53 protein-coding genes, 1 tRNA gene and 1 riboswitch (2 of these 55 running past the window's edge) are annotated in these 56,794 nt (G+C 70.9%); of the genes, 29 read left to right on the forward strand and 25 right to left on the reverse strand.

Features of this window, described 5'->3' with window-relative positions; translation table 11 throughout:
- Positions 1–367, forward strand: the 3' portion of a protein-coding gene (locus FB467_RS04210; RefSeq protein WP_141783975.1) for a phosphatase PAP2 family protein. The gene continues 392 nt to the left of window position 1, outside the view; the window shows 367 of its 759 coding nt (coding positions 393–759); its start codon lies beyond the left edge, outside the window; the stop codon is at positions 365–367.
- Here FB467_RS04210 and FB467_RS04215 read toward each other — a convergent pair.
- From FB467_RS04215 to FB467_RS04235, 5 genes are all read right to left on the reverse strand, one after another.
- Entirely contained in the window at positions 266–733 is a 468-nt protein-coding gene (locus FB467_RS04215) for a hypothetical protein (protein ID WP_141783976.1), read from the reverse strand. The two genes, FB467_RS04210 and FB467_RS04215, sit on opposite strands and share 102 nt — an antisense overlap.
- Positions 734–758: 25 nt before the next feature.
- A complete protein-coding gene (locus tag FB467_RS04220; protein WP_141783977.1) occupies positions 759–1,361 on the reverse strand; it encodes a class I SAM-dependent methyltransferase in 603 nt (200 codons plus the stop codon).
- Positions 1,362–1,370: 9 nt separating this feature from the next.
- Positions 1,371–2,060, reverse strand: coding sequence for a formylglycine-generating enzyme family protein (locus tag FB467_RS04225; RefSeq protein WP_228393228.1), 690 nt, complete (start codon positions 2,058–2,060; stop codon positions 1,371–1,373).
- An 89-nt stretch (positions 2,061–2,149) separates the two neighbouring features.
- Positions 2,150–3,097, reverse strand: a complete 948-nt coding sequence (locus FB467_RS04230) for a DUF808 domain-containing protein (protein WP_141783979.1) — start codon at positions 3,095–3,097, stop codon at positions 2,150–2,152.
- 155 nt (positions 3,098–3,252) lie between these two features.
- A tRNA-Lys gene (locus FB467_RS04235) sits at positions 3,253–3,325 on the reverse strand.
- Between the two features lie 78 nt (positions 3,326–3,403).
- Between FB467_RS04235 and FB467_RS04240 the strand changes: the two genes are divergently transcribed.
- Both FB467_RS04240 and FB467_RS04245 read left to right on the forward strand, forming a co-directional pair.
- Positions 3,404–5,161 carry an alkaline phosphatase D family protein gene (locus FB467_RS04240; RefSeq protein WP_141783980.1) on the forward strand — a complete coding sequence of 586 codons (1,758 nt, stop codon included), beginning with the start codon at positions 3,404–3,406 and terminating at the stop codon, positions 5,159–5,161.
- A 161-nt stretch (positions 5,162–5,322) separates the two neighbouring features.
- Positions 5,323–5,787, forward strand: coding sequence for a hypothetical protein (locus tag FB467_RS04245; RefSeq protein WP_141783981.1), 465 nt, complete (start codon positions 5,323–5,325; stop codon positions 5,785–5,787).
- Between the two features lie 139 nt (positions 5,788–5,926).
- Here FB467_RS04245 and FB467_RS04250 read toward each other — a convergent pair whose 3' ends face one another.
- Both FB467_RS04250 and FB467_RS04255 read right to left on the reverse strand, forming a co-directional pair.
- Entirely contained in the window at positions 5,927–7,195 is a 1,269-nt protein-coding gene (locus FB467_RS04250; protein ID WP_141783982.1) for an endonuclease/exonuclease/phosphatase family protein, read from the reverse strand.
- A gap of 110 nt (positions 7,196–7,305) precedes the next feature.
- Positions 7,306–7,800 carry a hypothetical protein gene (locus FB467_RS04255; protein WP_141783983.1) on the reverse strand — a complete coding sequence of 165 codons (495 nt, stop codon included), beginning with the start codon at positions 7,798–7,800 and terminating at the stop codon, positions 7,306–7,308.
- Positions 7,801–7,992: 192 nt separating this feature from the next.
- On the opposite strand from FB467_RS04255, the gene FB467_RS04260 reads away from it, so the two are divergent.
- The 3 genes from FB467_RS04260 (at position 7,993) to FB467_RS04270 (ending at position 12,597) form a co-directional block, all read left to right on the forward strand.
- Positions 7,993–10,440 (forward strand): cell wall-binding repeat-containing protein, encoded by a 2,448-nt coding sequence (locus FB467_RS04260; RefSeq protein WP_141783984.1) that lies wholly within the window; start codon positions 7,993–7,995, stop codon positions 10,438–10,440.
- A 66-nt stretch (positions 10,441–10,506) separates the two neighbouring features.
- The gene (locus tag FB467_RS04265; protein ID WP_141783985.1) at positions 10,507–12,036 is read left to right on the forward strand and encodes a purine-cytosine permease family protein; all 1,530 of its coding nucleotides are present in this window, start codon (positions 10,507–10,509) and stop codon (positions 12,034–12,036) included.
- Between the two features lie 12 nt (positions 12,037–12,048).
- A complete protein-coding gene (locus tag FB467_RS04270) occupies positions 12,049–12,597 on the forward strand; it encodes a cysteine hydrolase family protein (RefSeq protein ID WP_141783986.1) in 549 nt (182 codons plus the stop codon).
- 107 nt (positions 12,598–12,704) lie between these two features.
- Here the strand turns inward: FB467_RS04270 and FB467_RS04275 are convergent, their stop codons facing one another.
- The 5 genes from FB467_RS04275 to FB467_RS04295 form a co-directional block, all read right to left on the reverse strand.
- Positions 12,705–12,989, reverse strand: coding sequence for a hypothetical protein (locus FB467_RS04275; RefSeq protein WP_141783987.1), 285 nt, complete (start codon positions 12,987–12,989; stop codon positions 12,705–12,707).
- Between the two features lie 328 nt (positions 12,990–13,317).
- Complete coding sequence (locus tag FB467_RS04280; RefSeq protein WP_141783988.1) at positions 13,318–14,013, reverse strand: DinB family protein; 696 nt, start codon at positions 14,011–14,013, stop codon at positions 13,318–13,320.
- Between the two features lie 121 nt (positions 14,014–14,134).
- On the reverse strand, positions 14,135–15,316 hold the full coding sequence (gene sfnG, locus FB467_RS04285; RefSeq protein ID WP_141783989.1) for a dimethylsulfone monooxygenase SfnG: 1,182 nt from the start codon (positions 15,314–15,316) through the stop codon (positions 14,135–14,137).
- 1 nt (position 15,317) lies between these two features.
- Positions 15,318–15,863 carry a flavin reductase family protein gene (locus FB467_RS04290; protein WP_141783990.1) on the reverse strand — a complete coding sequence of 182 codons (546 nt, stop codon included), beginning with the start codon at positions 15,861–15,863 and terminating at the stop codon, positions 15,318–15,320.
- Positions 15,864–16,168: 305 nt separating this feature from the next.
- A riboswitch (SAM riboswitch) is annotated at positions 16,169–16,257 on the reverse strand.
- 60 nt (positions 16,258–16,317) lie between these two features.
- Positions 16,318–16,950: a hypothetical protein gene (locus tag FB467_RS04295; RefSeq protein ID WP_141783991.1), complete on the reverse strand. Its 633-nt coding sequence runs from the start codon at positions 16,948–16,950 to the stop codon at positions 16,318–16,320.
- A gap of 170 nt (positions 16,951–17,120) precedes the next feature.
- Between FB467_RS04295 and sigK the strand changes: the two genes are divergently transcribed.
- Both sigK and FB467_RS04305 read left to right on the forward strand, forming a co-directional pair.
- The gene (gene sigK, locus FB467_RS04300) at positions 17,121–17,579 is read left to right on the forward strand and encodes an ECF RNA polymerase sigma factor SigK (RefSeq protein ID WP_425325823.1); all 459 of its coding nucleotides are present in this window, start codon (positions 17,121–17,123) and stop codon (positions 17,577–17,579) included.
- Positions 17,576–18,346: an anti-sigma factor gene (locus FB467_RS04305; RefSeq protein ID WP_153390226.1), complete on the forward strand. Its 771-nt coding sequence runs from the start codon at positions 17,576–17,578 to the stop codon at positions 18,344–18,346. Before sigK ends, FB467_RS04305 begins: the two co-directional genes overlap by 4 nt.
- 41 nt (positions 18,347–18,387) lie before the next feature.
- On the opposite strand, the gene FB467_RS18910 is transcribed toward FB467_RS04305, so the two are convergent.
- Positions 18,388–19,179, reverse strand: coding sequence for a class F sortase (locus FB467_RS18910; RefSeq protein ID WP_141783993.1), 792 nt, complete (start codon positions 19,177–19,179; stop codon positions 18,388–18,390).
- Between the two features lie 3 nt (positions 19,180–19,182).
- A complete protein-coding gene (locus FB467_RS04315; protein ID WP_141783994.1) occupies positions 19,183–19,959 on the reverse strand; it encodes a CHRD domain-containing protein in 777 nt (258 codons plus the stop codon).
- A 147-nt stretch (positions 19,960–20,106) separates the two neighbouring features.
- Here FB467_RS04315 and FB467_RS04320 point away from each other — a divergent pair, with 147 nt between their 5' ends.
- On the forward strand, positions 20,107–20,817 hold the full coding sequence (locus tag FB467_RS04320; protein WP_211350551.1) for a GNAT family N-acetyltransferase: 711 nt from the start codon (positions 20,107–20,109) through the stop codon (positions 20,815–20,817).
- Here FB467_RS04320 and FB467_RS04325 read toward each other — a convergent pair.
- Positions 20,792–21,202, reverse strand: a complete 411-nt coding sequence (locus FB467_RS04325) for a type II toxin-antitoxin system VapC family toxin (protein ID WP_141783996.1) — start codon at positions 21,200–21,202, stop codon at positions 20,792–20,794. The two genes, FB467_RS04320 and FB467_RS04325, sit on opposite strands and share 26 nt — an antisense overlap.
- Positions 21,199–21,483 carry a FitA-like ribbon-helix-helix domain-containing protein gene (locus tag FB467_RS04330; RefSeq protein ID WP_141783997.1) on the reverse strand — a complete coding sequence of 95 codons (285 nt, stop codon included), beginning with the start codon at positions 21,481–21,483 and terminating at the stop codon, positions 21,199–21,201. The genes FB467_RS04325 and FB467_RS04330 overlap by 4 nt, the downstream gene beginning before the upstream one ends.
- Before the next feature lie 114 nt (positions 21,484–21,597).
- On the opposite strand from FB467_RS04330, the gene FB467_RS04335 reads away from it, so the two are divergent.
- Positions 21,598–24,231 (forward strand): DEAD/DEAH box helicase, encoded by a 2,634-nt coding sequence (locus FB467_RS04335; RefSeq protein WP_211350552.1) that lies wholly within the window; start codon positions 21,598–21,600, stop codon positions 24,229–24,231.
- Positions 24,232–25,010: 779 nt separating this feature from the next.
- Here the strand turns inward: FB467_RS04335 and FB467_RS04340 are convergent.
- A complete protein-coding gene (locus FB467_RS04340) occupies positions 25,011–26,402 on the reverse strand; it encodes an IS1380 family transposase (RefSeq protein WP_141783999.1) in 1,392 nt (463 codons plus the stop codon).
- A 167-nt stretch (positions 26,403–26,569) separates the two neighbouring features.
- On the opposite strand from FB467_RS04340, the gene FB467_RS04345 reads away from it, so the two are divergent.
- From FB467_RS04345 to FB467_RS04370, 7 genes are all read left to right on the forward strand, one after another.
- Complete coding sequence (locus FB467_RS04345) at positions 26,570–26,938, forward strand: hypothetical protein (protein ID WP_141784000.1); 369 nt, start codon at positions 26,570–26,572, stop codon at positions 26,936–26,938.
- A gap of 29 nt (positions 26,939–26,967) precedes the next feature.
- Entirely contained in the window at positions 26,968–27,111 is a 144-nt protein-coding gene (locus FB467_RS18420; RefSeq protein WP_153390224.1) for a hypothetical protein, read from the forward strand.
- Positions 27,112–29,621: 2,510 nt separating this feature from the next.
- Complete coding sequence (locus FB467_RS19265) at positions 29,622–30,467, forward strand: peptidoglycan-binding domain-containing protein (protein WP_170230557.1); 846 nt, start codon at positions 29,622–29,624, stop codon at positions 30,465–30,467.
- 15 nt (positions 30,468–30,482) lie between these two features.
- Positions 30,483–31,160 carry an ABC transporter ATP-binding protein gene (locus FB467_RS04355; RefSeq protein ID WP_342354727.1) on the forward strand — a complete coding sequence of 226 codons (678 nt, stop codon included), beginning with the start codon at positions 30,483–30,485 and terminating at the stop codon, positions 31,158–31,160.
- A gap of 31 nt (positions 31,161–31,191) precedes the next feature.
- Positions 31,192–32,289: an ABC transporter permease gene (locus FB467_RS04360; protein WP_141784003.1), complete on the forward strand. Its 1,098-nt coding sequence runs from the start codon at positions 31,192–31,194 to the stop codon at positions 32,287–32,289.
- Positions 32,290–32,329: 40 nt separating this feature from the next.
- Positions 32,330–33,031 (forward strand): hypothetical protein, encoded by a 702-nt coding sequence (locus FB467_RS04365; protein ID WP_141784004.1) that lies wholly within the window; start codon positions 32,330–32,332, stop codon positions 33,029–33,031.
- A 23-nt stretch (positions 33,032–33,054) separates the two neighbouring features.
- The gene (locus FB467_RS04370) at positions 33,055–33,465 is read left to right on the forward strand and encodes a helix-turn-helix domain-containing protein (RefSeq protein WP_228393226.1); all 411 of its coding nucleotides are present in this window, start codon (positions 33,055–33,057) and stop codon (positions 33,463–33,465) included.
- Positions 33,466–33,536: 71 nt separating this feature from the next.
- Here the strand turns inward: FB467_RS04370 and FB467_RS04375 are convergent, their stop codons facing one another.
- The gene (locus tag FB467_RS04375) at positions 33,537–34,529 is read right to left on the reverse strand and encodes a permease prefix domain 1-containing protein (protein WP_141784006.1); all 993 of its coding nucleotides are present in this window, start codon (positions 34,527–34,529) and stop codon (positions 33,537–33,539) included.
- 1 nt (position 34,530) lies between these two features.
- Positions 34,531–34,869 carry a PadR family transcriptional regulator gene (locus FB467_RS04380; RefSeq protein WP_141784007.1) on the reverse strand — a complete coding sequence of 113 codons (339 nt, stop codon included), beginning with the start codon at positions 34,867–34,869 and terminating at the stop codon, positions 34,531–34,533.
- A gap of 159 nt (positions 34,870–35,028) precedes the next feature.
- Here FB467_RS04380 and FB467_RS04385 point away from each other — a divergent pair, with 159 nt between their 5' ends.
- Entirely contained in the window at positions 35,029–35,292 is a 264-nt protein-coding gene (locus tag FB467_RS04385; protein WP_141784008.1) for a type II toxin-antitoxin system VapB family antitoxin, read from the forward strand.
- A complete protein-coding gene (locus tag FB467_RS04390) occupies positions 35,289–35,732 on the forward strand; it encodes a type II toxin-antitoxin system VapC family toxin (RefSeq protein WP_141784009.1) in 444 nt (147 codons plus the stop codon). Before FB467_RS04385 ends, FB467_RS04390 begins: the two co-directional genes overlap by 4 nt.
- A 26-nt stretch (positions 35,733–35,758) precedes the next feature.
- On the opposite strand, the gene FB467_RS04395 is transcribed toward FB467_RS04390, so the two are convergent.
- Both FB467_RS04395 and FB467_RS19270 read right to left on the reverse strand, forming a co-directional pair.
- A complete protein-coding gene (locus FB467_RS04395; protein ID WP_141784010.1) occupies positions 35,759–36,571 on the reverse strand; it encodes an ABC transporter permease in 813 nt (270 codons plus the stop codon).
- Positions 36,568–37,611 carry an ABC transporter ATP-binding protein gene (locus tag FB467_RS19270; protein WP_194288319.1) on the reverse strand — a complete coding sequence of 348 codons (1,044 nt, stop codon included), beginning with the start codon at positions 37,609–37,611 and terminating at the stop codon, positions 36,568–36,570. Before FB467_RS19270 ends, FB467_RS04395 begins: the two co-directional genes overlap by 4 nt.
- Positions 37,612–37,674: 63 nt before the next feature.
- On the opposite strand from FB467_RS19270, the gene FB467_RS04405 reads away from it, so the two are divergent.
- Positions 37,675–38,658, forward strand: a complete 984-nt coding sequence (locus FB467_RS04405) for a helix-turn-helix transcriptional regulator (protein WP_141784011.1) — start codon at positions 37,675–37,677, stop codon at positions 38,656–38,658.
- A gap of 195 nt (positions 38,659–38,853) precedes the next feature.
- Entirely contained in the window at positions 38,854–40,392 is a 1,539-nt protein-coding gene (locus tag FB467_RS04410; protein WP_141784012.1) for an HNH endonuclease signature motif containing protein, read from the forward strand.
- A 147-nt stretch (positions 40,393–40,539) separates the two neighbouring features.
- Here the strand turns inward: FB467_RS04410 and FB467_RS04415 are convergent, their stop codons facing one another.
- Both FB467_RS04415 and FB467_RS04420 read right to left on the reverse strand, forming a co-directional pair.
- Positions 40,540–41,412, reverse strand: coding sequence for an SRPBCC family protein (locus FB467_RS04415; RefSeq protein WP_141784013.1), 873 nt, complete (start codon positions 41,410–41,412; stop codon positions 40,540–40,542).
- Positions 41,409–41,744 carry an ArsR/SmtB family transcription factor gene (locus FB467_RS04420; RefSeq protein WP_141784014.1) on the reverse strand — a complete coding sequence of 112 codons (336 nt, stop codon included), beginning with the start codon at positions 41,742–41,744 and terminating at the stop codon, positions 41,409–41,411. The genes FB467_RS04415 and FB467_RS04420 overlap by 4 nt, the downstream gene beginning before the upstream one ends.
- 75 nt (positions 41,745–41,819) lie before the next feature.
- Here FB467_RS04420 and FB467_RS04425 point away from each other — a divergent pair, with 75 nt between their 5' ends.
- Together FB467_RS04425 and FB467_RS04430 are read left to right on the forward strand one after the other, a co-directional pair.
- A complete protein-coding gene (locus FB467_RS04425) occupies positions 41,820–43,379 on the forward strand; it encodes a long-chain-fatty-acid--CoA ligase (RefSeq protein ID WP_141784015.1) in 1,560 nt (519 codons plus the stop codon).
- A 57-nt stretch (positions 43,380–43,436) separates the two neighbouring features.
- Positions 43,437–43,829 (forward strand): VOC family protein, encoded by a 393-nt coding sequence (locus tag FB467_RS04430; RefSeq protein ID WP_141784016.1) that lies wholly within the window; start codon positions 43,437–43,439, stop codon positions 43,827–43,829.
- Between the two features lie 21 nt (positions 43,830–43,850).
- Here FB467_RS04430 and metH read toward each other — a convergent pair whose 3' ends face one another.
- Complete coding sequence (metH, locus tag FB467_RS04435) at positions 43,851–47,510, reverse strand: methionine synthase (RefSeq protein ID WP_141784017.1); 3,660 nt, start codon at positions 47,508–47,510, stop codon at positions 43,851–43,853.
- A 119-nt stretch (positions 47,511–47,629) separates the two neighbouring features.
- On the opposite strand from metH, the gene FB467_RS04440 reads away from it, so the two are divergent.
- The 6 genes from FB467_RS04440 (at position 47,630) to treZ (ending at position 55,848) form a co-directional block, all read left to right on the forward strand.
- Positions 47,630–48,178: a SigE family RNA polymerase sigma factor gene (locus tag FB467_RS04440; protein WP_141784018.1), complete on the forward strand. Its 549-nt coding sequence runs from the start codon at positions 47,630–47,632 to the stop codon at positions 48,176–48,178.
- Positions 48,175–49,164 carry a hypothetical protein gene (locus FB467_RS04445; protein WP_141784019.1) on the forward strand — a complete coding sequence of 330 codons (990 nt, stop codon included), beginning with the start codon at positions 48,175–48,177 and terminating at the stop codon, positions 49,162–49,164. The genes FB467_RS04440 and FB467_RS04445 overlap by 4 nt, the downstream gene beginning before the upstream one ends.
- Entirely contained in the window at positions 49,161–50,153 is a 993-nt protein-coding gene (locus FB467_RS04450; protein ID WP_141784020.1) for a hypothetical protein, read from the forward strand. Before FB467_RS04445 ends, FB467_RS04450 begins: the two co-directional genes overlap by 4 nt.
- A 39-nt stretch (positions 50,154–50,192) precedes the next feature.
- The gene (gene treY / locus FB467_RS04455; RefSeq protein WP_141784021.1) at positions 50,193–52,619 is read left to right on the forward strand and encodes a malto-oligosyltrehalose synthase; all 2,427 of its coding nucleotides are present in this window, start codon (positions 50,193–50,195) and stop codon (positions 52,617–52,619) included.
- Between the two features lie 72 nt (positions 52,620–52,691).
- Complete coding sequence (locus tag FB467_RS04460; RefSeq protein ID WP_170230559.1) at positions 52,692–54,026, forward strand: ATP-binding protein; 1,335 nt, start codon at positions 52,692–52,694, stop codon at positions 54,024–54,026.
- Positions 54,019–55,848, forward strand: a complete 1,830-nt coding sequence (treZ, locus tag FB467_RS04465) for a malto-oligosyltrehalose trehalohydrolase (protein WP_141784023.1) — start codon at positions 54,019–54,021, stop codon at positions 55,846–55,848. Before FB467_RS04460 ends, treZ begins: the two co-directional genes overlap by 8 nt.
- An 83-nt stretch (positions 55,849–55,931) precedes the next feature.
- On the opposite strand, the gene FB467_RS04470 is transcribed toward treZ, so the two are convergent.
- Positions 55,932–56,794: the 3' portion of a cell wall-binding repeat-containing protein gene (locus FB467_RS04470; RefSeq protein WP_141784024.1), read on the reverse strand. It continues 571 nt past the right edge of the window; only the last 863 of its 1,434 coding nucleotides appear in the window; its start codon lies beyond the right edge, outside the window; its stop codon occupies positions 55,932–55,934.

Here is a 56,794-nt window from a genome sequence, read left to right on the forward strand (position 1 = left end):
CGCCTCCCCCTCGCCCAGGACCGTCCGGTGGCTCTGGATCGGCGTGGGCGTGATCACCACCGCCACCGCGCTGAACTCCCTGCACCTCGGCTACCACTGGGCGACCGACCTGCTGGGTGGGGTCGCCGCCGGCGCGTTGGCGCTCCGGGTGGCCGAGCGTCTGTCCCACCGCTGGCCGGTGCCGGCGCCCACGTGGTGGCTGGCATCCAGTCCCGTCACCGTGCGGACGGCCGTCGCCGCCTGGTACGACACGGCACGCCGGCCGCTAATCGGACTGGTCGAGTCCGAGGGCGATGAGGTCGGCCCCGCCCTCGGGCCAGCTGAACCGCAGCACGGTCCCGTCCGGGCCGGAGCCCCAGGACGCTAACCGGACGCCCTCGCGGTGCACCCGGATGGCGAGGGCATAGAGGTCCCCCGGTCGTTCGGCCCGGCAGATCAGCACCGTGCCGTTCGCGAACACCAGGCGGGCGGCGTGCTCACCGGGTGCCGGGCGCATCGCGCGCAGCGGCACGCCCCGGGACACCAGCACCCGCAGCCGCGCGGCCAGGAGCGTCTCGAGGATCCCGGACTCCTCCCGCTCCACGCGGGCAAAACCCTGCTCCAACTCGGTGAGTTCCTGCGGGCTGAGGTCGGGCAGGTCCGACCCCGCGGTCTGCCTGGCGCGGCGTCGCCGGAGCCACCGGCCCAGGACCACGGCCAGGGCGACCAGCAGCGCGAGGACGACCCACTTCATACCCCAGTGTGGCCCGTCCGGTCGGTCAGCGGCTCAGCACGGCGACGAGGAAGTCCGAGTCGTCCCGGAAGGGCCTCAGGTCCCAGGTCGAGAGCAGCACGTCCGGCGCGAGGCCGGCGGCGGCCGCGTGCTCCAGGAACTCCTCGAACGGGTAGCCGCGGCCCGCGCCGAAGCCGAGCACGGCGCGCCCGTCCGGCGCGAGGTGCGCGGCGATCCGGCGGATCACCTCCGCCCGGGTGCTGGGGGCGAGGAAGGCCATCACGTTGCCGGCCGAGACGACCACGTCGAACGGCTCCGGTATGCCGTGGGCCGGCAGGTCCAGCTCGGCCAGGTCGGCGACGATCCAGCGGGGACCCGGATGGTCCTCCTCGGCCGCGGCGATGAGCACCGGGTCGACGTCCACCCCGACCACGGTATGACCCGCCCGGTGCAGGTGACCGCCGAGCCGCCCCGGACCACAGCCGGCGTCCAGGATGCGGGCGCCGCGCCCGACCATCGCGTCGACCAGCCGCGCCTCGCCGTCCAGGTCCTGGCCCGCAGCGGCCATCGCCCGGAACCGCTCGACATACCAGTGCGAGTGGCCCGGATCGGCTTCGACCTGCTTCATCCACGCGCTCTGCTCGACCATGACGCCAGCCTAGGAGGCCGCGCGCCGGCGAGGTCGACCCGGTGCCGTTCGGCGACGTTGATCCGTGCGGGCGACCCGGAAGCCGACGTCGTCGATCCGGAACGTCGGGTGGCTACGCCGGCGGACCGAGGCCCGGCAACTCCAGTGCGGGTCCGCCCAGCCGCCGCCGCGCAGCACCCGGTAGCTGCCGTAGACCTCCGTGTCGTAGAAGTCCCAGCACCAGTCCCACACATTGCCGAGCATGTCGTGCAGTCCCCACGCGTTCGGCGTCTTGCCGGCGACCTCGTGCGCCCGGTCGCCGGAGTTGCCGCGGTGCCAGGCGATGTCGTCCAACGGGCCATATGTCGGTCCGGTGCTGCCGGCGCGGCAGGCGTGCTCCCACTCGGCCTCGGTGGGCAGTCGGTAACCGTCGGCGGTGACCTCCCAGTGCACCTCCTGCTCGCCAGGCCCGAGCCGGTAGGCGTGCTGCAGGCCCGCTGCAGTCGAACTCGCGTTGCAGAACCGCACGGCATCCCACCAGGAGACCGTCTCCACGGGCAGCCCGGGGCCGGCGGCCGTGCTCGGGCAGCGGCCGGTGACCGCGGCAAACTGCTGCTGGGTGACCGGCGTGGTGCCGAGTTCGAAGGCGGCGACCTCCACGGTCCACCGGCGTTCGGTGCGGCGATCGGACAGTTCGACGGTCCCCGCGGGCACGGCCATCATCGGAAGGTCGATCCCCTGATCCGCGGCCCCGAGCGTACGCGGCGGTCCTGCGGCGTGCGCCCTCAGACTCTGCCCTCGCCTCCAGATCAGTGCGCGGCGTTGGTCTTCCGGCGGGGGACGACGTGCATGACGAGCACGACGACCGCCCCCACCAGGAGGCCGATCACCGCGGAGAAGAAGGTGTTGACCAGCCAGGCCAGCGCCCCACCGATGCCCGGGACCCAACCGGCGACGGCCTCCTCCATGTGGTGCACCACGTCATACAACGCGTGCCAGCCCAGCTCGTCGATACCCACCAGGATGATGTGCCCGCCGACCCACAGCATCGCGACGACACCGACGACGGTGAGGCCGGCGAGGAGCTTCGGCATCCCCTTGACCAGGCCGTTGCCGGTGGTCTGTGCGAACGAGGACTCCCGCTGTGCCAGGTGCAGCCCGATGTCGTCCATCTTCACGATCAGGCCGACGACCCCGTAGACCACCGCCGTGATGAAGATCGCGACGACGATCAGGATGATCAGCCGGGACAGGAACGGTTCGTCGGCCACCTCGTTGAGGGAGATCACCATGATCTCGGCGGACAGGATGAAGTCGGTTCGGATCGCGCTGCTCACCATCTTGGCCTCGCGGTCGGCACCCTGCTCGATGGCCGGCTTCTCCTTGGCGGGATCGTGGTGACCGAAGAACTTCTCGTAAAGCTTCTCCGCGCCCTCGAAGCACAGGTAGGTCCCGCCGATCATGAGGATCGGGGTGAGGATCCAGGGCAGGAACTGGCTGAGCAGCATGATCGCCGGGAGGATGAACACCAGCTTGTTGCGGATCGAACCGATGGCGATCTTCTTGATCATCGGCAACTCGCGCGACGGGCTGAACCCCTGCACGTAGCGCGGTGTCACCGCGGTGTCGTCGACGACGACGCCGGCCGCCTTCGCGCTCGCCTTCCCGGCGGCGGCGGCCACGTCGTCGACCGAGGCGGCGGCCATCCGGGCCAGGGCCGCGATGTCGTCCAGCAGCGCGACCAGACCGGCGCTCACCGTCGGCCCCCTCGGAGTGCGGTCCAATAGGTAGGGCGCGGCACCGGGCACGTGATCTTCACGAGGCGCAAGCGTATAGGGCGTACCGGTGTGCTTCAGCCGTTTCGCACTCAGACCCCTGCCTGCGGGATGTCCCTGGCGAGGGTCGGGGAGGGTGGGCCCCGTGGGATTCGAACCCACAACCTACGGATTAAAAGTCCGCAGCTCTAACCGTTGAGCTAGAGGCCCTGGTCGCACGCGGCGCCCCGTGCAGGATACGCGGTGGTCGCCTGGGAGGCCCCAACCGTGGGCTGGCAGACTGCCGTGATGAGTTCCAGCCTCGTCCTCGGGCCGATGCTCCGGCACACCGACACCACGTCGGCGGCCGTCTGGGTGGAGACCCGACGGGCCGCCCAGGTGAGCGTGCACGCGGGGACGGACGAGGACGGCTCCCCGCGGGTGTGGCGGGCGCCCACCTTCCGGGTCCACGGACACCACTACGCCCTCGTCGAGGTGACCGGTCTGCGCCCGGGGGAGCGGACGGCATACCGGGTCGAGGTCGACGGCGCCCCGGCGTGGCCGCCGCCGGACGACCCCTTCCCGCCGGCGGAGTTGCACACCCTCACCGGTGACGAGGAGGTCAACCTGGCGTTCGGCTCGTGCCGGACCAGCGTGCCGCACGACCGGGCGCACCACCTGACGCACGGCGTGGACGCGCTGCGCACCTTGGCCCTGGCGGTCGCGGGCGGGGAGCGGCCGGATGTGGGGGTGCCCGACCTGCTGCTGCTCCTGGGGGACCAGGTGTATGCCGACGCCACCAGCGAGGCGATGCAGGAGTTCATCGCCTCCCGCCGCAGCCTGGACGAGGAGCCGGGCACGGAGTTGGCGGACTACGCCGAGTACGCCCACCTGTACTCCCTGGCCTGGAGCGAGCCGGCGCTGCGCTGGCTGTTCTCCTGGCTGCCCAGCCTGATGATCTTCGACGACCACGACGTGCGGGACGACTGGAACACCTCGGTGCAGTGGCGCGAGGAGATGGAGGCGACGTCCTGGTGGCACGGCCGGATCGTGGCCGCGCTCGCCTCGTACTGGGTGTACCAGCACCTCGGCAACCTGTCCGTGGCCGAACGGGCGGAGGACGAGATGTGGCGGGAGCTGCTGACCCGCCGGGAGCTGGCCGGGGCGGACGTCGAGGTCGATCTGACCGACGTGCTGGACGCCTTCGCCGAGCGGGTCGACAAGCATCCGGAGACCTACCGCTGGAGCTATGCGCGCAGGCTCGGTGACGCCCGGCTCGTGGTGATCGACTCCCGTGCCGCCCGCAAGCTCGAACCGGGCCGCCGGTCGATGCTGGACGAGGCGGAGATGGCGTGGCTGGACGAGCAGGTGCGGGGCGACTGCAGCCACCTGGTCATCGGCACCTCGCTGCCCTACCTGCTGCCGCAGGGGCTGCACCACCTGGAGTCCTGGAACGAGGCGGTGGTCGACGGTGGGTGGGGGCGGCGCCTGGTCGGCGTCGGGGAGCGGCTGCGCACCGCCTTCGACCTCGAGCACTGGGGCGCCTTCACGGACGGGTTCGAGCGGGTCGGGCGGATGGTGCAGGAGGTGGCCGACGGGCAGCGCGGCGCGGCGCCCGGCTCGGTGCTCTTCCTGTCCGGCGACGTGCACCACTCCTACATCTCCGAGGTGGACCGGTCGGGCGGCTCGCGGGTCCTGCAGTTGGTCTGCTCCCCGATCCGCAACCCGCTGCCACGGGTGTTGCGGACGGCGACTGCGGTCCTGGCCCGTGGCATCGCGCGGCCGGCGGCCCGGGGCCTGGCCCGCTCCGCCGGGGTGGCGCGACCGCCGTTCGCGTGGCACACCGTGGCCGGTCCGTGGTTCGACAACAACATCGCCCTGCTGCGGGTCGAACAGGACCGGTTGAGCACGTCGTGGCTGACCGGTGAGGTGCGGCACGGCGACCACGACCACCCGATCCTGCAGGTGGCCGCCGATGTCGAGCTCGACGTGCCCGTCCCCGGCCCGGGCGCGCTGGCCGGGGACCCGGCCGTGGCCCATGTCCACGGGCGTCAACAACGCCCCTGACCTGCGATGTCCTCGTCACGAGGACAGCCTGCCGACACGCCTTGCGACACGCCGCGATGTGCGAACGGCCGCCGTCTTCGCTAGCGTCGATGGCCGCGTTGGAGAGTCCACGTGCACCGGGATGGGGGGAACTCGTCCCTGGGGAGGCAAGGAGGAATCACATGCGCACCAGCACCAAGGCCCTCGCGACCGTGGCCGCCGGAGCGGCGATCTTCGCCGCGGGGGCGCCCGCGGCCACCGCCGACCACAGCGGACCGCTGAAGCCCAACTGCTCCGGGACGCAGATCGACCACCGGACCCTCAAGAACTCCGGCGGAGGGACGATCGGTCGCGTCGAGCTCTGGTACGACGGCTCCAAGCCCGGCGGCCAGAACTGCGTGAAGACCTACACCTTCTACCCGGGCAAGAGTTACACCGGCGCCTCGCTCGGCGTCGACGGCGACGGGGACCGCAAGGCCAACCGCTACGCCTACGACGAGGGTTGGTACTCCAGCTACGCCGGGGCCACCTTCCTGAACCACACCGCCGGCAAGTGCGTCCAGTGGGGTGGCCTCATCTACGGGCCGAACGAGGGCAGCCACGCGGACGACGACTCGTTCAAGTCCAAGTGGAAGCACTGCGGCTGATCGCCTGACCCGCCGGGCGCCCTGCCGTTCGCGGGGAAACTTTTGGGGCCTATGACGCCACATGGTTTCCACACGAAGGGCGCCCGGCCCCAGCCGGGGTCACTCCGAGCCGCTCCGGGCGCCCACGGCACTCATCGGGTCACTGCCGGTGCGGCAGCTTCAGGTCCACCCAGACGAGCCGGTGGTCGCTCGAGGGGAACGGGTAGGTCCCGGTCAGCCGGCTCAACGGGTCGTCGCTGGTCGGCCAGAACACGCCGGAGTCCAGGATCCGCAGCCGGCTGCTGGGCAGCACGTAGTCGGCCCGGATGTTGCCGGGCGGCTCGGCGAAGTCGGCCGTGTCGTGCCCCGGGTCGCCGAGGTGCTCGAGGTTGATCCCGCCCTGCAGCTCGCTGGCCTCGACCCCGCCCGCACTGCTCGGGGTGGACCGGGTGTTGATCCGGGGGTGGTCCAGCAGCGCGCTGATGGCGCCGTCGTAGGAGTCGCCGTCCAGCGGATCGGCGTTCTGGTCGCCGGCGATCACGAAGGCCGCGCGGGCCGGGAGCCCGCCGGTGCCGCCCTGGTCGTCGTAGATGTAGTCGGCCGTCGCGCCCGGGGTCACGTAGTCCGCCCAGAACCTGATCTCGTCGTGGTTGCGGCGCCCGTTGCGGTCCTCCGGACCGTCGAAGGTCGGCGGCGTGGGGTGGCTGACCAGGAAGTGGACGGTGGTGTTGCCGACGCTGATCGGCAGGTCCCAGTGCGACTTGCTGGACAGCCGGAGCACGGCCTGCTCCTCGGGCGAGTAGAAGTCGGTCGGGATGAGGTTGCCGGGCATGTCGGCCCACTTGAACAGCTGGAAGGTGCGGACCGCCTCGACGTCGATCGGGAACTTGGAGTACACGACCATGCCGTACTGCCCCTCGAACTCCCCGAACCCGAAGGCGTCGTCCGGCCCACCGACAACGCCGTCGTTGTTGAGGTCGTAACCGCTGGGCACCCCGGTGTTGGACGGCGCCACGTAGTAATAGGGGTAGTCCACCGGCTCCGCACCCTGCTGCGGGACCTCGAGGTAGTTGCTGCGGAACAGCTCGGCCGCCGCACCGCCCTCGACGAAGTCGAACTCGTTGACCAGCAGCACGTCCGGGTCGGTGCGCTGGATGATCTCGGCCACGGCCCGGGCCTGCGCGTTGTCCGGGGTCGACAGGTCGGCGAGCAGCTGCCCCTCCTCGGCACGGTTCAGGGAGGCGTTGAAGGTCGCGAAGCGCACGTCCATGTCGGGGCGGCCCACCTCCTTGGCTGCGTGCGGGTCCGGACGGTCCGTGGGGGACGGTGACCCCGCCGTGGCGACGGACGTCAGGGTCAGTCCGGACAGCAGTGTGGCAGCGACGGCGCCGACGAGGAGACGACGGGCCGGACGGGTCGGAAGGCGCATGTCCTCCAACCTAGGACGAGGGGTATGCCGTGTCGCCCGCTGCCGGGTGAAGGGTGCCCCAATTCCTGGTGTGCACCGGGTCAAGCGCGGAGGGACCCGGTTGGGAGGCGTCAGTTCAGGAAGCTGAACAGCCCGTCGAGGCCGTCCCGCGGGGTGCCCCACACGATGTCGTCCCGCAGCACCTCCACCTGCCCGGTCGTGTCGAGGCGCCAGTACTTCTGCGCCTTGCCCTCCACCGTGGCCGACACGACCAGGGAGGTGAGCGTCACCGGCGGCGACAGGCGGGGCAGCGCCAGGGAACACCGGGACCCGGGCTCGGCCTGCGCCGGGGCGCCGGGACGGAGGGTCGGTTGGTGCAGCACGGCCACGCCGTGGCGGCGGTCCGGCAGCGCCAGCCGGGTGCTCGCGACCCACCGGCCGAGGTCGCCGTCGGGGACCGGCTCGCGGCAGGTGGCGGCGACGAGCGTCACGGGGTGGGGCGAGGGATTGTCCAGGAGCACGGAGCGCCCGTCGGGCGTGGCCTCCTCGGTCCAGCGGACTGTCGCCACCTCCTTCCAGAAGGTGCCGGTCAGCAGGACCTGACAGATGTCGCGGAGCACGGCCATGGGGTCCACCTCGTCGGTACGTCGTGGGTCGGATGCTAGCTCGGACGGTCCGCTCGCCCCCGGGGTTCCGGTGGATCGTCACGGCGCGGTCAGCGTTTGCCCAACGCGGGGCCAGCATTCGTGCGCAACTCTTGTCACAGGAGTCACACCTGCTCCATGCTGGCTGGCGCCCGACGGACTTGGAGAACTCCCGTGCGCCGCACTCTTGTCACCGCCCTCGCCGTGCTGTCCCTCGCGATCGCCCCCGCATCGCTGGCCCAGCCGGAGCCCACCACCGCCGACGAACCGGCGGCCGACGTCGTCGTGCTGGGGGTCACCCCCGACGACGGGGAGGGCGGAGAGGCACCCGCCGGGGAACTCGAGCCGACCCCCGAGATCGTGGTGAACGACGACGGCCTGGTCGAGGACCAGCGACACGGCATGGTCGCCCCGGAAGCCGAGGTGCTCGGCCACGTGCCGGAGGCCGTCGTCGTCCCGGACCAGACCACGCTGCCGGCGGCCGAGCCGCACGCCGAGGTCTTCGACCGGCCCAGCGACGGGATCTTCGACCTCGTCGGCGGCGGATTCGGGCACGGCATCGGGATGTCCCAGTACGGGGCCGACGGCGCCGGGAAGGCGGGGCTGAACCACAAGCAGATCCTCGACTTCTACTACCCGGGCACGAAGCTGGAGACCCGGTCGACCGGCACCATCCGGATCGGCATCACCATCGACAACGACGGGGTCACCCGCGTCGCCCACCGGAGCGGCCTGCAGGTGTCCAGCGGACCCGGCGGCACGAAATACACCCTGCCGTCCGGTCGGAACCAGTGGCGGGTGCTGGCGACCGGCAGCTCGGCCAGCAGCTGCCAGCTGCAGGGGCGCGACAGCGCAGGCACGTGGACCGCCTACTGGCCCTCGGGCATGGCCAAGGCATGCCCGGTCACCTTCAGCTCCCCGTCGGAGTCGACGGTGGACCTCTACCTGCCGAGCGGCCAGCTGCGGGTCTACCGGGGGGCGATCACCGGCACCCACACCGGCTCCAGCGCCCTGACCACGGTCAACGCGCTGCCGATGCAGCAGTACCTGCGCTCGGTGGTCAACACCGAGATGCCCAACTACTTCCACGCCCAGGCGCTGCGGGTGCAGGCCGTGGCGGCGCGCACCTACGCGCTGCGGGGCAGCGGCGGCACGCCCTCCTACGACACCTGTGACACGACCTACTGCCAGGCCTACTCCGGACGTGGGGTGCGCAACAGCAACGGCACCATCACCTCCCACGAGCACCCGAACGCCGACGCGGCGGTCGAGGCGACGAACGGCCAGGTGCTCACCTTCAAGTTCGCCGACGGCGTCACCCGGTTGGCCACCACGATGTACTCCTCCTCCACCGGGGGCTGGACCACGACCGGGGGCGCCGGCCACGACTACCTGGCGGCCCACGCGGACCCCTACGACGCCGTCGCGGGCAACGCCCGCAACTCCTGGACCGCGGAACTGCCGGCCTCCTCGCTCGAGGCGCGCTACGGCATACACCGGGTCGAGCGGGTGCAGATCCTGACCCGGGACGGCCACGGCAAGTGGGGCGGACGGGTGCTCACCGCGCGCGTCGAGGGCTACACCTCCGGGGGGCAGTACACGTATGCCGACGCCACCGGTGGGGGCCTGCAGATGGCCCGCCCGTGGCCGGCCTGGAACAAGGGGCTGTCCTCCAACTACTTCACCTTCACCGGTGGCGGGACGCCCCCGTCCGCCGACCCGGTCCGGCTCTCGGGCACGGACCGCTACGGCACGGCGGCCGAGGTCGCCAAGGCGTGGAGCCCGGGCGTGAGCGTGGTGTATGTCGTGTCCGGCCAGCAGTACCCAGACGCGCTGACCGCGGCGGCCCGGGCCGGGGTCTACGACGCCCCGGTGCTGCTGGTGAAGAAGGGCTCGATCCCGGCCGCGACGGACTCCGCGCTGGTCCGGCTCAAGCCGCAGCGCGTCGTCGTGATCGGTGGCACGGGCGCCGTGTCCTCCACCGTCGCGACCAAGCTGAAGGGCTACACCACCAGCGGCAACCTGCAGCGCGTCGCAGGATCGGACCGGTACGAGACAGCGGCCGCGCTCGCCTCCTACTACCCGTCCGGCGGCAGCCGGGTCTACCTGGCCAGCGGCCAGAACTTCCCGGACGCACTGGCCGTGGCGGCGCTCGCCGGTGACCAGCAGGCGCCCCTGCTGCTGACCCGCAAGGGCGGCCTGGACGCGGCCACCGTGGCCGAGCTGAAGCGGCTCAACGCCGGCGAGGTCGTCGTGCTGGGCGGCACCGCGGCGATTTCCAAGAAGACGGCCGAGCAGGCCGCCGGCCACACCCGCAGCGGCTCCTACACCCGGCTGGCCGGAGCGAACCGCTACGAGACGGCCAAGGCCGTGGCCGCGAGGTTCCCGGCCGGGTCCTCGCCCGCGCACGTGGCCTCCGGCCAGGAGTTCCCGGACGCGATGGTCGGGGCGGCGCTCGCCGGGCGCCGCGGCACCCCGATCCTGCTCACCCGGGCCGACAGCGTCCCGCCCGCGACGGCGTCGGCGCTGCAGCGGCAGAGCCCCTCGCAGATGTACGTCTTCGGCGGCAAGGCGGTGGTGCACGACAGCACGCTGGCCGACCTCGGGGAGTACCTGCCCTGATCACCCGCACCGGTCGAGGGCCGCAAGGTCCCCGGTGACCGGGCGTGCCTGTGGGACCATGCGCCCATGACTGAGTCCAACCCTGCGCAGGGGCAGCTCCGGGAGCGGGAGCGCACGTTGGTCGAGACCAACGGGATCGACATCATCGCCGAGTCGGAGCGGACCGCCAAGCCGTCCGACCTGTTCTGGCCCTGGTTCGCGGCCAACGTCTCGGTCTTCGGGATGAGCTACGCCGCGTTCGTCTACGGCTTCGGCGTCTCCTTCGCCCAGGCGATCCTGGTCACCGTTGTCGGCGTGACCCTGTCCTTCCTGTTCTGCGGCATCATCGCGATCGCCGGCAAGCGGGGCTCCGCACCGACCATGGTGCTGTCCCGGGCCGCGTTCGGGGTGAACGGGCAGAAGGTTCCGGGGGTCTTCTCCTGGCTGATCTCGATCGGCTGGGAGACCTTCCTGGCGATCATGGCCACGCTGGCCACCGCGACCGTCTTCGGCGAGCTCGGCTGGAGCAGCGGCACCACCACCAAGGTGATCGCGTGCGTGGTCATCGCCGCGCTGATCGTGCTCGCCTCGGTCGCCGGCTACCACACGATCATCGCGATGCAGTCGGTGCTGACCTGGCTCACCGGGGCGATCACGATCCTGTACATCGTGCTCACCTTCGGCGAGATCGACATGTCGGTGGTCACGGCGCTGCCGGGCGGGTCGACGCAGGCGGTGATCGGGGCGCTGGTGATGGTGATGACCGGTTTCGGGCTCGGCTGGATCAACATCGCCGCGGACTGGTCGCGCTACCAGCGGCGGGACGCCTCGGGCGGGGCAATCGTCTTCTGGAACACCTTCGGTGGCGCGCTCGCGCCGACCCTGCTGGTCTGCTACGGCCTGGCCCTGGCCGGCACCCAGCCCGGCCTCATCGACGGGATCGCCAACGACCCGATCGGCACGTTGGCCACCATCCTGCCGAACTGGTTCCTGGTGCCCTTCCTGGTCGCGGCCGTCCTGGCCCTGGTCAGTGGCGCGGTGCTGGGCATCTACTCCTCGGGGCTGACCCTGCTCAGCCTGGGCGTGAAGATCCCCCGCCCCGCGGCGGCCGGGATCGACGGCATCATCCTGACCCTGGGCACGATCTACGTGGTGTTCTTCGCCGAGAACTTCCTGGCGCCGTTCCAGAGCTTCCTGATCACCCTGGGCGTGCCGATCGCCACCTGGGCCGGGATCCTGATGGCCGACGTGATGCTGCGCCGCCGGGACTACGACGAGCACGCGTTGTTCCACGGCTCCGGCCGCTACGGCGACTGGAACTGGACCTCCGTGGCGCTGATGGCGGTCGGCTCAGTCGTCGGCTGGGGTCTGGTGATCAACAGCTTCGCCGAGGACGCCGGGTGGAACAACTGGCAGGGCTACCTGCTCGGCCCGCTCGGCCTCGGTGGCCGCGATGGCGACTGGGCGTGGGCCAACCTGGGTGTCTTCGTCGCCCTGCTCATCGGGTTCGTCGGGTATGCCGTGCTGCAGGCCGGCGCGGTCCGTCGCCAGGAGGCCGCGGCGCCGGTCGCGCCCGGTGGGGGCGCCGGTGACGGCGCGGACCGGACCGCGGTGTGAGGGGGCAGACCGGTGAGTGACCAGCCCTGGTTGGTGGTGATCGACCCGCAGGTGATCTTCGCCGACCCGTCCTCGGACTGGGCCGCGCCGCGGTTCTTCGAGATCGTGGACCCGGTGCGGTCCCTGGCCGAGCACTTCGGGGACCGGGTCGTGCTGACCCGGTGGGTGCCGCCGGCGGAGAAGGTCGGCTCCTGGGTGCCCTACTTCGAGCAGTGGTCCTTCGCGGACAAGCCGGCCGACGACCCGCTCTTCGACCTGGTGCCGGCGGCCGCGGCCCTCGGCGCACGGCATACGGTCGACGAACCCACCTTCGGCAAGTGGGGCGAGCAGCTCCGGTCGATCACCGGGCCGACGCCGCACCTGGTGCTGACCGGGGTGGCGACCGACTGCTGCGTGATCTCGACCGCGTTGCCGGCCATCGACGGCGGCGCGACGGTGACCGTCGTCTCCGACGCGTGCGCCGGGTCGGACGACACCAACCACCGACGGGCGCTGGACGCGATGGGGCTCTACGAGCCGCAGCTGTGGGTCAGGACCACCGCCGAGGTGCTCGGCGGCTGACCGGCCTACCCCGTAGCCGGACATACAGAGGGCCCGCCCCGGATCACGGGGCGGGCCCTCTGTTGCGGGACCGGGCGTCCGGCCGGCGGCCGAGGCTGGGGACAGGCCTAACCGGCTGCCGAGGCGGAACTCTGCACGGTCCGTGGGGACTCCTGCACGATCACGGCGTGCAGGTAGGGGCTGGTGAGGTTGTGCGGCAGCGCGCGCGCCCACAACCAGGGGTCGTCGTAGAAACTGATGATGCGGGGCCCGGGGAAGGCCACCATGGACTCGCCCAGGTCGAGCGCGCTCCGCGAGCCGGTCACCCGGTGCGTGCCGTCGTCCCTGACCTCCAAGGTGGTCACCACCTCGGTGAACCGGTGGTGGGTGGACCGGAGTTCGACTGTGATCATCTGACCGCCCTCATGACATCGCGCGCCTCGGACCGACCTTGCGAGTCACCATTCCCGGCTCCCTCCGACGACACAACGGCTATGAGTCTAGGCCGGATCTGTCGCCGTTGTGTCGCCCCCACGGTGCGCCCCGAACCTCTCACCCCCGCTGCCCGGCAACGACTCTCACCTCCCGCGCCCACCCCCACCCCACCCCCACCCCCGACCGGACGCGTGAGGTGGCGGTCCCCACCCCTGACCGGACGCGTGAGGTGGCGGTCCCCACCCCTGACCGAACGCGTGAGGTGTCGCCCGTCGTCTCCGTCCGTGGCCGACCCGCGGGCCGGGACTACCTCGCCCTGCGGTCGTCCTCCTCCCCAGCCCGTCGACCGCCAGGATCCACCTGTCGTGCGGCGTCGCCAGCCGCCTCCTCGAGCCTGGCGACGTAGTCGGTCCACCACTGCGCATCGCCAGCAGGCATGTTCGGGCGATCCGGGAACAGGCCGACGGCCCCGTCGATCATCTCCCGGACGATGTCGGCCTGGCCGGCGTGACGCTGGGTCTCGGTGACCATGTGGACCAGGATCTGGTGCAGCGTCACGTTGGCCTTCTCGGGCGCCCACCAGGGGACCCGCCCCGGAGCATCGAGCGGCAGGAGGCGGATCGTCTCATCCGTGTGCGCCCAGACCGCGTGGTACAGCCCGAGGATGTCCTCCCGGGTTTCCCGGCTGGTCGCCCACATGTCGGCGTTATCTTCGGCGTCCTCGGCGAACCACGGCAGTTCGATCTCCGAGGGCCGCCCGAAGGTGTCGCCCAGGTAGCCGAGCTCGACGCTGGCCGTGTGCTTGACCAGCCCGAGCAGGTTGGTCCCCGTGGGTGTCATGGGCCGTCGGATGTCGTACTCCGAGAGGCCGTCGAGCTTCCACAGCAGCGCCTGGCGCGCGTCCCGGAGGTAACGGTGCAGGGTCGCCTTCGGATCACTCGGCGGCGGCGCCGACACCGGGTCGTTGCCGCCGCCGAGTGCTGGTCCCTTGTCATCGCCCATTCCTCGAGCATGCCAGCCCGTGCGTCCGGATGCGGGTGAATACCGCCAGCTCATGCGTCTGGTCGGGGGTGGAGGCCGACCGCTCGCGCGTCCGGTCGGGGAGGGGAGGGGACCGCCGGAGTCAGCTGACGAGGGCAGCCTCGGCCCGGTGCTCGGACGAAGCCCCGGACGCCGCCTCGGCCCGACCCTCCTCCTCGAGCTGGCGGACTAGCGGGATGACCTGCTCGCCGAAGCGCTCGACGTCCTCGTGCACGTGCAGGAAGCCCAGCAGGAGCAGGTCGACGCCGACCCGCTTGTACTCCACGATCCGGCGGGCCACCTGCTCGGGCGTGCCGATCAGGCCGGTGCGGAAGCCGTCGTTGTACTGCACCAGGTCCTTGAACTCGCTGTCGGCCCACATCCCCTTCTTGTCGGCGGTCGCGGCCCCGGCCTGCTTCACCGCGTTGCCGAAGTCGTTGACCTTGTCGACGTCGGCCTTGGCGATGATCTCCTCGACGACGGAGCGGGCCTCCTCCTCGGTGTCCCGGACGACGGCGAACCCGTTGAGGCCGAAGCGCACCCGGCGCCCGTTCGCGGCGGCCTGGGCGCCGACGTCCTCGATCTGCTCGGCGGCACCCTCGAGGGTGTTGCCGTTCATGAAGTACCAGTCGGACAGGCGACCGGCCATCGCCCGGGCGGACGTGGAGTTGCCGCCCTGGAAGACCTCCGGCTGCAGCCGCGGCTGGGGCCGGAAGGTGACGTCCCTGGTGCGGTAGAAGTCGCCGCGGTAGGTGAAGTCGTCCTCCGCCCACAGGCCGCGGAGCACCTCGATGAACTCCTCGGCGCGGCGGTAGCGCTCCTCGTGGTCCAGCCAGGGCAGGCCGAGGTCGGTGTACTCCTTCTTGAACCAGCCGGAGACCACGTTGAGGCAGAACCGGTTGTCGTGCAGGTCCTGGGCGGTGGCCCCGAGCTTGGCCAGCACCGTGGGCGGCCACTGGCCGGGGTGGACGGCCGCGATGACCTTGAGCCGCTCGGTCGCCGACAGCAGGCCGAGGGAGAAGGACACCGACTCGTGCTGGGCGTCCGCGCCGTAGGAGGCCAGGTAGCGCACCTGCGTCAGGGCGTAGTCGAAGCCGACCCGCTCCGCCGTGCGGGCCACGTCGATGTTGTATGCCGGGGTGTGATTGGTCCGCTGCTCGATGGTCGAGACGACCAGCCCGCCCGAGACGTTGGGCACCCAGTAGGCGAAGGCGAGCGGGTCGGAGCCGGGCGCCCCGGCTCCGGACTGGGCGACGGCGTTCGGCTCGTGCGTGGTGTCGGTCATGTCAGGCTCCGATCGAGGGGGTGAGTGGGGTGTAGCGGCCGGCGTGGTGCACGAGGGGCCGGCCGGTGGAGGTGATGGCGTGCTCGACGCGGGCGATCGCAACGAAGCTGTCGCCGGCGTCGACCAGGTCGTGGATCCGGGTGATCAGTCGTGCGGTGACGCCGTGCACGGCCGGCAGGCCGTGGTCGTCGAAGGACCACGCGCCGTCGTCGACGAAACGCTTGCTGCGGTCCCGGGCGAACCGGTCCGCCAGGTGCTGCTGATCCTCACCCAGCAGGTGCAGGGCCGCACGCTGGGTCTGCGCGATGGTGACCAGCGAACCGGAGGTCTTGGCCACGTTGAAGGACACCAGCGGCGGCGTCAGGGAGACCGACGCCACGGAGATCGCGGTGAAGCCGACGGGTCCGCGGGCGCCGGATCCGGTGACGACCCACGCGCTGGCGGCGGCCCGCGCAAAGGAGCCGCGCAGGTCGACCGCGGGGGCGTCGGCCGTGCGGCCGGGACCGAGGTCCCGGTCGAGATAGGTGGGGGACAGGCTGAGGGTCATGGGGTACTCCTGGGAGCGGGTATGGGGTCGGGCGGGGTGCTCGCTCAGCTGCGGGTATGCAGGGTGCCCGGGTCCCGCGGGCCGGTGGGTATGCCGGGGCGCGGGTGCGGCAGATCCCGTCCGGTCGGCCGTGGGCCGAGTCGGGCCGGGTCGGCCGCAGGCCGGAGCGGGGGGACTGAGCGGGTGGGGCGGCGGTCCGGCGCGTCAGGAACGACAGGCGCCGACCGCCCGACGCATCAGGTCGACGGTGCGCCGCAGGTGCGGGGTGTGAGTCACGCGCGGGAACGTTGCGTGTGGCACTGGGTCCTCCATCGGTCCTGGCGTGAGCACCTGCCCGGGTGGGTGGTTGCTGCGGCGTCGATGAGCCAGGTCTCTCGGCCGCTCTGGATGGGTGCGCCTAGTCGACCACAGGATCTTCGGCCATGTCAATCCACCGGGTCCGGGAGCCGCAGGATCAGCGGGGTGCCCGGAGGCGCACCGCCCGGAGAAGGGTGAACGGACCCGGTTGCGGCAGACGGATCCCGGTGAGGGCCTCGGCCGTGGTCAGACCGACCGCGAGGTGCTGGTCGGGGAGGTGCTGGTCGGGATCGGCCGTCCCGCCACCGTGCCGACTCGCCGCGGCCATCGCCGCGGCGAGGGCGGCGGACAACTCGCCGGTGTGCTCCGGACGGGTGTTGCTGCCCGGCACGGTGTCGGACAGGTCGTAGCCCTCAGTGGTCTCGCCGTCGACCGCGGAGGCGACCCGGACCCCGCTCCCGGTCCACCGCACCGAGATCGCCACGCCGCCCAGGGACAGCCGGTCGACGAGCGCCGCGACGTCGGTGCCCACCGGCTCCAGGACGACGGCACCACCGAGCGTGGGCACCAGGCCGGCGAGGGGATCGTCGGGGTGGGTGCTGTTGTGGTGCAGTAGGCCCGGCAGGCGGGTGCGGGAGGGGGTGGCCCTGCTGAGGTGGACGACCTCACCGACCCGGTAGTGGTCCCGGCCCCGGACCCAGAGCGCACAGCCCGAGGCGCGGAGTGGCTCGGCCCAGCGCCGCACCAGCGACCGGTAGTGGGAGAACACCTCGTCCACCGCACCGGTCATGGTCACACCGTAGTCAGGTCGCCTCGTCCGCGCGGCCGACCCGGCGATAGGGCAGGATGGAGGCAATGCGCGGCGACCAGGACGGCCCCGACCTGGCGACGACACTCGTCGCCGTGGCTCGCGGCGACTAGGCCGCGTTCGCCACCCTCTACGACGCGACGGCCCCACGGGTGCACGGGTTGGTGCTGCGGGTGTTGCGGGACCGCGCCCAGGCCGAGGAGGTCACCCAGGAAGTGTTCCTGCAGGTATGGCGGACGGCCGGTTCGTTCGACCCGGAACGGGGCAGCGCCGTCTCCTGGTTGCTGACCCTGGCGCACCGTCGGGCGGTGGACCGGGTCAGGTCGGTGGTGGCCCAATCCGCACGGGAGGATGCCTACGAATCACGTCAGGCAACACCCCCGTTCGACGCCACGGCGGAGGTTGCCGAGGAGCGATTGGAGGCGGCCGACGTCCGGGACGCGCTCGGGGGACTGAGCGCGATCCAGCGGGAGGCGATCGAGTTGGCCTACTTCGGGGGACTGACGCACCGCGAGGTGGCGGAACGGCTCGGCATACCGCTGGGCACGGCGAAGACACGGATCAGGGACGGATTGGGCACGATGCGGGACCGGATGGGAGGTGCGCAGTGAACGACGAGGGTAGCGTGCACGACCTGGTGGGCGCCTACGTGCTCGATGCCGTTGACGACCGGGAGCGCGCCGCGTTCGAGGCGCACCTCGCCGGGTGCGCCGACTGTCGGCGGGAGGTGGCCGAACTGTCCGCCCCCGTGGCCGACCTGAGCGCCGGCCTGGAGGAGACGCCCCCGGAGGGTCTGCGGTCCCGCCTGCTCGAGCAGATCGCCCAGGAACCCCAGGCCCAGGAGCCCCAGGCAGCCCAAGAACCTCGGGCCCTCCACGAGGACCGGGGCGTCCCCGAGCCCTCCGCCGCCGAGGAGCCCCGGCCCGGACGGCGTCGCGCCTGGTGGGTGGGGATCGCCGCCGCGGCGGCCGTAGGCGTCGGCGCCGTCGTGGTCACCCAGTGGGGCACGGGCGAGCCGGAACCGGCGGTGGTCGCGGTCCAGGACGTGCTCGACGCGCCGGACGCGCAGCGGAGCACCGAGACGGTCGACGGAGTGACGGTCTCGGTGGTGACCTCGGCGTCCCTGAACCGGAGTGCCTTCGTGGCCGAGGGGATGGAGCCCGCCCCGGACGGACAGGACTACCAGCTGTGGTTCGTCCACGAGGACGGGACGGCCGTCTCCGCGGGGTTGATGCCCCGGGGCGAGCAGGACACCAGCGAGGTGGTCCTGGAGGGGGAGGCGGCCGGGGCCGTGGCCGTCGGGGTGACGCTCGAGCCCGCCGGGGGCTCCGACCAGCCGACGAGTGATCCGTTGGTGGCCGTCCCGCTGTCCGGGTAGCGGATCAGCGGCCGGCAGTCGGTCAGCGGTCCCGGAACAGGTCAGGAGCCGGGCACCCACCGGGCGAAGACCACGATGTTGTCCACGTGGGCTCCCCGGTCCGGGTCATAGATCCCGCCGCAGGTGATCAGGCGCAGCTCCGGGCCCTCGGTGTTGCCGTACACGGTCACCTTGGGGAAGGCGTCCTTGGGGAAGCTCTCGGTGCCGTACACCTCGAAGGTCACCGTGCGCCCGTCCTCCCGGTCCACCTCGACGAGGTCGCCGGGCGTCAGCGCGCCCAGGTCGTAGAAGACGCTGGGCACCGATCCCTGGCTGGTGACGTGGCCCTCGATCACGGTGGGTCCGGCCTCACCGGGGGTGGGTGACCCGTCGTACCAGGCGGCCTCGTCATACCGGTCGCCCGACGGCACCTGGAGCGTGCCGTCGTCGGCGAGGCCGAGCGGGTGCAGCGGGCTCGTGACGTCGATCGACGGGATCCGCACCGCTACGGGGTCGGATGCGGGCAGGACCGTGGGTGTGGCGGGCGCCTCGCGCGTGGTCGCCGGGCCGTCGCCCACCCCTCCGGGGGACGATCCGGTGCCGCTGCCGCTGCCGCTGTTGGTGCCGGTGGCGGAGTCGTCGTCGGGGCGGGCGTCGTATGCCGACCCCTCACCCGGGCGCGTCTCGTCGGGGGCCTGCGCGGTCGGCCGGGCAGCGTCTGCTCCCGGCGTCGGCGGGTCGGCGACCTGGTGCGTGGCGACCCACACCACGATGGCGACGCCCGCGGCGAGCAGCAGCCCGAAGGCCGCGGCCACGAGGGTGCGGCCGCGACCTCCGGGCTGGGTCGTGCTCACGCGTCAGGACTCCTGACGGGAGCCGTCCCGGCGCCGGGTCGCGGCGAGACCGAGCCCGCCCGCGGCCAGCGTCAGGGCACCGATGGCCAGGAACCCGGCGTGCTCCATCCCGCTGGTCCCGCCGCCACCGGTGGCGACGCCGTCCTCGGGCATGCTCATCTGGGCGACGTTGAACTCGCCGCACAGCGCCGGGTCGGTGGCCTCCGACGGGAGCTCCGGGTCTAGGTCGGAGGCGATGTCCCCGTCGTAGGCGCCGCTGCCGTCGTGGTCCACGCCGTGCACCACGATGACCCCGTCGCCCGCGGCGACGTCGGCGGCCGTGGCCTCGTCCAACTCGATGGTCCGCTCGTAGGTGTACGACCCCGTCGACGGGAAGTTCTCCACGTCGAGCGCGTGGTCACCGCTGGTCATCCCTGGCTCGATGGTCAGGCTCACGGCGACGTCCCCGTAGGAGTCGACCGCGTCGGAGACCTGCAACGCCCCCTCGTAGCCGTTGCCCTGCTGGTCCGGGTCCGGGCAGGTGTTCTGTCCACCGATGTGGATGTGCTGCGCGTGCGGGGCGCCGTCGAGCAGCCCGGACGTCTCGATCGTGACGTGCAGCTCGTGGCCCTCGAGCATCCCCCACGCGGTGCCGGAGGCGCCGGAGTGGTTGAGCTCGCTCAGCGTGCCGGACAGCTCGGTGCCCTCGTGTTCGTGCGCCGAGGCGGGGACGGCTGCCGCGAGGGGCAGACCGACGAGCGCCACGACGGCGAGCGGGGCGAGGCGGGTGGTGGTGCGCATGACAACTCCTTGGTGTCGGGATCCGCCGCGGTGTCGACCGTGGCGGCTCTGGCACCGGGGGATTCGGAGCGCGCACCCGGCCGGATGGGTCGACTCCCGAACCGCGAGGGCTGGCGCCCGTATGCAGCAGCGGCCAGACTCGATCACGTGGAGAGCACCAGGGTCGTCGTGCGACGGGGGGAGCGCGAGGTCGCCGGTGTGTGTGGGGAGCAGGAGTCGTGGGCGGAGGCCGCGTCACGGCTCTCCGCAGAACTGGGCGAGGTGAGGGACGTGGTCGCCCGGGACCTCTCGGCGTCCGAGAAGGTCTTCGACGGCGACCCCGACCTGCGGGTGGCGACCCGGCCGATGACGGCCGGTGACCTGCCCGACCTGCGCCGCTGGCTGCAGGCCGAGCACGTCCGACGGTGGTGGCCGACCGGTGACCTGTCCACGGGGGCGGTCCACACGACATACCTGCCCCGGATCGAGGGCAGGAAGGCCATCCGGATGTGGGTGGTGGAGGCCAACGGTCGGTCGGTCGGATTCGGGCAGGACTATCGGGTCGGCGACCACCCGCAGTTCGCCCTGGTGGCCCCGGATCCCGCGGCCATCGGGGTCGACTACGCCATCGGGGCGCCGGCCTGGGTGGGACGCGGGCTCGGGGTCCGGTTGTTGTGGGCCTGGCTGACCGGTCTGCGCGACCACTACCCGGACGCGGCGTCCTGCTTCGCGGCGCCGGATCACCGCAACGCAGCCTCGCTGCGGGTCCTGGAGAAGGCCGGGTTCGAGCAGGGCACCTGGTTCGACGAGCCTCGGTCGGACGGCCGCTCCGACACCATGGTCGGCTGCACCCTCACGCTCGGGAAGGTGGTCGGGTGAGCCGCACCCGGCAGTGACCGGCGGCCGCCCGCGCGAGGCGGCCGTCGGCGGTCAGCAGGGTCGCATCCTGGGCCTGGGCGAGCACGACGTACGCGGCGTCGTAGCCGGAGAGGGTGTCCCGCAGCCGCCACATGTGGCGGAGGAGCCCGTCGATCGGCACTGTCGTGACCCGGAGCGTCGGTAGCACCGTGATGGCCTCCTCGGCGTCCTCACGAGAGAGTCGTCCCCCGAGGGCCAGCCCCCGGAGCGCGTGGAACGCCTCCGCCATCCAGTGGTTCGGCGCCACCCAGTGCGGGTCCCGGGCGAGGGACTGCCGAGTGGCACGCACCTCTGACGCGGACCCGGCCAATGCGTTGACCAGGACCGACGCGTCCGTGACGATCATGGGCCGCGGTTCTCCTCCGAGGCGGCCCCACGGATCTGGGCGCTGCGCTGCTCGCGACCCTGCCGGATGATCTCGGCGATGTCTCCGCCCGTGACGGCCGAGTCGCGGACGCGGGCGCGTTCCTCCGCCCATTCCAGGATCTGGCGGTTGCGCTGGAAACCCGCCTCCTGCTCCAGAACCGCGAGCAGGTAGGACTGCAGCGACTTGCCCTCGGTGCGGGCCCGGTCGGCAAGGGCCTGCCGGGTCTCGTCGGGGACGTCGCGGATCGTGATCGTCACCATGCCTCCAGTATGCATGCACTCTGCCTGCAGATCGCCTGCGCCGACCGTATCCTCACGCAACCACGCACCCGGGTGACGGCGCCGTCCACAGGCCAGCGGACGGTATACGTGATGATGGTCGGGATGACCGACTCGCTGACCGACCTGCTGCCCCCGGAGGGGACCCCCGCCGACCCCGACGAGCTGTATGACGCGTTCGGGCGGTGGGCGCAGGCGCAGGGCACGCCGCTCTACCCGCACCAGGAGGAGGCGGTCATCGAGCTGCTCGGCGGGGCGAACGTCATCCTGGCGACCCCGACGGGATCCGGGAAGTCGCTGGTCGCCGCGGCCGCGCACTTCCAGGCGCTCGCCGAGGACCGGGTGAGTTTCTACACCGCCCCGATCAAGGCCCTGGTCAGCGAGAAGTTCTTCGCGCTGTGCCAGCTGTTCGGCGCCGACAACGTCGGCATGGTCACCGGTGACGCCTCCGTCAACGCCGACGCCCCGATCATCTGCTGCACCGCCGAGATCCTGGCCAACATCGCGCTGCGCGAGGGCGACCAGGCCGACATCGGCATGGTGATCATGGACGAGTTCCACTTCTACGCCGAGCCGGACCGCGGGTGGGCCTGGCAGGTGCCGCTGCTGGAGCTGCCGCAGGCGCAGTTCCTGCTCATGTCGGCGACGCTGGGCGACGTCACCCGCTTCGAGGAGGACATCACGGCCCGCACCGGGCGGCCGACCGCGGTCGTCGCCGGCACCGAGCGGCCGGTGCCGCTGAGCTTCTCCTGGGCGATGACGCCGCTGCACGAGACGATCGGCGAGCTGCTGGAGACCCACCAGGCGCCGGTCTACATCGTGCACTTCACCCAGAAGGACGCCCTCGAGCGGGCCCAGTCGCTGCTGTCGTTGAAGATCGCGACCCGCGAGGAGAAGGACAAGATCGCCGAGCGGATCGGGGCGTTCCGGTTCACCGCCGGCTTCGGCAAGGTGCTGTCCAAGCTGGTGCGCGCCGGCATCGGGGTGCACCACGCAGGGATGCTGCCGCGCTATCGCCGGCTGGTCGAGCAGTTGGCGCAGGACGGGCTGCTCAAGGTCATCTGCGGCACGGACACCCTGGGCGTGGGGATCAACGTGCCGATCCGGACGGTCCTGTTCACCGGGCTCACCAAGTTCGACGGCACCCGGCAGCGGGTGCTGCGCTCGCGGGAGTTCCACCAGATCGCCGGCCGGGCGGGGCGGGCCGGCTTCGACACGAGTGGGTATGTCGTGGTGCAGGCGCCGGAGCACACGATCGAGAACGCGCGGGCGTTGGCCAAGGCGGGGGACGACCCGAAGAAGCAGCGCAAGGTGCAGCGCAAGAAGCCACCGGAGGGGTTCATCAACTGGACCGAGGAGACCTTCGACAAGCTGGTCGCCTCGGAGCCGGAGCTGCTGGTCTCGCGGATGCGGGTGGACCACTCGATGATCCTCAACGTCGTGGCCCGGGAGGGTGACCCGTTCGCCAACCTGCGCCGGCTGCTGCGCGACAACCACGAGGAGCCGCGCAACCAGGTGCGGCTGTCCCGCCGGGCGATCACGCTGGCCCGCAGCATGCTGGAGACCGGGGTGCTGCAGCGGCTGCCGCAGCCGGAACCCTCGGGCCGTCAGGTGGTGCTCTCCGGTGAGGTGCAGGAGAACTTCGCCCTCAACCAACCGCTCGCCCCGTTCGCCCTCGCGGCCCTGGAGGTGCTCGACGAGGAGGCCACGACATACGCCCTCGATGTCGTCTCGGTGATCGAGGCGGTGCTGGAGGACCCGCGTCAGGTGCTGTGGGCCCAGCAGTCCAAGGCCAAGGGCGAGGCCGTCGCGGAGATGAAGGCCGACGGCATCGAGTACGAGCAGCGGATGGAGCTGCTGGAGGACGTCACCTGGCCGCAGCCGCTGGCCGAGCTGCTCGAGGCGACGCTGGCCATCTTCCGGCAGACCCACCCGTGGGTGAGCGAGGACGCGCTGAGCCCAAAGTCGGTCGTGCGCGACATGTACGAGCGGGCGATGAGCTTCACCGAGTTCGTCGGGTTCTACCAGCTGGCCCGGTCCGAGGGTGTCGTGCTGCGCTACCTGACCGACGCCTACCGGACGCTGCGGCAGACGGTACCGGAGTCCTACCGCTCCGAGGAGCTGGACGACCTGATCCACTGGCTCGGCGAGACGATCCGGCAAACCGACTCCTCGCTGCTCGATGAGTGGGAGGCGCTGACCGACCCCGACCTGGTCGCCGCGGCGGCCGCACGCGCGGCCGAGGGTGTGCCGCTGGCGCCGACCCGGCCGATCACCGGCAACGAGCGGGCGTTCCGGGTGATGGTGCGCAACGCGATGTTCCGGCGGGTGGAGCTGGTGTCCCGCGACGAGGTCGAGGCGTTGGGCGCCCTGGAGGCCGCCGTCGCCCAGCTGACCGAGCCCGCGCGCGAGCCGCTGCTCTCGTCCGAGGACTGGGACGAGGCGCTGGAGGCCTACTACGACGAGCACGGCTCCGTCGGCACCGACGCCGACGCACGGGGCCCGGCGATGCTGGCGATCACCCCGGAGCGCGGGCCCCAGCCCGGGGTCCGGGAGGTGCCGGGCGTCGCCTCCAGCGGGCCGGCGGAGGTGCGGCTCTGGCAGGTGCGGCAGACCATCGCCGACCCCGAAGGCCACCACGACTGGGTGATCGAGGCGACCTGTGACCTGGACGCCTCCGACGAGGTCGGGGAGCCGGTGTTGCTGGCGAGCGCGATGCGGCGGTTGTGAGCTCGAGTTGGATGTCGGCGCTGCATGAGCATGCGGCAATGGCCGCCCGCGGGACAGCAGATTCGTTCCTGATTTCCTCGACGCGTGAGGCTTTCCGTGGTCTAATCACGGGATCGACCGCAAAGGCGCGGCCGCGACCGGCCGAGGAGCCTGTGGCAAGAGGGGACGACGGATTCTGGCGACCACTGCGGAGGCAATGATGCTTGTGGGGTCTGCACCGGGGGCCATGGCCGCTCCGGGAACTAAGACAGGGCACGTTTGGCGGTCGGGCTGTCCGACCCTGGCGCCGAACCCGTGGGTGAATGCTGACACGCAAGGAACGACGAACGTTATTGCGCCGGGGAGTTCATACACCCACGTTTACTACAACTCAGTTCGCCGGGACCGGCAGTTCAAGGCGACTTATAACGGCGGCAAGTACACTGTGTCCACGACGGGGAACATCCACTTGAGTGGGACTTACGGGTACTGTTCTGACATGTGATGCCCGTCCTGTTGGAGCAGCCCTTTAAGGCTGAAGATTCAAGCGAAGGACATTCTGATTGTAATGCCACCTTGTCGATCTGCAGGCCCTCTTGGATCATGCGGAGTGGCAATGGCTCTAGCCTCAATCTTTCACGGGCCCCGGTTGTTCGGTGGTGACGGCGTCCCGGTGGCCGTCGGGGGCTGATTCTGGCATCGGGGTGTGACAGAGGTCCGGGCGGCGGCCTCGGTGCGTCGGTTTCCACGTGCCGATGGGGTTGGGCGTGCTGGTCTGGACAGGACGAGAGTGAAGGGGGTCAGGGCGGGGCGAGGGCGTTCAGCCGGGTCCACCCGGTCAGGGCGAGGTCGGCGTGCGGCGCGTCTTGTTTGAGGTGGAGGAGCACGCGGCGTCCGGTGCGGGCCAGGGTCGCGGGGATGGTGAAGATGCGGTGGCGGAGCCGTTTGGGTTCCCACCGGCGGGCGGGGTGATCGGCGAAGGCGAGGAGCTGGGTCCAGGCGGTGAGTTCCATGGCCATGAGGACCAGGTGGCACCACAGGGTGTTCTGGGCCAGGGAGTGCAGCGGCAGGTTGGCCAGGCCTGTGTCCTTCGCGACCCGGATCCGGTCCTCGCAGCGGGCGCGGCGGCGGTGCCGTAGCTCGAGGTCGGCCAGTTGCCCATTGGTGGTGTTCGTCGCGAACGCGGTGATCCGGTACCCGTCGACATCGTCGAAGCGGAGCTGGGCTCCGGGGTGAGGGCGTTCCCTACGGGCGATGACCCGCATCCCCGATGGCCACCCGGACAGGGACAGCAGCCCGGTCAGTTCGGCCACCTCCGCGCCCTTACGCAGTTCACCGTCGGCGTCGTAGGCCGGTGCCCATACGTCGTTCGGGATGAGTTTGAGCAGGTCAGGGGTGTTGGTCGGCAGGGTGTACCCGACCGTGTACTGCACGCTGCGGCGGGCCAGCCAGGTCGTGAACTCCTTGGTGCCGCCAGCTCCGTCGGCCCGGATGAGGATCTTCTTGCCCGGTCGAGAGGGGTTGATCCCGGGGACCTGGGCCAGGGCCTCCCGGGCGAGGGTGATGTGGTCGGCCGCAGTGTTCGACCCCGCGTTACCCGGGCGCAGCAACACGGCCAGGGGCTCACCGGTGCCGGCGGTGCCGTGATCGGCGAAGGCGAGCATCGGGTGGAAGCCGAAGGTCTTCTTGAACGTGGGGGCAGCCGACTCCTTCTCGGAGTGGGCGATCACGACCGTGGCGTCCAGGTCGATGATCAACGGGTCACCCGCACTCGCGCCATGGCCCGGGGCAGCCTCACCAGCCAGGCCCCACGCCCGAGCCCTGGCGGCCGCGCGTGCCGTGCTGATCGCCCGGGTAGCCGCCTTCGCCTCACCAGCCAGGGCGCTGACCGTGCGGGAGACAGTCGCCTCCGAGGCCACCTTCCCGTACACCCCGGACTCGGCCCGCAGCAGTGCGAGGTCGGCCAGACAGTCCCCACCCAGCGCCAACGACAACACCAGATCGGAGGCGACCTTGCCCGGGTCGTGAGTCGCGGTCGGCTTCCGCCAGCGACCCAGCCCTGCCCGCAGGGCACTGGTCAGCCCGGTGACCTCCGCGGCCTGGGCCAACAGCACGCCGCCGGCCTGGGCGACCGCTCCAGAGCGGGCCGTGTCGACCTGGACACGCGGATAGGAACGGGTAACCTTGTTCACCTGAAAGGTGCTCCTCGATCTTGGGTGACGGTTGATCTCGACAATCACCATCTTCCCAGGTCAGGAGCACCTTTCGCCGTCACGGCACGCGCCCACCCACACCTACACACGAAATCTCGAGGCTAGTGCGGCGGGCCGTGGTTAAGCCAATGCGGTGCCTCAGTTCCATGCTGGCGATCGCGAGCCTCCTGCCCCTCGCGGCTTGCCAGAATGAGGAACCCGAGGCCGACGCGGCGAATGCTGTTGTGCGGGGCAACCCTGACCGTGCTGATAGCGAACGACTCCAGAAGGAGTGGTTCACGCGCATGGGAGGTTGCCTTACCGAGGCGGGATTCCCCTCAAAGATGGAGGGGGACGTCCTCACCTCGGCCGGGACGGTCGGCAGGCAGGACGATTTCGACGCTGCCTGGGCGACGTGTGAGGAGAGCCTGGGTGAGATTCCGGCATCGGACCCACTGACGCCCGAAGAGCTTGGCACGCTCTATGACCTCTACCTGGAGGCGGACGAGTGTCTGCGTGACAACGGACTACCCTGACCGCACAGATGCCAAGTAAGGACACGTGGGTGGCGCAAGAGATCCAAGCGATGACCGACTCGCAGGCCGATCCCCCTCCGCTCCCCTTCGACGGGCTGCTGCAGCATCAGTACGAGGACGTCTGCCCGTGGCCTTCCGGCGAAGACATCTTCGAGCGGATGAACGGTGGGTAACCGCACTGAGAGCAGGTCGCGATGAGCACGGATGCTGTGCCGCGTTCGCGTGGGCGTGGGGTGGGTGTTGGCCTGTTGGTGGTTCTCCTGATTGCGGGAGCAGCGGTTGCTGGGTGGTGGGCTGGGCGGGCTGCTTTGGAGCCGCGGGGGGGGGCGCTTCAACACGCTGCCCGATCCGGACCACCGCCGCGTTCAGCGACAACTCCAGATCTTCCTTCCTGGCCTCGGCAACCAGCCGCATTGCACGCTCACGAAGCTCTGGCGGATACTTCCTCGGTGCTGGCATAGTCATCATCCTCTCGGGATATCAGACCCTCCACCAGACCCGGGGCGCTTCAGCTCGAAGAACACGCATGCGACTACGGGAACCGGCGCTACGCTGCCCTTTGGGCCCGCGCGTCTAGGCCGGACCCGCCAGGACATCTGGACGTGGGCTTCTAGGGGGGGGGTATCGTGCATGACATGTGGCGGGGATGGATGGCCTGGAGCGTTGTATCCACGGGCCTAGTGATGGGTGCCTGCGCTGGTCCCGTCGACGGTCCAGAATCTGTGGCGCCTGACCGGCGCGCCGAGTTTGAGGCACGTGCCGGCTGGTGGGAATCGTACGCTGCCTGCCTCACGGACAAGGGATTTCCCACGCGCGCCACCCGAGACGGCATGCAAGGCCTCGGCAGTCAAGAGGAGTATGCGAACGCGGAGCAACTGGACGCCGACTACGACAGGGCAGACGGGGAGTGCCTGCAAGAAATAGGGGATATGCCTGTCGCAGCGCCTCTTACGGACGGTGAACTCAGACAATTGTATGAAGATAGCTTGGAAACGGCAGAATGTTTACGGCGCTATGGAGAACAACCTGGAACTCCGCCAAGTTTTGAGAAGTTTGCGTCGGACTACAGAAGTCGCGGAGTGGCAATTCCATGGAGCCCGTATCAAACCGTCCAAACGACTGATCTGGAGGCGTTCTGTCCGCAGCCGACCCTCGACTATTAAGCCTACCGCCCGGGCAGGCATATGACATATTGGCATAACCTGTTCAGTATCGACAGAGATGGAGGATCTATCATGAAGTGGAAGTCACGGATAGCGGCAGGTGCAGGGGCCTTCGTCCTGGTTGCGACCACGGTGGTGCCAGCACACGCAGCAGTCCAAAAGTCCGGAACTCGTACGTGTAGTCCGGAGGCGAACGCAGTAGCAAGGGCTTATGCCGATGGGAACGTTACAGTCCGGGGCCCCGGGCGAACGGCGGCTCAAGCGGCCCATGCCTATCACTCTACATTCAAAGTCCTCGCGCAGAATGGCCCTGGAGGTTACTGGAAAGCTAGTGTAACCGGGGGTGCCCTTGATGACGTGAATACCTATGCTTATTGTCAGTAGGCGATAGCCTAGTGAGCCGATACCAAGCCAAGCGGAAGCACGCCGCTTGTCGAGGGATTTGTGAGTTCCGCAGCAAATCTTTGCGTACTTGCCGGGCACTGCGGGCACGTAGAGAACGTAAACCGAATACCGTTTTGATGCGTGGCTTGATACGGCAGAAGTAGGGGTTCGAGCAGCCCTGCAAGAGGCGGGAGACCCGGCTCGCGGGAGCCTATTCCATCAACTTGCTCGATGAAATTGGGGTGTCGTGTGGCATCCAGATTTCTCGGAGCCTTGACCTTACTGCTTTCTGCGGTACCGCTCGTCCGCCGCTTGCCAGAGTGAGGAACCCACGGCTGACGCGGCGAATCCTGCCGTGTGGGGCAACCCTGATCGTGCCGACAGCGAACGACTCCAGAAGGAGTGATTCACGCGCATGGGGTTGTCTTATCGAGGCGCGATTCCCCTCAAAGATGGAGAGTGATTTTCTCACCTCGGCCGGCAGGATGGATAGCCAGGACGATTTCGATGCCGCCTGGGGGCGTGAGGATAGCCTGGGTGAGATTCCGGTGTCGGACCCACTCCCGCCAGAAGAACTGGGGACTGGAGGCAGATGAGTGTCGGCGTGAGAACGGGCTACCAGTGACCGCACAGATGCCAAGTAAGGACACGTGGGTGGCGCAGGAGGTCCAAGCGATGACCGATTCGCAGGCTGATCCGCCTCCGCTGCCCTTGGACGGGCTGCTGCAGCGTCAGTACGAAGACGTCTGCCATGGCTTTCCGGCGAAGACATCTTCGATCGAATGAACGGTGGATAACCGTCGTGAGAGCATGACCGGATGAGCACGGAAACAGTGCAGCGTTCGCGTCGGCGCGGGGTGGGTGTGGTGCTACTGGCGGTCCTCCTGATTGCCGGGGCGGCGGTTGCTGGGTGGTGGGCTGGGCGGGCTGCGTTGGAGCCGCGGGTGGCGGTGGAGGGTCCGGGTGCTGGAGCTGAGGCGGTGTGGGGTGTGGTGTCGGAGTCGTCGGTGGGGCGGTCGTTGCCGTTGTCGACGACATTGCGACAGCCGGCGGTGATGGTGGCGGGGAACGGTTTGTCGGGGGTGGTGACAGGGGTCTCGCCTGGTGCGGTGGACGTGGGGGATGTTGTGTATGTGGTGGCTGGTGTCCCGGTGCGTGCGGTGGAGGGGTCGGTGCCGTTCTGGCGGGACCTGGAGCGGGAGGTTGAGGGGGAGGACGTGACTCAGTTGCAGGGGGCGCTGATTGAGTTGGGCTTCCTGGAGGGTGTGGCTGATGGGGAGTTCGGGGCGGGGACGGAGCGGGCGGTGAAGGCGTGGCAGAAGGACCTCGGCTTGAGGGAGACCGGGACGGTGCCGTTGGGTGAGGTGGTCGCGGCGCCGGAGTTGCCCACGGTGGTGCAGTTGGGGGAGTCGATTGTGGTGGGTGGCACGGTCAGCGGAGGTGAGGAGGCGGTGTTGGCCCCGACGGGGGAGCAGGAGTTCGTGTTGGTGGTGACGCAGGAGCAGGCGCGATTGATCCCGGCGGAGGCGACGGTGCGGGTGACCTGGCAGGAGACGGTGTGGGAGGCGGTGATTGCCGGGTCGAGCCAGGACGAGTTCGGGTCGACCGAGTTCGAGCTGACGGGTCCGGATGGGGGGCCGGTGTGCGGGGGTGAGTGCGGGACCTTGCCCGGGGATGCGCAGGTGACGTTGCGTTCGGAGGTGGTGGTGGTGCCGGAGGTGTCGGGCCCGGCGCTCCCGGCGGCGGCGGTGCAGACCAGGGCCGACGGCACGGCATACGTGGTCACCGAGGAGGGTGAGGTTGAGGTGACGGTGCGGGGGTCTGGTGGTGGGGTGGCGATCGTGGACGGGGTAGCGGAAGGGACCCGGGTGCAGGTGCTGGCCGAGGCCGAGGGCGGGGTGGGGCAGCAACCCGCGCCGGCCCCGGTCCCAGGTGATACCACGGGACCGGAGGACAGTGCGGTCACCAGCGGCGGCGGGTGAGGCGTGGTGTTGGCCGTGCAGGGGTTGTCGTTCGCGTACCGGCGGGGTGGGGAGGAGCTGTTCGGCGGGTTGTCGCACGAGTTCGTCCCCGGTCGGGTGACCGCGGTGACCGGTCCGTCGGGGCGAGGGAAGTCGACGTTGTTGTATGTGTTGGGGTTGATGTTGACGCCGTCCTCGGGGAATGTGCTGTTGGATGGGGAACCGGTGGGGTCGGCGCCGGACCCGGTGCGGTCCAGGGTGCGGGCGCACCGAATCGGGTTCGTCTTCCAGGACGCGGTGCTGGACCCCTCACGGGTGGTGCTGGACTCCGTGGTCGAGCCGGCCTTGTATGCGGGGTGGTCGCGTCGTGTGGCGCGCGCGAGGGGCCGGGCGTTGTTGGACCAGGTGGGGGTGGGGGCGAGGGCGGATCACCGGCCCGGTGAGATCTCTGGTGGGCAGGCGCAGCGGGTCGCGGTGTGCCGGGCCTTGGTGACCGGTCCGAGCGTGATCCTGGCTGATGAGCCGACCGGCAACCTGGACCGGGAGAATGCGCAGGGTGTGCTGGCGGCGTTGTCGGCCGCGGCCACCGACGGTCACTCGGCCGGTGGTGCGGACAATGTCGAGCGGGGACCAGGGGGGTTGGGGCGGACGGTGGTGATCGCCACGCACGATCCGTTCGTGTTGGAGCACGCCGATGAGGTGCTCGCCCTGTGAGAGGCGTGGTTGCGGTGACGGGCCGGTCGCGGTGAGACCGTGGGCGGTGGTCCGGGAGGGTCTGGCGACGGCGTGGGCGAACAAGGTCCCCTCGGTGCTCGTGATGCTCCTGGTCGCCGTGATGTGCGGCACCACGTTGGCCACGGTCGGGCGGACCGCTGCCGCGGAGGAGCAGGTGGCCGACCGGCTCGACGCGGCCGGGTCACGGGTGCTGGTGGTCAACGACGCCCAGGGGCAGGACCTGATCCCCCGGGCCGTGGTCGACCAGGCGGCCGGGTTGTCGGTCGCGGAGCGGGCGGTCGGGGTGGTGATCCCGGTGGACGTGACGAACAGCGTCGTCGGTGCCGGGGGCACCAGGGTGCCGGCGTGGGCGGTCGTGGGGGACCTGGCCGACGTGGCGAGCCTGGAGCGGGGCCGGTGGCCCGGTCCAGGTGAGGCGTTGGTCTCTGCTCAGGGTCAGCTCGCGTTGAGGATGGACGACCCGGTCGGGTCGGTGACGCTGGCCTCGACCACGGAGGTGACGGACTACAACGTGGTCGGGTCCTTCACTCCACGAGAACCGTTCACCGACTATGCCGCCGGCGTGCTGATCGCCGCACCGGAGGACGCGGTCGCCGACTCGCTGCACGTCGTGGTCACCGACTCACAAGTTGCCGCGACCGCACAACGGGCGGTGCTCGGGTTGATCGCCCCGCCCACCTTCGAGGCGGTGACCGTGCAGTCCCCGGTCAGCCTGGCGCAACTGCAGGAACAGGTCGCCGGGGACCTGACCACCTTCGGTCGTGCCCTGCTCCTCGGGGTCCTCGGTGCGGGCGCGCTGTTGGTCGCGATCGTCGTGCTCGCCGACGTGCTCATCCGCCGCACCGACCTCGGCCGACGACGGGCCCTCGGGGCGACCCGGTCGGTGATCATCGGCCTGGTCCTCGGCCGCACCCTGGCCCCCGCCCTGCTCGGCGCCGTCCTCGGGGCCACTGCCGGGCTCTGGATCGCCGCAACCTACGCCGCCCCACCCCCCGAATTCACCGCCGCCACCGCGACCCTCGCCCTGCTCGCCGCACTCGCCAGCGCCCTCCCGCCAGCACTCTTCGCCGCCACCCGCGACCCCGTCCGCGTCCTGCGAACACCATGATCAGTAGAGCGGCGTGTATCGGAAGTGATAATCTCCTGGCATGGTCGGCGTACCGCTCCTGGAGGATGTGCTCCGGTCCGCCGCGCACCTCCAGGAACTCGTGCCCGAGGCTGTGCTAGTCGGAGGGACCGCGGCTGCGGCGCACGCCCGACACCGGCTGTCGTTCGATCATGATCACGTCCTGATCGACCTGGCGGAGCGGTATGGCGCCGTGCTGGAGGCGGTCGAGGCGTCGGAAGGCTGGGCCACCAGTGTGCGCGCAAGCTCGCCGCCGCTGACCCTTCTCGGCTCGTTGGACGGAGTGGAGGCAGGGCTGCGGCAACTGCGGCGGAGCCGGCCGCTGGAGGTGGAGCCGTGGGAACTGGCGGGCGGGGAGTCGGTGGTGGTGCCCACCCTGCCCGAGATGCTCAGGGTCAAGGCGTACCTGGTCGTGCAGCGCAACGCGACGCGGGACTATCTCGACACCGCGGCGCTGAGAGAGCGACTAGGTCCAGTCGACGCGGTGGCCGTCCTGAGTCAGATCGACGACTACTACTCGGACCGGAGCAATACCGACGGATCGGTGCTGACCGCCTTGGTCCAGCGGCTCGCCGACCCCGCACCCAGGGATCCGCGCGTGACCACCGAACTTCCGGCATACAAGGGGTTGGATCCGCGATGGCACGACTGGGCGAGCGTCCTCGACGCCTGCCACGTCCTCGCGGACGGCCTGCTTCGCGCGGTGGAGGGCGAACTCGAATGATGGTGTCCTTCCGGAATGTCGACGTGCCGTCCGGTACCCCACCGGGCTCGTGGCCCTACGAGGCGATCGCGACGACCATCGAGCGGGGGCTCATCGGGGACTGGGCGGTCCTCACCCGGGCCATCCGGCGCGAGCCCTGGGGTCCGGTGGCCAGAATGGTGGAGGAGTACCTCTCCCGGGAGCACCCGCCCGGGGTCGGGCCGTTGCTGGAGCGCGCCATCTCCGGGGCGCGGGCCGAGGCCGAGGCGGCCGAACGCGCCGAGGTGGCACACGAGGTGGACGACCTGGTGCGCCGGTCCGGGCTGACCTCCCGCGACTTCGCCGAGCGGATCGGGACCTCCGCCTCGCGGCTGTCGACCTACCGGTCCGGGAAGGTGATGCCCTCGGCTGCACTGGTGGTGCGGATGCGCAGGTGCGTCGAGCAGGTGGAGTGAGGGAGGGCTGGCTCGCGGGGTATGCAGCGATGAGGCGATGCGGAGTGGCAGGCCGATCCGCGGCAGCCGCCTCAGCCGCGACGGTGATTGCGGGCCTTGCGCCAGCCGTCGATGGCATCCCAGCCGGAGACGCCGACAATGCCTACGGCCGTGATGATCGCCAGGGTGCGTCCCACGTCGCCGGGCACGTCGTCGCGGCCGAGGGTGAGGTCCAGGAACTCGGGGTTGAGCAGTTCGCGGGCCTGCAGCAGATAGAGCGCGCCGACGGTGAAGGCGACCGCGAGCAGGGTGTTGAAGGCCGCGAACCGGGACGTCCATCCGCGGTTGCGGTAGACAGCGATCGCCAACGCAGCCTCCGCCGCGATCAGGACGAACATGCCGCCGAGCCACCAGGGCCACAGCTCGGGATTCAGCACGGAGACCGCCCTCGTCTGCTCGCCCAGGCCGACGCCGACATCCACGGCGCCGTCCCTGAAGAAGGCGAAGCCGACGAAGCGGTCCCACACCAGGGCGGCGACGGCCAGCGAGAGGAAGACCAGTGACCCGATGAGGTCGCTGCGCCCGGTCGCCGGGTCCTGCGGCTCGGGCAGTTGGTCGGGGGTCCAGGTCACCCCGGTGTCGGCGCCGGTGCGTTCCAGGACGGCGAAGACGATGGTGGTCCAGAACGCGACATGGACGACGGTCCCGATACCGGTCGAGACCACCGAGCCGATGATCTCGCCCACCGGCGCATCGGCGATGAGGTTTGCGACGGTCACCCCTGCCACCGCGATCGGAGGGACGATCATCCACAGCAGCTTGAGCAGCCGCCACCAGGTCAGGTAGTACTTCGGGCCGATGAGTCGCAGAGGGCGATCGGCATACCCGGCGGCCAGCCGGTCGGGGTCGCCGAGCCCGGTGATCACGGCGTGCTCGGCCTCGGCCCGCGACTCGCCGTGCTCGAGGCGGGCCTCAATGTCGTCGGCGATGGAGGCGGTCAGTTCGGCCCGCACGTCCTCCTGCGCGTCAGCGGGGAGGCTGCGGACCGTCGCGGCGATGTACCGCTCGGTGAGGGTCGAGGCCATGTCAGTTCTCCTCTGCGGTGAGGGACGCGATGGCTTCGGTCAGCGCGGCCCATTCGGTGGTGAGCGTGTCGGCGAGGCGGCTGCCCGCCTCCGAGGTGCGGTAGAACTTGCGCGGGCGCGTGTCCTCGGTGTTCCACTCGCTGGTCAGGTAGCCCTGCTTCTCCAGTCGACGGAGCAGGGGATAGAGCGTGTTGGTGTCGCAGGCGAAGCCGTGCCGCTCCAGGTCCTCCAGCAAGCCGTAGCCGTAGCCGGCATTCCGGAGCAGTTGCAGGCACGCCAGCACGATCGTGCCGCGCCGGATCTCCTGGAGGTGCGGGTCAAAGTCCGCGTTGTCGCTCATGCATCCACAATACTGTGTAGCACACACTATCGTCAAAGACACTTTATTGAAGAGGTGCTGACTGTGGGATGACCCGATGGAATCCGGGTCTGGGAGCCGGAGGTTGCCCGGACGCCAAAGGTTGAATGGTGCCGCTATCGGGTAGACAGGAGAGGGCCGATGAGTCTGAACATCAAGAACCAGCGCGTGCACGACCTGGCTCGCGAGGCAGCCCGGCGCACGGGAACCACCAAGACGTCGGCGATCGAGGCGGCGCTGGACCAGTACCTCGCGGGACTCGATGCGCCCGCGGCGCGAGAGCAGCGCAGGGCGAGGGTCGAGGCCGTGCTCGCGGACATCGACCTGCGGCTGAGTGACGCCGACCGAGCGGCCCTGAGGCGGGATCTTGAGGACCTGTATGACGACCAGGGGCTGCCCACGTGATCCTGGAAACCTCGGCGCTGGTGGCTGTCCTCACCGGCGAGCCGGAGCGGACTGAACTGCTGAATCGGATGCAGGAGGCCGCGTCGTTGCGTATGTCGACGGGCTCCTACCTCGAATGCGCCATCGTGGTCGACGGCCGGCGCGATCCCGTCCTGAGTCGCCAACTGGACACCTTGCTGGACGTCTTGGGTGTCGAGCTGGTCCCCGTGGACGCACGGCAGGCCCACATTGCGCGGCGTGCCTACGCGGACTTCGGTCGCGGCTCCGGGCACGCGGCCCGGCTGAACTTCGGAGACTGCTTCGGCTACGCCCTCGCCTCGGTCACGGGCGAACCCTTGCTCTTCAAGGGCAGTGGCTTCGCTCGGACGGACGTGCGGCGAGCCGGGCTGCCTCCCTCGGAGGACATCGATGCCGATGGCTCCGACGGAGGCGGTGGCTGACGTCCGGACCGTGCTGCGAGTGTCGATCAGATCGAGTGCCGCACCGCCCGGACGCCGATGGTCAGGCCGATCGCGGCGAGGACGACCGACGCCAGCCCGCCCTGCCACACGGCTGGGTCGGTCAGCTGCCCGTTGACCAGGGCGCGTTGGGCCTCGACCAGGTAGGTGAGCGGGTTGAACTGGGACAGGATCTGCATCCAGCGCGGCCCGACGTCCAGCGGCAGGAGCATCCCGGAGAGGATCATCAGTGGGAAGAGCAGTGCCTGCTGCACGGTCCAGAACATCCAGTCCCGCTCCTTCGACGCGATCGCCAGGGCATAGCTCAGGGCACCCACGCCCAGGCCGAACACCGCGAGCAGGACCAGGCCCATCGCCATACCGGGGATCGACGGACGGAACCCGAAGATCGCGGCGACTCCCGTGATCACCAGTGCCTGGATCACCAGCGGCACCATCTCCTTGCAGGCGCGCCCGACCAGCAGTGCAGGTCGCGAGACCGGTGCGACCAGCATCCGCTCGTGGGCGCCGGACTGGATCTCGAACAGCAGGTTGGAGCCGGTCATCGTGGTGCCGAAGAGGGTGATCATCACGATGATGCCGGGGACGAACCACTGGAACGCCTCCGCCAGTGGCAGGCCGGTCATCCCGCCGAGCAGCGGCCCGAAGAACGCGAGGAAGACCAGTGGCTGCATCAGCGAGAAGACCAGGCTGAACGGGTCGCGCAGCATCGGGCGCAACTCGCGGACGAAGACGTTGCGGATGCTGCGGGCGAGGCCGACGGGTTGGGCGTCAGTGGAGGGTGTGGTGTCGTCGGGCAGGACGGTGGTGAGGGCAGTCATCGGGCGGCTCCTGTCAGGGCGGGCTCGGTCGTGGTCTCGGCTTCCTCGCGCAGGCTGCGCCCGGTGAGGCTGAGGAAGACGTCGTCGAGGGTGGGTCGTGCGGAGTCCGCGCGCAGCACGGTGTGCCCGCGAGCCTCCAGGTCGCGCAGCAGAGCGGGGAGTATGCGGTCAGCTCCGTTCACGCGGACCGTCACCTCGGTGCCTCCCGCCGGATCCGTCGGGTCGGCTGGTGCGGTGCGCGGGTCAGGGTCGGGCGCGCCGGATGCGGTGGCGGCCCGGGACGCGATGGCGGTGATGTCGTCGGGGCTCCCGGTGGCGGTGACGGTGATGCGGTCGCCGGCGAGGTTGGCCTTCAGCCCGGTGGCGGTGTCGTCCGCGATCACCTCGCCGTGGTCCACCACGAGGACCCGCTCGGCGAAGTTGTCGGCCTCGTCCAGGTAGTGCGTGGTCAGCAGCAGGGTCATCCCGTAGCGCTCGCGTAGCCGGAGCACCAGTTCCCACAGGTGGGCACGGGACTGTGGGTCGAGGCCGGTGGACGGCTCGTCGAGGAAGAGCAGGCGGGGGCCGGGGATGAGTCCGAGGGCGATGTCGACCCGGCGTCGCTGGCCGCCGGAGAGCTTCATGGTCGGTTGGTCCACGACCTCGCCCAGGCCCAGGACGTCGACCAGTTCGGTCACCCGCTCCCTGGTCTGACGGCTCGTGAGGCCGTAGAGCGAGCCCTGGATGTCGAGCTCGTCGCGGACCCTCTGGTAGAGGCCAGCGCCGTTCTTCTGCCCGATGTAGCCGATCCGGGCGCGGACCTGTGCGGGGTCGCGGGTGATGTCGAACCCGCAGACGGTGGCGTTGCCGGAGGTGGGTGCGAGGAGGGTCGTGAGCATGCGCAGCGACGTGGACTTGCCCGCCCCGTTGGGCCCCAGGAACGCGGTCAGGGAGCCCTCCTCGACGTCCATCGTGAGGTCCTTGACCGCCGTGATGGTGGTGCCGTTCTTGCCGGCGAACTGCTTGTGCAGCCCTTCGGTCCTGATGATCGGTGATGTCATGTCTGGGAGGTTATGGGCCATTGCGGCCAGATCCTGGCCGCGTTGTTCCCTAAGGTTCTGGGTATGTCAGATCCGACCGCACGCGCTCTCCGGCTCCTGTCCCTCTTGCAGACGCACCGGTTCTGGGCGGGGCCCGAGCTCGCGGGGCGGCTCGGCGTCTCCGAGCGGACCCTGCGTCGTGACGTGGATCGGCTCCGCGAGCTCGGCTATCGGGTTGGCGCCAGCCCCGGGGTCGCGGGCGGCTACCAGTTGGAGAGTGGCAGCACCGTCCCGCCGCTGTTGCTGAACGATGACGAGGCGGTCACCATCGCCGTGGGGCTGCGCACGGCGGCACTGTCAGGGGTGGGCGACGGCGACCAGACGTCATTGTCGGCGCTCGCCAAGATCGAGCAGGTGTTGCCGCGCAACCTGCGCCGGAGGGTGAGCGCCCTGCAGGAGCACACAGTCCCGGCCAACCGTCCGGGAGTGCCGATCGATGCCGACGTGCTGGCCCAGCTCGCGCTGGCCTGCCGCGACCACGAACGGCTGCGCTTCCGCTATACCGACCGGGCGGGCCGGGAATCGGGGCGGCACGTGGAGCCGCACTCGCTGGTGCCGCGCGGGCGCAACTGGTACTTCGTGGCCTGGGACGTCGACCGGGTGGACTGGCGTACCTTCCGGATCGACAGGCTGTCCCGTGTGCTGGCGACCGGGGTGCGGGTCCCCGAGCGCGAACTGCCGGCCAAGGACGCTGCCGAGTTCGTGCAGCAGGCGCATGGCGGGGGGAGTGGCGGCAACTTCCGCCGGCTCGAGGCTGTGGTGCGGATGCGGGCATCCCTGGAGGAGGTGCGTGCCCACTTCGGTCCCTGGGCCAGCAAGGCCGTCGAGGGTCCTGCTGGGACCGTCGAATGGCCGATCTGGGGGTCGACCGCCCAGGAACTGTTGGCCGCCCTGATCTGGATCCCCGCGGAGCTGGAGTGGGAGCTGGTCGGGCCCGACGAGGTGCTGGCTGCTGCCCGCGGCTTCGCGGACCGGGTGGCGTCCGCCGTCCACGCAAGCGACCCGTGACACTCGTCGGCGATCGCGGCGCTGTTGGGCGCTGGGTGGTGGGTTTGAAAACTTTTCGTACATTCTTTCGTCGAACGTATTGACGAGGTGGGGGTGGTGGGTTTAGATTAGGACAAACGTTCGGTTCGTGGCCGTTGGGGAAGGGTTGCTGGCCGGGTGTGGCAGGTGGGGTTTGCCCGTGGGAGGTGGGGGGTCGTGGCGGTACAACCGTTGGTAGCGGACGAGACGCCAGAGCACGGCCTCGCGCCGGGGCATGTGGTGGTGCGGGAGCATCCGGTGGAGTTGATGGTGGCGGGGTTGGAGGCGTCGTTGGGGTCGGCTTCGGTGCAGGCGTGGGCGGGGTTGGAGCCGGCGGTGGTGCGGTCGTTGTACGGGCGGGTGGCGCGGGTGGTCGAGCGGTTGTCGGCGCACAAGATGGCCGCCGCGAGGGTGTTGGAGACCGCGGGGACGGCCAAGGCCGCGGGGGCGGCGTCGACGGGGTCGTTGCTGGGTGGGGACTTTGGTGGGGACCGGCGTGAGGGTGATGGCCTGGTCCGCCTGGGACAGACGTTGGCGCGTGCGAAGGCGTCTGGGACTGAGGGGGCGTTTGCTGCCGGGGAGATCACGCGGGCGCAGGCGCAGGTGATCGGGTCGATCCTGGGCGGCCTGGACGGTGACGTGACGCAGGGGGAGCGGGAGGCCGCGGAGGCCACGTTGTTGGGTGAGGCGCCGGGGTTGAGTTTGCGGGACCTGCGGGCCCGTGGGGACCGGATCACTGAGGCGTTCCGTCCCCCGGACCAGGTGGACCGGGATGAGGAACAGGTGGTGCGGGCGCGGGAGCGGGCGGCGTGGGCTGCCACGGAGTTCTGGATGCGGGATACGGGGGCCGGGACGTACCAGGGCGGGTTCACCATCCCGACCGTGGCCGGGGAGTTGTTGAAGACGATGTTGGACGCGGTCGCCTCTCCCCGCCGCAACCACTTGCGCCGCACCGACAACCCGACGAACAGCAACGGGGCCGGTAACGGGTCGGGTAATGCCACGGGCGCTTTCGGCCCGGCCGTCGGTAACGCCGGCAGCACTGGTGGTGTCGGCAGCACTGGTGGTGTCGGCGGCGCCGGGGCCGGTGGTGGCGGTGGGCCGGTGGGTGTGGTGGATGAGGGGTCGTATCAGCAGCGGTTGGGTCAGGCGTTCTGTGCGTTGATCGAGCATGCCCCGACCGATGGGTACGCGCCGGCCGGGGGTTCGGCGGCGGTGGTCGCGGTCTCGTTGTCGCAGGAGAAGCTGGTCTCGGGGATCGGGTGTGGGACGACCTCGACCGGGGTGCGGTTGACGGCCGGGGAGATTCGCCGGTTGGCGTGTAACCAAAGGGTGTTGCCGCAGGTCTTTGACGGGTCGTCGTTGCCGTTGGATCACGGGGTCGCGCGGCGGTTGTTCACTCGGCATCAGCGGATCGCGATCGGTCAGCGGGACATGGGGTGTGTGATGCCCGGGTGTGACCGTCCTCCGGGGTGGTGTGAGTTGCATCATGCGGGGCAGCCGTGGGCTGCTGGAGGGCGTACGGACCTGGACCAGGGCGTGATGTTGTGCGCGTTCCACCACCACCTGGTGCATGAGCAGGGGTGGGTGATCAGGTTCCACCCCGAGGACGGGATCCCGGAGTTCCGGGCACCCGGGGCACCCAAGGACGCCTGGGTGAGGAATGCCCGGTACCGTCCACCGCGAGATCTCGGGGTGGCCCCCACAACAGCCTGACCCCAACCCACCCACCGGACCACCGGACCCGGACCCCCACACGGGGCCCGGGACACCGGCACGCCCACTAGCACCCCGGGGTGGTGTCCGGGCGTATGGGACTGCCGATGTCCTCGCCGGGGCGCGGCCATACGGCGGTCAGTCCGGTCAGTCCTCGGGTGAGGCGGCTGCCAGGCGGGCCTCGGCGAGAGCGTGGAGGACGTCGGCCCAGCCCGACTCGAGGTTGCTGGTGTCGCTCAGGGGGACGGCGAACGCGTGCGTGAGGGTGACCAGGGTGTCGGCACTGGGACTGGCACTGGCGCCGGCCGGCTGGTCGAGATCGGTGAACTCGACGGTCACGATGTCCTCGGGCGACCTGCCGTCCCCGGTCTCCCAGGTCCAGGACATGACGATCCGCTCTGGCTCGATCAGCTCGCGGTAGCTACCGGTCGCGCCGATGCCGGCCGACTCGGAGCGGATCCGGAACCGGCCGCCGGGCCGGGCATCGACCTCGTAGGTCGTGTCCGGCAGCCCGGCCCACCACCAGGTGGCCAGGCGTTCGGGTGTCAGCCAGGCGGCGTACACCTCGCTGCGGGGGGCGGGGACCTGCTGGGTCAGCGTGACGGAGCGGGCTGAGGAGGATGCCAGGTTGCCCAGGACGTACTCCCATCCCTGCCGGTAGGCCTCGACATCCCCGTCCGGCGCGACCGTGTGGGTGACCGTGATGAGTGTGCCGCCGTCGCGGGGGGCGAACTCGACGCGGACGTGCTCCTCGGGCCCGGGGCGGTCCTGGTCGAGCCAGACCCAGGTCATCTCGATCAGCCGGTGTGGCTCCAGGGCGAGGAAGCGGCCCTCGACGCCGATGCCCGCAGCGGGCGAGACGATCCGGTAGGTGCCGTCGACCCGGCCGTCGACCTGGTAGGTCGTGTCGTCCATCGCGACCCACCACCACGTGGCGAGGGCCTCGGGGCTCAGCCAGGCGGCATACGCGGTCTCGGGTGGGGCGGCGACGTGCTGGGTGACGACGAGCGTCTGGTTCATCCCTGCTCCTCGGTGGTGAACGAGTCGGCGAGGTTGCCGAGCTGTTGGGTCCAGAAGGTGCGGTTGCGGCGCAACCAGGCCTCGGCGTCGGCCAGCGACTGCGGGCGCAGCGAGACGGTGACGGTGCGGCCGGACTTGGTGCGGTCGATGATGCCGGCGCGCTCCAGGACGCCGAGGTGCTTGAGGGTCCCGGGCAGGCTGATCGGCAGCTGGGCGGCCAGCGCGGAGACGGTGCTCTCCCCGGTGGCGAGCAGGCGCACCAGGTGCTGCCGGGTGGGGTCGCCGAGCGCGGCGAAGACCGCCGTGCTCGGGTCCGGATAAGAGTTAACCATCAAGTTAACTATTGCAGGGACAGAAGTGGCGGGCAAGGGGTCGCGCAACGGGTGACCGGCCAGTACGTTTACCCCATGTCGAACCTGTCAATGTTGCTGGAACGGTCCGCCGAGCGCTACCCGACGAGGGAGGCGATCGTCCTCGGCGACACTCGACTCACCTACGCCCAGGTGAACGGGGCGGCCAACCAGGTCGCGAACCTGTTGGCCGGCAAGGGCGTCGGGCCGGGGGACAAGGTGGCGCTGAGCTGCCCCAACCTGCCGTACTTCTCGATGGTCTACTTCGGCATCCTCAAGACCGGCGCGACGGTGGTGCCGCTCAACGTGCTGCTCAAGGCCCGGGAGGTCGCGTATCACCTGAAGGACTCGGAGGCCACGGCATACGTCTGCTTCGAAGGGACCCCGGAGTTGCCGATGGCGCAGGAAGGGCACGCGGCCTTCGAGCAGGTCGACTCGTGCGAGCACTTCCTGGTGATCACGGCCGATCCCGGGGCCGACTCCCCGATCGAAGGCACCAGCACGTTGGGGCAGGGCATGGCCGGGCAGGAGCCGACCTTCTCCTCGCACGAGACCGCGGATGACGACACGGCCGTGATCCTCTACACCTCGGGCACGACGGGCCAGCCCAAGGGGGCCGAGCTCAAGCACTCCAACATGCTGTCCAACGCGCTGGTCTCGGACCAGTTGTTCGATGCGGACGCGGAGCGGCCGGACACCTACCTGTGCGTGCTGCCGCTGTTCCACTCCTTCGGGCAGACGGTCATCCAGAACGCCGGCTTCGCCTTCGGCGGCACCGTCGTGATGTTGCCGAGGTTCGAGGCGAAGGCGGCCCTGGGGCTCATGCTGCGGGAGCAGGTGAGCTTCTTTGCCGGGGTGCCGACGATGTACTGGGGATTGCTGGGGGCGCTGGACGACACCGTCGACGTCGGGGCGATCGCGAAGAACCTGCGGGTCGCGGCCGCCGGTGGGTCGGCGCTGCCGGTCGAGGTGCACAAGGCATTCAAGGAACGGTTCGGGGTGACGATCCTGGAGGGGTACGGCCTGTCGGAGACCTCGCCGGTCGCCTCCTTCTCGGTCTTCGGGGAGGACCCGCGGGTCGGGTCGATCGGGGTGCCCATCCCCGAGGTGGAGATGAAGCTCATCCAGGCCGACTGGTCCGAGGTCGACCTGACCGCAGACCCCGATGCGGTGGGCGAGATCGCGATCAAGGGGCCCAACATCATGAAGGGCTACTACAACCGGCCGGAGGCCACCGACGAGGCGATGCGGGACGGTTGGTTCCGCTCCGGAGACCTGGGCCGCAAGGACGCCGACGGGTACTACTACATCGTCGACCGAGCCAAGGACATGATCCTGCGCGGCGGGTTCAACGTGTACCCCCGCGAGCTCGAGGAGGTCCTGATGAGCCACCCGGCCGTCTCGCTGGCGGCGGTGATCGGGGTGCCGCACGAGTCCCTGGGTGAGGAGATCAAGGCGTTCGTGATCCCCGAGCAGGGGGCCGAGGTGACCGCCGAGGAGCTGGTGGCCTGGGGCAAGGAGCAGTTCGCCGCCTACAAGTACCCACGCAGCGTGGAGATCGTGGGCAACCTGCCGATGACCGCGACGGGCAAGATCCTCAAGCGCGAACTGGGCTGACCCGCGGCGCCGGGCTTCCGACGAGCGGACGGCCGGTGCTGCTCCTATCGTGGAGTCATGCATCGCAGTCGAATTGGAGTCGTGCTCATCGACCACCCGGAGGAGTCCGCCGCGGCCGCCACGACCTTCTGGTCCGGGGTGCTCGGGGGCCCGTCCGTCTCGGCGCAGGGGCCCTCGGAGGAGGACCCCTACCTGGAGTTGCCGTCGTTGCCGGGAGGGGTCGGTCTGGAGGTGCAGCGGACCGGCAGCGGGACCGCGCCGCGGGTGCACCTGGACATCGAGACCGATGACGTCCCCGCGGAGGTCGCCCGGGTCGTGGCCCTCGGCGCCGAGGTCCTGGAGGACCGCACGGGGTATGCGATCCTGCGCGACCCCGGGGGCCTGGTCTTCTGCGTGGTGCCGGTGCAGCGGGAACAGGAGTTCGCGGAGCAGGCCGTCACCTGGGAGTGAGCTCGGCCAGGTGCGGTGCGGTCAGGCGGGGACGTAGCCCAGGTTCGGAGCGAGCCACTTCTCCGCCTCGGCGAGGGTCCAACCCTTGCGGGCGGCGTAGTCCTTGACCTGGTCCTCGGACAGTTTGCCGACGGCGAAGTAGCGGCAGTCCGGGTGGGCGAAGATGATGCCGGAGACCGCCGAGTTGGGGGTCATCGCGCAGGACTCCGTGAGTTCCATCCCGACCTCGCCGGCGTCGAGCAGGTCGAACAGGGTGAACTTCTCGGTGTGATCCGGTTGGGCCGGGTAGCCGGGGGCGGGGCGGATGCCCTGGTAGCGCTCGCGGATGAGCTCCATGAGGGGCAGGTCCTCGTCGGGGGCGTAGCCCCACATGTCGCGGCGGACGTAGAGGTGCAGCCACTCGGCGAACGCCTCGGCCAGCCGGTCGGCGAGCGCCTGGACCATGATCGCGGTGTAGTCGTCGTGGTTCGCGCGGAACTGCGCGGCCAGTTCCTCGGCACCGTGGATGGAGACGGCGAAGCCGCCGACGTGGTCGTCCTCGTAGCCGACGAAGTCGGCCAGGGCCAGGTAGCCGTTCTCCCGCTTGCGCTGCTGCCGGAGCGTATGCAGTGTGGCCAGCGGCGGTGCCTCCGCCGGGTGGTCGGCGCTCGCGTCGAGGACCAGGATGTCGTCGCCGGAGCGGCGGGCCGGCCAGAGCGAGACCACGCCCCGGGCGCGGAGCAGCCCCTCGTCCAGGATCCGGTCCAGGAGGGTGCGGGCCTCGCTGTAGAGCTGGCTGGCGGCCTCGCCCTGGCGGGGGTCGTCCAGGATCTTGGGGAAGGTGCCACGCAGCTCCCAGGCGGTGAAGAACGGGGTCCAGTCGATGATGTCGACCAGCTCGCGCAGGTCGGGCTCGAGGATCTCGCGGCCGAGCCGGTTCGGGGCCGGGACGGACGACCGGCTCACGGGGCGGGACTGTTCCCGGGCGGTGGGGAGGTCGACCAGGGGGACCTGCTTGTCGCCGTGCCGCTCGCGCAGCCGGGCGTACTCCTGCCCGACCCGGGTGGCGATCTCCTCCTCGCGGCCTATGACCTCGGTGGCGACGCCGACCGCGCGGCTGGCGTCGATGACGTGGACGACGGTGCCGTCGTAGGCGGGATCGATCTTCACGGCGGTGTGGGCCGCGCTGGTCGTGGCGCCGCCGATGAGCAGCGGGGTCCGCAGCCCGCGGCGGCGCATCTCGGTGGCGACGCCGACCATCTCGTCCAGGCTGGGGGTGATCAGCCCCGAGACGCCGACGATGTCCGCGCCCAGGTCGGCGGCGGTGTCCAGCAACTTCTCGGCGGGGACCATCACGCCGAGGTCGGTCACGTCGTAACCGTTGCAGGCGAGCACGACGCCGACGATGTTCTTGCCGATGTCGTGCACGTCGCCCTTGACGGTGGCCAGCACGATCTTGCCCTTGGTGTGCCCGCCGGTGTCCACGGCGGCGGCCTCCAGGTAGGGGGTCAGGTGGGCGACCGCCTTCTTCATCACCCGGGCGGACTTGACCACCTGGGGCAGGAACATCTTGCCGGAGCCGAACAGGTCCCCGACCACGTCCATGCCGTCCATCAGTGGGCCCTCGATGACCTCCAGGGCGGAGCCCAGCTCCTGGTAGGCCTCCTCCGCGTCCTCGACGGCGTAGTCGCTGATGCCGTGCACCAGCGCGTGCCGCATCCGCTCGACCACGGGGGCGTCGCGCCAGGCCAGGGCGGCGCTGGCGGACACCTCCTTGGTCTGGCCCTTGTAGGACTCGGCGAGCTCGATCAACCGGTCGGTGGCGTCCTCGCGCCGGGCCAGGACGACGTCCTCGACCGCCTCACGCAGCGTGGGGTCGATCTCCTCGTAGACGCCGAGCATGCCGGCGTTGACGATGCCCATATCCAGCCCGGCGCGGATCGCGTGGTAGAGGAAGACCGCGTGCATCGCCTCGCGGACGGTGTTGTTGCCGCGGAAGGAGAACGAGACGTTGGAGATGCCGCCGCTGACCAGCGCGCCGGGCAGGTGCTCCTTGATCCAGCGCGTGGCCTCGATGAAGTCCAGGGCATACCGGTCGTGCTCGGACATGCCGGTCGCGACGGTGAGCACGTTGGGGTCGAAGATGATGTCGTGCGGGTCGAAGCCGACCTGCTCGGTGAGCAGCCGGTAGGCGCGCTCGCAGATCTGCGTGCGGCGCTCCAGGGTGTCGCCCTGCCCCTGCTCGTCGAAGGCCATCACGACGGCCGCCGCCCCGTAGTGCTTGACCTGCTCGGCGCGGCGCAGGAACTCCTCCTCGCCGTCCTTGAGCGAGATGCTGTTGACCACCCCGCGGCCCTGCAGGCACTCCAGGCCCGCCTCCAGCACCTCCCAGCGCGAGGAGTCGACCATGACGGGCACCCGGGAGATGTCCGGCTCGCCGGCCAGCAGGTTGAGGAAGTGGGTCATCGCCTGGACCCCGTCGAGCATCCCCTCGTCGACGTTGACGTCGATCAGCTGCGCGCCGGCGTCGACCTGTTGGCGGGCGATCTGCACGGCGGCGTCCCAGTCGCCCTCCAGCACGGCCTTCTTGAACTTGGGCGAGCCGGTGATGTTGGTCCGCTCACCGACGTTGACGAAGTTGGTCTCGGGGGTGAGGGTGAACGGCTCGAGGCCGGACAACCGCAGGTATGCCGTCCGCGTGCCGGGGGTGCGCGGGCTCGCCTCGCGCACGGCGTCGGCGATCGCGGTGATGTGCTCGGGGGTGGTGCCGCAGCACCCGCCGACGATGTTGACCAGGCCCTCCTCGGCGAACTCGCCGATGACCCGGGCCATCTGCTCGGGGGTCTCGTCGTAGCCGCCGAAGGCGTTGGGCAGCCCGGCGTTGGGGTGCACGGAGACCAGGGCCTCGGTGGAGCCGGCGATCTCCCGCAGGTGGGGGCGCAGCGCCTCGGGTCCGAGCGCGCAGTTCAGGCCCAGGGCGAGCAGGTCGGCGTGCTGGGTGGAGACGGCGAACGCCTCGGGCGTCTGTCCGGACAGGGTGCGGCCGGAGGCGTCGGTGATGGTGCCGGAGACGATGACCGGGACCCGGCGGCCCAGCTCGGTGAGCACGGTCTCGATCCCGGCGAGGGCCGCCTTGGCGTTGAGGGTGTCGAAGACGGTCTCGACCAGCAGCAGGTCGGCCCCGCCCTCGAGCAGTCCCCGGACCTGCTCGGCATACGCGTCGTGCAGCTGCCGGTAGGTGATCGCGCGGTACTCGGGGCGTTCTACGTCCGGGGACAGCGAGGCGGTGCGGTTGGTCGGGCCGAGCGCACCGGCGACCCAGCGGGGCCGGCCGTCCTCGGCGGCTACCTCGTCGGCGGTCTGCCGGGCGATCCGGGCCGCGGCGGCGTTCAGCTCGCGGACCAGGTGCTCGGTGCCGTAGTCCGCCTGGGCGATGGCGGTGGAGGTGAACGTGTTGGTCGTGGTGATGTCGGCGCCGGCCTCGAGGTAGCGGCGGTGCACCTGCGCGACCACGTCGGGGCGGGTGAGCTGGAGCAGGTCGAAGTTGCCGGCGTAGCTGCGACCCTCCGCGGCCCCCTCGAAGCGGAAGTCCTCGTCGGTCAGGTCGAACTGCTGGAGCAGGGTGCCCCAGGCCCCGTCCAGGACGAGGATGCGGTCGGTCGCCGCCGAACGGATGTCGGGGACGCTCGTGCTGGGAGTCATCTGCTCACCTCGTCTGCCACGGCTGTGGTCTTGGGGATACCTCCCCGGCAGGATAGCCCCTGCTGCAACGTACCCCGTGCGCCGGAACGTCTTAAGGTTGTGGACTTGAGGACGAGGCGATGAGACTGTTCGGCCGAAGCGCCGAGCGGGCAGAGGTCGAGGCGTACGTCGCCTCGGCCATGCCGCGGTTGGTCGGACTGGCCCACGCCATGACGGGCAACAAGGCGGATGCGGAGGATCTCGTCCAGGACACCCTGGCCACGGTGATCACCAAGTGGGCCAAGGTGTCGGAGGCGACGAACATCGACGCCTACGTGCGTCGCACGATGGTCAACACGCTGATCAGCAAGAAGCGGCGCCGGTGGAACACCGAGGTCGTCTCGCACGAGGTCGTCACGGCCGACCGACCGCCGACGGGCAGCCCCGAGCTGCGCGACGACGTGTCCACGGGGGTCAGCAACCGCGATGCGGTGCTGGGGATGCTGCGCGAACTCCCGGAGCGGCAGCGCGCCGTGATCGCGCTGCGCTACTACGAGGACCTGCCCGACGCGGAGATCGCGCGGGCGCTGGACTGCTCGGAGCAGGCGGTCCGGAGCGCAGCGCACAACGCCATGAAATCGTTGCGCCGGCTGATGCCGGAGCATGCAGGACAGGGGGCCACGCAATGAATGGGGAGGGACGCACTCCGCGCAAGAGTCTGGATGACACGCTGCGCGAGGCGATGCACGGTGCACCGGACGGGTTCGACTACGAGGCGCTGGTCGCCGGGACCCACGAGCGGGCCGGGCGGATCCGGCGCCGGCGCGCCGTCGGCACGCTGGCCGCGGCGGCCGTGCTCGTGCCGGGCCTGATCGGCGGTGGGGTGCTGGTCAGCACGATGATCGAGGACCAGGCGGTCCAGCCGCTGCCCGCCGGGCCGAGCGAGGGCGCGGCGGACGGGGACGCCGGGGACGACCCGGCCACGGGGGACGCGTCGACCGCCACGGACGACGCTGCGCCGACCACGCAGGCGCCCACGACGCCGCCGTGGCAGGACGGGGAGCTGCCCGTGCCTGAGGGTGCGGAGGAGTCCGACACCGACTCGGGCAACGCCTGGGAGATCCCGGACCCGCGGCCGACGGGCGTCGCCTTCCTGGACGACCTGGGGGAGCCGCAGGAGATGTCGGCCTACCGGCGGACGAGTCCGGTCCTGGGCTCGATGACGTGCGACCGGGCGGACATCGCCGAGGACGCGATGGAGTCGTCGGGCACTGCGGAGTGGACCTACTACCCCGACGATGCCGACTACCCGGCCGTCACCATCACGGTCAGTGGCTGGGAGGACGGCGTCGGGGCGATGGACGGGCTCCGGGCGGACGAGTTGTTCTGCGCCTGGGACCTGGACGACAACGACGAGTCGGTGCAGGCCGAGACGTCCTGGCCGGGCCGCCCCGGTGAGGAGGACTACTACCTCAACGAGGCCTACCCGGGGTTCGGCTACATGTCGGACACCTCGGTGAGCGTGTCCGTGGTCCGGACGGGTGACTACCTGGTGGCGGTGCGGGTCCAGGACGCGGACCCGGGGGTGGCCGAGGACGCCTCGACCGAGATCGCCGAGAAGACGGCCGAGAACCTCGCGGCTCTCGACCCGGAGCACGGGGGGACGCAACGATGAGGACGACCGAGGCGCCGAGGGCGCCGGACCCAGAGCTCGAACAGTGGCTGCGCAGCGCACTGTCCACGGCGGGGGAGGGATTCGACGCACCCGGCCTGATCAGCACCACGCACCGCAAGGTGGCGCGACAGCGTCGCCGGCACGCGGTCGCCACGGTGGCGGTCACCGGGATGGCGGCAGTGGCGCTGGTCGCGACCTGGCAGGCCGTCGACCCGCTGGCGGGCACCTCGGACCTGCTGGACACGGCCTCCCAGCCGGACTCGGTAGCGCAGGAGTCAGTCGGGCAGGCCGGCGACCCGCTGCTGCAGCGGGACGGTGAGCCGACCGCGCAGGAAGGGGCCGTGCCCTGGCAGGAGGCCTCGCCGCCGCTGACCCAGGAGGAGCAGGACCTCGGCACGACCGAGGGGGAGACCGAACCGTCGCACGGTGACTGGCAGATCCCCGACCCGAGGCCGACGGGGGTGGCCTTCCTGGACGACCTGGGCGACCCACAGCAGCACCTCACGGGTGACAACATGCCGCCGGTCGCCGGGATGGTCGGCAACGACGCTGCCCACGACACCGGGGCCACCCCGGTCGCCGGACAGAACTGGTTCTACTACGCCGATGGTCAGGACCTGGCCTCGCTGACCGCCGAGATCACGGTCACCGGGTGGCAGGACGCGCCGGCGGCGATGGAGGGGTTGCGGGCGGACAACCTCCACTTCGCCTGGGACGTGGACCAGCTACCCGGCACCTGGCAGGGGCACGAGGACGATCCCGACCGGTTCGTGTTCGAGACCTTCGAGCGGACCGAGGACGACGGTGCGGGAGGGTTGACACCGCTGGGCGTCTACCAGACCAGCGCGGTGGTGCGGGTCGGGGACTACCTGGTCGCCGCCACGGTCACCGCCGACTCCCCGCAGGAGGCCGAGGAAGCCGCACGGGAGATCTCCGAGAAGGCGGCGGAGAACCTCGCCGTGCTGGACCCGGAGCACGGCACAGACTGACGGCACCGACTGACAGCGCCGGCTGACAGACTGGTCCCGATGAGCACCGAGACATCGTGGACCGCCACCTACCGGCTGCAGTTGCACGCCGGGTTCACCTTCGACGACGCCGCCGGGGTCGTGCCCTACCTGGCCGACCTCGGCGTCTCGCACGTCTACCTCTCGCCGGTCCTGACCGCGGTGCCCGGCTCGATGCACGGCTACGACGTGTTGGACCACACCCGGGTCGACCCCGAGCTCGGCGGGCGGGAGGGCCTGGAGCGGCTCGCCGGGGCGTGCCGGGACCTGGGGCTGGGCGTCGTGGTGGACGTCGTCCCCAACCACATGGCGCTGGTCGCCCCGGAGTGGGCCAACGCCCCGCTGTGGGAGGTCCTGCGCGACGGCCGCCGGGCTGCCACGGCGCACTGGTTCGACGTGGACTGGGCCGCGCTGGACGGGCGGTTCGGCCTGCCGCTGCTCGGTGAGCCCCTCGCCGACGTGCTCGCGGCGGGGCAGCTGACGCTCGACACCGGCCGGGACGACGAGGGGCCGGCCGCGGGGCAACCGGTCGTCCGCTACTACGAGCACACCTTCCCGGTGGCGCCGAGCACCGTGCGCGAGGGTGACGACGTCGCGGCGGTGCTGGAGCGCCAGCACTACCTGCTCGCCTCCTGGAAGGAGCCGGTGCTCAACTACCGGCGGTTCTTCGAGGTGGACGGGCTGGTCGCGGTCCGGGTGGAGGAGTCCGACGTCTTCGAGCGGACCCACCGGCTGTTGCTCGACCTGCACCACGCGGGGGTGATCGACGGGTTCCGGATCGACCACCCGGACGGGCTAGCCGACCCGGAGGGCTACCTGGCCATGCTGAGCCGCAGTTGCCGCCCCGGCACCCCCATCTGGGTGGAGAAGATCCTGGAGGGGCAGGAGGAGCTGCCGCGGCAGTGGGCGGTGAGCGGCACCACCGGGTACGACGCGAACGCCGCGCTCCAGGCGGCCCTGGTCGACCCGGGGACCACGAGGGACGTCGACGCGGCCTGGACCGGGATCGGGGGCGCGGAGTCCCTCGAGGAGGTCGTGGCGGGCACCAAGCGGGCCGCCGTCGACGACCTACTCGGCCCGGAGGTCGAGCGGCTGCACCGGCTCGCGGTCCGGGTGCTGCCGCACGCGGAGCCCGGCCGGCTGCGGGAGGCCCTGCGGGAACTGCTCGTGGGGGTCGACCGCTACCGGATATACATCAGGCCCGGCCACACCACGGCACCCGGTGAGGTGGAGCGGCTGCGCGCCACCGTGGAGCAGGCGGCAGCCGCCCGGCCCGACCTGGCCGCGGAGGTGCGTGACCTGGGTCAGGTGCTGACCGAGCCGGAGGCCGGGCACGACCCGGAGGCCGGTCGGGACCTGGTCGTGCGCTTCCAGCAGACCACCGGGCCGGTGATGGCCAAGGGGATCGAGGACACCGCGTTCTACCGCTGGCACCGGCTGGTCGCGCTCAACGAGGTGGGGGCGGACCCGGCGGCGCCCGCCGACCCGGCGGCACTGCATACCTGGGCGCAGCGACAGGCCACCCACTGGCCACGGGGGATGACCACCCTGTCCACCCACGACACCAAGCGCAGCGAGGACGTGCGGGCCCGGCTGGTGGCGGTCGCCGGGGACGCTCGCGGGTGGCGACGGTGCACCGAGCTGTTCGCCGCCGCGGCCCGGGACCGCGACGTCGATCCCCCCACCGCGCACCTGATCTGGCAGACGCTGGTCGGCGCGGGCGAGGAGGTCGCCGGTGACCGGCTCGCCGACTACCTGGTCAAGGCGATGCGCGAGGCCAAGACGCACACCAACTGGATCGCGGTGGACGAGGACTACGAGTCGCGGGTGCTCGGGCTGGCCCGGGACGCGGGCCGGGACGGTCCGCTGCTGGAGGCGGTCCGCGAGGTGGTGGCCGGCAGCGCGCAGGCGATCCGGGCCACCGTCCTCGGGCAGAAGCTGCTGCAGCTGGTGCTCCCCGGGCTGCCGGACACCTACCAGGGGTGCGAGTCCCTCGACCTGTCCCTCGTCGACCCCGACAACCGGAGGCCGGTGGACTACGCGGTGCTGCGCAAGCGCCTGGCGGCGCTCGACGCCGGCGGCGGACCCACCGACCTGGCCGGGGAGAAGTTGTTGGTCACCTCGCGGGCGCTGCGGTTGCGCGCCCGGCGGCCCGAGGCCTTCGGCCCGGGGGCGGGCTACCGGGCGCTGGACGGCGGTCCGCACCTACTCGGGGTGCTCCGCGACGACCGGGTCGCCGCGCTGGCCACCCGCGCGCCGCACGGCCTGGCCGCGGCCGGCGGCTGGGGTGGGGCGACGGTCGCCCTCCCGCCCGGGCGGTGGCGCGACGAACTGGACGGCGCGGTGCACGAGGGCTCCGTGCACGAGGGTGGGGTGCTGTCGCTGGCCACGGTCCTCGCCGACCGTCCGGTCGCGCTGCTCGTGCGGGACGGCGCGGACCGGTCGTGATACTTCGTTATACTCGATGCCCTGCCGTCGGGTGGGACCGTCCGACCGGCGCCCGCTGGGGAGGTGAACGCCGTGCTGCCCAACCCGTACTCACCGGGTGAGGTTCCCCGGGTCCTGGTCGGCCGTGACCGCGAGCTGGCCCGGATCGCGACCGCGCTGGACCGGGTGACCCGCCACGGGGAGATGGCCGGTCCGCCGATGGTGTTCACCGCACCGCGCGGGATCGGCAAGACCTCGCTGCTGCGGACCGCGGCCGACCGGGCGCGGCCGGAGGGCTTCGCGGTCGCCTGGGTGGCGTGCGTCAAGGGGGCGCGGGTGCTGCCCGACCTGGGCAGCGGCGTGGCGCGGGCGCTGGCCGAGGTGGGGCTGGGCGAGCAGCGGGCCTGGTTGGGGCGCCTGGAGTCGTTCCGCGTCGAGGTGGGAGTCCCGGGGGTCAAGGCGTCCGCCAACTTCGAGCGTGCGGGCAAGGACGGCGGGGGCGCCGGTCGTGGGGGTGAGCCGGCCGGTAGCGACGGTGCGGGTGTCCCGCGCGGGGGAGAGGTCACCGCCGTCGAGGACCTGCTCCGGTCGGCGGCCCGCGCGGTCCGGGAGCGGGGTGGGGCCGGGTTGGTCGTCTTCCTGGACGAGCTGCACGCGCCGGCGGTGCCGGACACCGGGGTGTTGCTCAACGCGCTGCAGGACCTCGCCGGGGAGCGCCAGGACGTGCCGCTCGCCGTGATCGGCGCCGGCCTGCCGTCCACACCGGGCCACCTGACGAAGGCGGCGACCTTCGGGGAGCGGTCCCGGTTCGTCGTGGTGCCGGGGCTGGACGAGGCGTCCGCCGACCGGGCGCTGTCCGGTCCGGCGGCCGAGCTGGGAGTGACCTGGGACGAGGACGCCCTAAGGCTGGCCGGGACGGCCGCCGACGGCTACCCCTACTTCATCCAGTTGCTGGGGTCCACCACCTGGGACGCCGCCGCGCCCGAGCACGGCCAGCGCATCACCGTGGAGGACGTCCGCCGGGGGCTGACCGACGCCGCCTCCCAGATCATGCAGATGTTCCAGGCGCGGTGGGAGGCCGCGACCGAGTACGAGCAGGACTTCATCGAGGCGATGGCCACGCACGGGGACGGCCCCGTCGCCCGCGGGGAGATCGCCCGCACGCTCGGACGGTCCACCCGGGCGATCAGCGTGCCCCGGGAGCGCCTGATCGACAAGGGGATCATCGTGCCGGCAGGGCACGGCAAGCTGCAGTTCACCATCCCCGGCTTTGCCGGGTACGTGCGCGGCCACGTGAGCGACGCCGCGGCCGACGAGACCCCGGCCGACGGGGAACGCTGGCCGCTGGTGCTGCCCGAGGCGGCCGCCGGGCTCGGCGACACCGGGTCGTCGGGCGGGACGAAGGGAGCGAGGGACGGCAATGGGTGATCGGCTCCGGGTGTGGGCACCCGCGGCGACGCGGGTGGAGGTGGTGCACGGCCCCGACGCGGACCGCCGCACCCCGATGGAGTCCGGGTCCGGCGGGTGGTGGTCGCTGGACTGGGACCGGGTCGGGACCGACGCGTCCGGCGCCACCCGTTACGCCTTCGCGCTGGACGGGGGCGACCCGCGGCCCGACCCGCGGTCGCTGTCCCAGCCCGGCGGCGTCCATGCCCCGTCCCGCAGGCTGGACCTCACGGCATACCGCTGGGGAGACGAGGACTGGGCCGGGCAGCCGTTGGAGGGGTCCTCGGTCTACGAGCTGCACGTGGGCACGTTCACCCCGGCGGGCACGCTGGACGCGGCCATCGAGCGGCTGGACCACCTGGTGGACCTGGGCGTGACCACCGTGGAACTGATGCCGCTGGCCGCGTTCCCCGGGGTGCACGGGTGGGGCTACGACGGCGTCGCGCTGTATGCCGTGCACGAACCCTACGGCGGGGCGCGGGCACTGCAGCGGTTCGTCGACGCCGCGCACTGCCTGGGCCTGGCGGTGTGGCTCGACGTCGTCTACAACCACCTGGGGCCGAGCGGGAACTACCTGGGCCAGTTCGGGCCCTACTTCACCGAGCGCTACCACACGCCGTGGGGAGCGGCGGTCAACCTGGACGGTCCCGGCAGCGACGAGGTGCGGGCGTTCCTGCTGGACAACGTCCGGATGTGGCTGACCGACTTCCACCTCGACGGGCTGCGGCTGGACGCCGTGCACGAGCTGCACGACGGGCGTGCGCTGACCCTGCTGGAGGAGGTGGCGGCGCTCGCGGATGAGGTGGCGCAGGCGACCGGTGTGCCGCGGACGGTGGTGGCCGAGTCCGACCGGAACGACCCGGGCACGGTCGCTCCCCGGGGCGCCGGCTCCGGTGGGCTGGGCCTGGCCGGACAGTGGGCCGACGACGTGCACCACGCGCTGCACGTGGCGCTGACCGGGGAGACCGACGGCTACTACGCCGACTTCGACGACCCCTCGGCGCTGCCGAGGGCGCTGGGCGGGTTGCCGTTCTTCCACGACGGGACGTACTCGACCTTCCGGGGGCGGGTCCACGGGCGGCCGGTGGACCCCGCCGAGACGCCGTCGTGGCGCTTCGTCGCGTCGCTGCAGACCCACGACCAGGTGGGCAACCGCGCGGTCGGTGACCGGTTGGCGCAGCTGGCCGGCCGCGACCGGGCCGCCGTGGGGGCGGCGCTGCTGCTGACCGCGCCCTTCACGCCGATGCTGTTCATGGGCGAGGAGTGGGGTGCCGGCACGCCCTGGCAGTACTTCACCGACCACCAGGAGCCCGAGCTCGCCGAGGCGATCCGGGCGGGTCGGCGGCGCGAGTTCGCCAGCCACGGGTGGGGCCGGGAGGTGCCGGACCCGCAGGACCCGGCCACGCTCGAGGCCTCCCGCCTCGACTGGTCCGAGCCGCAGGCGCCCGGCCACGCCGAGCTCCTCGCCTGGCACCGCACCCTGCTGTCGCTGCGGCGGGACCACCCCGGCCTGGTGGCCTCGCCCGGGGACGTGCCGTGCCGCGTGCTCCGGGAGGGCGGCGGTGACGTGCTGCGGGTCGAGCGGGGTGTCTACCTGGTGCTGGCCAACCTGGGGGACCAGGAGCGGCAGACGGCGTTGCCGCACGACGACCACGTCGAGCACGCCCAACTGGCCGGCTGGGGACGGACGACCGTCCGGGGAGACGGGACCGCGCTGCTGGGACCGGCGTCGGTCCTCGTGCTGGCTGCTGGGGCCGGTGGCGGCCCTCCTGCTGCAGCGGACGGCGGGGTCGACGCGGGATAGACGCGGGATCGACCTGGGTCCAGCCGGGCACGCCGACGCCCCGGACCCCCTGGCGGAGGGATCCGGGGCGCCGGGCGTCGTGCTCAGTGCTGGTCGGGCAGGTTGCCGTCCGTGTCGCCCACGGTGGGAGCGGCGGGAGCGGCGGCCGTCCCGAACAGGGCCAGCAGCTGGTCGTAGACGTCGGAGGACAGCGCCGCCTCACCGCCGACGATGGTGACCAGCGGGAAGGCGAACCCGTCGGTCAGGCGCTCGACCTCGGTCATCACGCTGGCGGGGACCTCGTCGTGGCGGGACAGGGCGATGCCGGCCCCGGTCCGCCCGGCCACCGGCACGGCGGTCAGGGCGTCGGGGAACTTCTCCCCGGTCGCGACCATGACCTTGCCCTCGGCGGGGAACTGCTGGAGCACGACCGCCGCGGTCTCGTAGCGGTCGGTGCCCGAGTAGCGGGTGGCAGTCGCGCCGCCCAGGGCGGCGGCCTCGTTCAGCACGCTGTCGCTGATGACGGCGACGCCACCGGCGGCATACAGGTCGTCGAAGCTGGCGCCGGACAGGAAGGCCTCCGTGGCGTCCGGCAGGTCATCGACCTTGGTCAGCACCAACGGCGCGCTCTCCCGGGCGGCGAGGGCGCTGAGCACCAGCGCGTCCGGGAAGTCCTGCCCGGTCGCCAGGAACATCTGCGGGGTGCTGTCCTGGATGATTTCCTGGGCGATCAGCGCGGACGTCGCGTAGCGGTCCGCGCCACCGATCCGGGAGACCGTGGAGCTGGCGGGCAGCAGGGCCGCCGCCTCCGCCAGGACGCTGTCCTGGATCGCCGCGCTGCCACCGATCACGATGACCTGGGAGGGCTGGAGCCGGGTGAGCTCGGCGGCCGTCTCGGCCGGGAGGCTCCCGGTGCGGGTCAGCAGCAGCGGACCGGCCATCTGGTCGGCCAGCGGGGCGGCCGTCA

The sequence above is a fragment of the Ornithinicoccus hortensis genome (assembly GCF_006716185.1).
GTDB classification, from domain to species: domain Bacteria; phylum Actinomycetota; class Actinomycetes; order Actinomycetales; family Dermatophilaceae; genus Ornithinicoccus; species Ornithinicoccus hortensis.

Coding starts and splice junctions, on each gene's coding strand:
- FB467_RS04215 (WP_141783976.1), bottom strand. CDS start 733: ATGAAGTGGGTCGTCCTCGCGCTGCTGGTCGCCCTGGCCGTGGTCCTG.
- FB467_RS04220 (WP_141783977.1), bottom strand. CDS start 1,361: ATGGTCGAGCAGAGCGCGTGGATGAAGCAGGTCGAAGCCGATCCGGGC.
- FB467_RS04225 (WP_228393228.1), bottom strand. CDS start 2,060: ATGGCCGTGCCCGCGGGGACCGTCGAACTGTCCGATCGCCGCACCGAA.
- FB467_RS04240 (WP_141783980.1), top strand. CDS start 3,404: ATGAGTTCCAGCCTCGTCCTCGGGCCGATGCTCCGGCACACCGACACC.
- FB467_RS04245 (WP_141783981.1), top strand. CDS start 5,323: ATGCGCACCAGCACCAAGGCCCTCGCGACCGTGGCCGCCGGAGCGGCG.
- FB467_RS04250 (WP_141783982.1), bottom strand. CDS start 7,195: ATGCGCCTTCCGACCCGTCCGGCCCGTCGTCTCCTCGTCGGCGCCGTC.
- FB467_RS04255 (WP_141783983.1), bottom strand. CDS start 7,800: ATGGCCGTGCTCCGCGACATCTGTCAGGTCCTGCTGACCGGCACCTTC.
- FB467_RS04265 (WP_141783985.1), top strand. CDS start 10,507: ATGACTGAGTCCAACCCTGCGCAGGGGCAGCTCCGGGAGCGGGAGCGC.
- FB467_RS04275 (WP_141783987.1), bottom strand. CDS start 12,989: ATGATCACAGTCGAACTCCGGTCCACCCACCACCGGTTCACCGAGGTG.
- FB467_RS04280 (WP_141783988.1), bottom strand. CDS start 14,013: ATGGGCGATGACAAGGGACCAGCACTCGGCGGCGGCAACGACCCGGTG.
- sfnG (WP_141783989.1), bottom strand. CDS start 15,316: ATGACCGACACCACGCACGAGCCGAACGCCGTCGCCCAGTCCGGAGCC.
- FB467_RS04290 (WP_141783990.1), bottom strand. CDS start 15,863: ATGACCCTCAGCCTGTCCCCCACCTATCTCGACCGGGACCTCGGTCCC.
- FB467_RS04295 (WP_141783991.1), bottom strand. CDS start 16,950: ATGACCGGTGCGGTGGACGAGGTGTTCTCCCACTACCGGTCGCTGGTG.
- FB467_RS04315 (WP_141783994.1), bottom strand. CDS start 19,959: ATGCGCACCACCACCCGCCTCGCCCCGCTCGCCGTCGTGGCGCTCGTC.
- FB467_RS04325 (WP_141783996.1), bottom strand. CDS start 21,202: ATGATCGTCACGGACGCGTCGGTCCTGGTCAACGCATTGGCCGGGTCC.
- FB467_RS04330 (WP_141783997.1), bottom strand. CDS start 21,483: ATGGTGACGATCACGATCCGCGACGTCCCCGACGAGACCCGGCAGGCC.
- FB467_RS04335 (WP_211350552.1), top strand. CDS start 21,598: ATGGTCGGGATGACCGACTCGCTGACCGACCTGCTGCCCCCGGAGGGG.
- FB467_RS04345 (WP_141784000.1), top strand. CDS start 26,570: ATGCTGGCGATCGCGAGCCTCCTGCCCCTCGCGGCTTGCCAGAATGAG.
- FB467_RS04365 (WP_141784004.1), top strand. CDS start 32,330: ATGGTCGGCGTACCGCTCCTGGAGGATGTGCTCCGGTCCGCCGCGCAC.
- FB467_RS04375 (WP_141784006.1), bottom strand. CDS start 34,529: ATGGCCTCGACCCTCACCGAGCGGTACATCGCCGCGACGGTCCGCAGC.
- FB467_RS04380 (WP_141784007.1), bottom strand. CDS start 34,869: ATGAGCGACAACGCGGACTTTGACCCGCACCTCCAGGAGATCCGGCGC.
- FB467_RS04385 (WP_141784008.1), top strand. CDS start 35,029: ATGAGTCTGAACATCAAGAACCAGCGCGTGCACGACCTGGCTCGCGAG.
- FB467_RS04395 (WP_141784010.1), bottom strand. CDS start 36,571: ATGACTGCCCTCACCACCGTCCTGCCCGACGACACCACACCCTCCACT.
- FB467_RS19270 (WP_194288319.1), bottom strand. CDS start 37,611: ATGACATCACCGATCATCAGGACCGAAGGGCTGCACAAGCAGTTCGCC.
- FB467_RS04405 (WP_141784011.1), top strand. CDS start 37,675: ATGTCAGATCCGACCGCACGCGCTCTCCGGCTCCTGTCCCTCTTGCAG.
- FB467_RS04415 (WP_141784013.1), bottom strand. CDS start 41,412: ATGAACCAGACGCTCGTCGTCACCCAGCACGTCGCCGCCCCACCCGAG.
- FB467_RS04420 (WP_141784014.1), bottom strand. CDS start 41,744: ATGGTTAACTCTTATCCGGACCCGAGCACGGCGGTCTTCGCCGCGCTC.
- FB467_RS04425 (WP_141784015.1), top strand. CDS start 41,820: ATGTCGAACCTGTCAATGTTGCTGGAACGGTCCGCCGAGCGCTACCCG.
- FB467_RS04430 (WP_141784016.1), top strand. CDS start 43,437: ATGCATCGCAGTCGAATTGGAGTCGTGCTCATCGACCACCCGGAGGAG.
- metH (WP_141784017.1), bottom strand. CDS start 47,510: ATGACTCCCAGCACGAGCGTCCCCGACATCCGTTCGGCGGCGACCGAC.
- FB467_RS04440 (WP_141784018.1), top strand. CDS start 47,630: ATGAGACTGTTCGGCCGAAGCGCCGAGCGGGCAGAGGTCGAGGCGTAC.
- FB467_RS04445 (WP_141784019.1), top strand. CDS start 48,175: ATGAATGGGGAGGGACGCACTCCGCGCAAGAGTCTGGATGACACGCTG.
- FB467_RS04450 (WP_141784020.1), top strand. CDS start 49,161: ATGAGGACGACCGAGGCGCCGAGGGCGCCGGACCCAGAGCTCGAACAG.
- treY (WP_141784021.1), top strand. CDS start 50,193: ATGAGCACCGAGACATCGTGGACCGCCACCTACCGGCTGCAGTTGCAC.
- treZ (WP_141784023.1), top strand. CDS start 54,019: ATGGGTGATCGGCTCCGGGTGTGGGCACCCGCGGCGACGCGGGTGGAG.